The organism is Streptomyces sp. NPDC029159, assembly GCF_055564055.1.
Window position 1 is genome coordinate 699,124 of the sequence record NZ_JBVHWT010000001.1, and the last position, 56,146, is coordinate 755,269.

At 72.7% G+C, this 56,146-nt stretch carries 48 protein-coding genes and 1 pseudogene (1 of these 49 cut by a window edge); 20 read left to right on the plus strand and 29 right to left on the minus strand.

Annotated elements, in window-relative coordinates; all coding sequences use genetic code 11:
• Positions 1-170: 170 nt before the first annotated feature.
• On the plus strand, positions 171-866 hold the full coding sequence (locus tag ACZ4U4_RS03160; RefSeq protein ID WP_467868689.1) for a GntR family transcriptional regulator: 696 nt from the start codon (positions 171-173) through the stop codon (positions 864-866).
• Positions 863-2,185, plus strand: a complete 1,323-nt coding sequence (locus ACZ4U4_RS03165; protein WP_467868691.1) for an MFS transporter — start codon at positions 863-865, stop codon at positions 2,183-2,185. Before ACZ4U4_RS03160 ends, ACZ4U4_RS03165 begins: the two co-directional genes overlap by 4 nt.
• Positions 2,186-2,340: 155 nt before the next feature.
• On the opposite strand, the gene ACZ4U4_RS03170 is transcribed toward ACZ4U4_RS03165, so the two are convergent.
• Both ACZ4U4_RS03170 and ACZ4U4_RS03175 read right to left on the minus strand, forming a co-directional pair.
• The gene (locus tag ACZ4U4_RS03170; RefSeq protein WP_467868693.1) at positions 2,341-3,165 is read right to left on the minus strand and encodes a maleylpyruvate isomerase family mycothiol-dependent enzyme; all 825 of its coding nucleotides are present in this window, start codon (positions 3,163-3,165) and stop codon (positions 2,341-2,343) included.
• Between the two features lie 181 nt (positions 3,166-3,346).
• Complete coding sequence (locus ACZ4U4_RS03175; protein WP_467868695.1) at positions 3,347-3,877, minus strand: LURP-one-related/scramblase family protein; 531 nt, start codon at positions 3,875-3,877, stop codon at positions 3,347-3,349.
• Between the two features lie 64 nt (positions 3,878-3,941).
• Here ACZ4U4_RS03175 and ACZ4U4_RS03180 point away from each other — a divergent pair, with 64 nt between their 5' ends.
• A complete protein-coding gene (locus tag ACZ4U4_RS03180; protein WP_467868697.1) occupies positions 3,942-5,750 on the plus strand; it encodes an NHL domain-containing thioredoxin family protein in 1,809 nt (602 codons plus the stop codon).
• 50 nt (positions 5,751-5,800) lie between these two features.
• On the opposite strand, the gene ACZ4U4_RS03185 is transcribed toward ACZ4U4_RS03180, so the two are convergent.
• The 7 genes from ACZ4U4_RS03185 to ACZ4U4_RS03215 all read right to left on the minus strand — a co-directional run bounded on the left by ACZ4U4_RS03185 (position 5,801) and on the right by ACZ4U4_RS03215 (position 15,373).
• Positions 5,801-6,475, minus strand: a complete 675-nt coding sequence (locus ACZ4U4_RS03185) for a hypothetical protein (RefSeq protein WP_467868699.1) — start codon at positions 6,473-6,475, stop codon at positions 5,801-5,803.
• Positions 6,476-6,582: 107 nt separating this feature from the next.
• Complete coding sequence (locus ACZ4U4_RS03190) at positions 6,583-7,632, minus strand: helix-turn-helix domain-containing protein (RefSeq protein ID WP_467868701.1); 1,050 nt, start codon at positions 7,630-7,632, stop codon at positions 6,583-6,585.
• A 152-nt stretch (positions 7,633-7,784) separates the two neighbouring features.
• Positions 7,785-8,735 (minus strand): NlpC/P60 family protein, encoded by a 951-nt coding sequence (locus ACZ4U4_RS03195; protein WP_467868703.1) that lies wholly within the window; start codon positions 8,733-8,735, stop codon positions 7,785-7,787.
• Between the two features lie 340 nt (positions 8,736-9,075).
• The gene (locus tag ACZ4U4_RS03200; protein ID WP_467868705.1) at positions 9,076-9,867 is read right to left on the minus strand and encodes a DUF4232 domain-containing protein; all 792 of its coding nucleotides are present in this window, start codon (positions 9,865-9,867) and stop codon (positions 9,076-9,078) included.
• Between the two features lie 275 nt (positions 9,868-10,142).
• On the minus strand, positions 10,143-12,035 hold the full coding sequence (locus ACZ4U4_RS03205; RefSeq protein WP_467868707.1) for an AfsR/SARP family transcriptional regulator: 1,893 nt from the start codon (positions 12,033-12,035) through the stop codon (positions 10,143-10,145).
• 1 nt (position 12,036) lies between these two features.
• Positions 12,037-13,329 (minus strand): M18 family aminopeptidase, encoded by a 1,293-nt coding sequence (locus ACZ4U4_RS03210; RefSeq protein ID WP_467868711.1) that lies wholly within the window; start codon positions 13,327-13,329, stop codon positions 12,037-12,039.
• Between the two features lie 217 nt (positions 13,330-13,546).
• On the minus strand, positions 13,547-15,373 hold the full coding sequence (locus ACZ4U4_RS03215) for an acyl-CoA dehydrogenase (RefSeq protein WP_467868713.1): 1,827 nt from the start codon (positions 15,371-15,373) through the stop codon (positions 13,547-13,549).
• Positions 15,374-15,565: 192 nt separating this feature from the next.
• On the opposite strand from ACZ4U4_RS03215, the gene ACZ4U4_RS03220 reads away from it, so the two are divergent.
• From ACZ4U4_RS03220 to ACZ4U4_RS03230, 3 genes are all read left to right on the plus strand, one after another.
• Positions 15,566-16,036, plus strand: a complete 471-nt coding sequence (locus ACZ4U4_RS03220) for an SseB family protein (protein WP_467868715.1) — start codon at positions 15,566-15,568, stop codon at positions 16,034-16,036.
• A gap of 177 nt (positions 16,037-16,213) precedes the next feature.
• On the plus strand, positions 16,214-17,167 hold the full coding sequence (locus ACZ4U4_RS03225) for a pirin family protein (protein ID WP_467868717.1): 954 nt from the start codon (positions 16,214-16,216) through the stop codon (positions 17,165-17,167).
• 119 nt (positions 17,168-17,286) lie between these two features.
• Positions 17,287-18,411 (plus strand): AI-2E family transporter, encoded by a 1,125-nt coding sequence (locus ACZ4U4_RS03230; protein ID WP_467868718.1) that lies wholly within the window; start codon positions 17,287-17,289, stop codon positions 18,409-18,411.
• On the opposite strand, the gene ACZ4U4_RS03235 is transcribed toward ACZ4U4_RS03230, so the two are convergent.
• Positions 18,342-20,543: an ATP-binding SpoIIE family protein phosphatase gene (locus tag ACZ4U4_RS03235; RefSeq protein WP_467868719.1), complete on the minus strand. Its 2,202-nt coding sequence runs from the start codon at positions 20,541-20,543 to the stop codon at positions 18,342-18,344. The genes ACZ4U4_RS03230 and ACZ4U4_RS03235 overlap by 70 nt on opposite strands.
• A 292-nt stretch (positions 20,544-20,835) precedes the next feature.
• Between ACZ4U4_RS03235 and aspS the strand changes: the two genes are divergently transcribed.
• The gene (gene aspS, locus ACZ4U4_RS03240; protein ID WP_467868720.1) at positions 20,836-22,641 is read left to right on the plus strand and encodes an aspartate--tRNA ligase; all 1,806 of its coding nucleotides are present in this window, start codon (positions 20,836-20,838) and stop codon (positions 22,639-22,641) included.
• A 78-nt stretch (positions 22,642-22,719) separates the two neighbouring features.
• On the opposite strand, the gene metG is transcribed toward aspS, so the two are convergent.
• The 4 genes and pseudogenes from metG to ACZ4U4_RS03260 all read right to left on the minus strand — a co-directional run bounded on the left by metG (position 22,720) and on the right by ACZ4U4_RS03260 (position 27,399).
• Positions 22,720-24,438, minus strand: coding sequence for a methionine--tRNA ligase (metG, locus tag ACZ4U4_RS03245; protein WP_467868721.1), 1,719 nt, complete (start codon positions 24,436-24,438; stop codon positions 22,720-22,722).
• A gap of 162 nt (positions 24,439-24,600) precedes the next feature.
• Positions 24,601-24,815, minus strand: a pseudogene (locus tag ACZ4U4_RS03250) (MFS transporter); the annotation flags it as partial.
• A 41-nt stretch (positions 24,816-24,856) separates the two neighbouring features.
• Positions 24,857-25,462 carry a hypothetical protein gene (locus tag ACZ4U4_RS03255; protein WP_467868947.1) on the minus strand — a complete coding sequence of 202 codons (606 nt, stop codon included), beginning with the start codon at positions 25,460-25,462 and terminating at the stop codon, positions 24,857-24,859.
• A 509-nt stretch (positions 25,463-25,971) separates the two neighbouring features.
• Complete coding sequence (locus ACZ4U4_RS03260) at positions 25,972-27,399, minus strand: vWA domain-containing protein (RefSeq protein WP_467868722.1); 1,428 nt, start codon at positions 27,397-27,399, stop codon at positions 25,972-25,974.
• 507 nt (positions 27,400-27,906) lie between these two features.
• On the opposite strand from ACZ4U4_RS03260, the gene ACZ4U4_RS03265 reads away from it, so the two are divergent.
• The gene (locus tag ACZ4U4_RS03265) at positions 27,907-29,220 is read left to right on the plus strand and encodes an alpha/beta hydrolase (RefSeq protein ID WP_467868723.1); all 1,314 of its coding nucleotides are present in this window, start codon (positions 27,907-27,909) and stop codon (positions 29,218-29,220) included.
• Between the two features lie 87 nt (positions 29,221-29,307).
• Here the strand turns inward: ACZ4U4_RS03265 and ACZ4U4_RS03270 are convergent, their stop codons facing one another.
• On the minus strand, positions 29,308-30,108 hold the full coding sequence (locus ACZ4U4_RS03270; RefSeq protein WP_467868724.1) for a polysaccharide deacetylase family protein: 801 nt from the start codon (positions 30,106-30,108) through the stop codon (positions 29,308-29,310).
• A 256-nt stretch (positions 30,109-30,364) separates the two neighbouring features.
• On the opposite strand from ACZ4U4_RS03270, the gene ACZ4U4_RS03275 reads away from it, so the two are divergent.
• From ACZ4U4_RS03275 to ACZ4U4_RS03285, 3 genes are all read left to right on the plus strand, one after another.
• Positions 30,365-31,105 carry an ABC transporter permease gene (locus ACZ4U4_RS03275; RefSeq protein ID WP_467868725.1) on the plus strand — a complete coding sequence of 247 codons (741 nt, stop codon included), beginning with the start codon at positions 30,365-30,367 and terminating at the stop codon, positions 31,103-31,105.
• Positions 31,102-31,782, plus strand: coding sequence for an ABC transporter permease (locus ACZ4U4_RS03280; RefSeq protein WP_467868726.1), 681 nt, complete (start codon positions 31,102-31,104; stop codon positions 31,780-31,782). Before ACZ4U4_RS03275 ends, ACZ4U4_RS03280 begins: the two co-directional genes overlap by 4 nt.
• 158 nt (positions 31,783-31,940) lie before the next feature.
• Complete coding sequence (locus tag ACZ4U4_RS03285; RefSeq protein ID WP_467868932.1) at positions 31,941-32,870, plus strand: ABC transporter substrate-binding protein; 930 nt, start codon at positions 31,941-31,943, stop codon at positions 32,868-32,870.
• Positions 32,871-32,965: 95 nt separating this feature from the next.
• Here the strand turns inward: ACZ4U4_RS03285 and ACZ4U4_RS03290 are convergent, their stop codons facing one another.
• Positions 32,966-34,123, minus strand: coding sequence for an ABC transporter ATP-binding protein (locus tag ACZ4U4_RS03290; protein ID WP_467868727.1), 1,158 nt, complete (start codon positions 34,121-34,123; stop codon positions 32,966-32,968).
• 270 nt (positions 34,124-34,393) lie between these two features.
• On the opposite strand from ACZ4U4_RS03290, the gene ACZ4U4_RS03295 reads away from it, so the two are divergent.
• A complete protein-coding gene (locus tag ACZ4U4_RS03295; protein WP_467868728.1) occupies positions 34,394-35,335 on the plus strand; it encodes an NADP-dependent oxidoreductase in 942 nt (313 codons plus the stop codon).
• Positions 35,336-35,540: 205 nt separating this feature from the next.
• On the opposite strand, the gene ACZ4U4_RS03300 is transcribed toward ACZ4U4_RS03295, so the two are convergent.
• Positions 35,541-36,533 carry a hypothetical protein gene (locus ACZ4U4_RS03300; RefSeq protein ID WP_467868729.1) on the minus strand — a complete coding sequence of 331 codons (993 nt, stop codon included), beginning with the start codon at positions 36,531-36,533 and terminating at the stop codon, positions 35,541-35,543.
• Between the two features lie 184 nt (positions 36,534-36,717).
• Positions 36,718-37,518 carry a hypothetical protein gene (locus tag ACZ4U4_RS03305; protein WP_467868730.1) on the minus strand — a complete coding sequence of 267 codons (801 nt, stop codon included), beginning with the start codon at positions 37,516-37,518 and terminating at the stop codon, positions 36,718-36,720.
• Positions 37,519-37,840: 322 nt separating this feature from the next.
• Here ACZ4U4_RS03305 and ACZ4U4_RS03310 point away from each other — a divergent pair, with 322 nt between their 5' ends.
• Entirely contained in the window at positions 37,841-38,227 is a 387-nt protein-coding gene (locus ACZ4U4_RS03310) for a VOC family protein (RefSeq protein ID WP_467868731.1), read from the plus strand.
• A gap of 286 nt (positions 38,228-38,513) precedes the next feature.
• Here ACZ4U4_RS03310 and ACZ4U4_RS03315 read toward each other — a convergent pair whose 3' ends face one another.
• Both ACZ4U4_RS03315 and ACZ4U4_RS03320 read right to left on the minus strand, forming a co-directional pair.
• Positions 38,514-39,050: a GNAT family N-acetyltransferase gene (locus tag ACZ4U4_RS03315; protein WP_467868732.1), complete on the minus strand. Its 537-nt coding sequence runs from the start codon at positions 39,048-39,050 to the stop codon at positions 38,514-38,516.
• Positions 39,051-39,583: 533 nt separating this feature from the next.
• The gene (locus ACZ4U4_RS03320) at positions 39,584-40,615 is read right to left on the minus strand and encodes a cation diffusion facilitator family transporter (RefSeq protein ID WP_467868733.1); all 1,032 of its coding nucleotides are present in this window, start codon (positions 40,613-40,615) and stop codon (positions 39,584-39,586) included.
• Positions 40,616-40,913: 298 nt separating this feature from the next.
• On the opposite strand from ACZ4U4_RS03320, the gene ACZ4U4_RS03325 reads away from it, so the two are divergent.
• From ACZ4U4_RS03325 to ACZ4U4_RS03335, 3 genes are all read left to right on the plus strand, one after another.
• Positions 40,914-41,756, plus strand: a complete 843-nt coding sequence (locus ACZ4U4_RS03325; protein ID WP_467868734.1) for a helix-turn-helix domain-containing protein — start codon at positions 40,914-40,916, stop codon at positions 41,754-41,756.
• Positions 41,738-42,025 (plus strand): DUF397 domain-containing protein, encoded by a 288-nt coding sequence (locus ACZ4U4_RS03330; protein ID WP_467868735.1) that lies wholly within the window; start codon positions 41,738-41,740, stop codon positions 42,023-42,025. The genes ACZ4U4_RS03325 and ACZ4U4_RS03330 overlap by 19 nt, the downstream gene beginning before the upstream one ends.
• 121 nt (positions 42,026-42,146) lie before the next feature.
• On the plus strand, positions 42,147-42,524 hold the full coding sequence (locus ACZ4U4_RS03335) for a nuclear transport factor 2 family protein (RefSeq protein WP_467868736.1): 378 nt from the start codon (positions 42,147-42,149) through the stop codon (positions 42,522-42,524).
• Between the two features lie 7 nt (positions 42,525-42,531).
• Here the strand turns inward: ACZ4U4_RS03335 and ACZ4U4_RS03340 are convergent, their stop codons facing one another.
• Complete coding sequence (locus ACZ4U4_RS03340) at positions 42,532-43,140, minus strand: TetR family transcriptional regulator (RefSeq protein WP_467868737.1); 609 nt, start codon at positions 43,138-43,140, stop codon at positions 42,532-42,534.
• Positions 43,141-43,213: 73 nt separating this feature from the next.
• Complete coding sequence (locus tag ACZ4U4_RS03345) at positions 43,214-43,999, minus strand: SDR family NAD(P)-dependent oxidoreductase (protein WP_467868738.1); 786 nt, start codon at positions 43,997-43,999, stop codon at positions 43,214-43,216.
• A gap of 271 nt (positions 44,000-44,270) precedes the next feature.
• Here ACZ4U4_RS03345 and ACZ4U4_RS03350 point away from each other — a divergent pair, with 271 nt between their 5' ends.
• Positions 44,271-45,494, plus strand: a complete 1,224-nt coding sequence (locus tag ACZ4U4_RS03350; protein ID WP_467868739.1) for a cytochrome P450 — start codon at positions 44,271-44,273, stop codon at positions 45,492-45,494.
• Here the strand turns inward: ACZ4U4_RS03350 and ACZ4U4_RS03355 are convergent.
• From ACZ4U4_RS03355 to tsaD, 6 genes are all read right to left on the minus strand, one after another.
• Positions 45,469-46,740: a cytochrome P450 gene (locus ACZ4U4_RS03355; RefSeq protein ID WP_467868740.1), complete on the minus strand. Its 1,272-nt coding sequence runs from the start codon at positions 46,738-46,740 to the stop codon at positions 45,469-45,471. The genes ACZ4U4_RS03350 and ACZ4U4_RS03355 overlap by 26 nt on opposite strands.
• Positions 46,737-47,393, minus strand: coding sequence for a GTP-binding protein (locus ACZ4U4_RS03360; RefSeq protein ID WP_467868741.1), 657 nt, complete (start codon positions 47,391-47,393; stop codon positions 46,737-46,739). The genes ACZ4U4_RS03355 and ACZ4U4_RS03360 overlap by 4 nt, the downstream gene beginning before the upstream one ends.
• Complete coding sequence (locus ACZ4U4_RS03365) at positions 47,374-47,730, minus strand: DUF742 domain-containing protein (protein WP_467868742.1); 357 nt, start codon at positions 47,728-47,730, stop codon at positions 47,374-47,376. The genes ACZ4U4_RS03360 and ACZ4U4_RS03365 overlap by 20 nt, the downstream gene beginning before the upstream one ends.
• Complete coding sequence (locus tag ACZ4U4_RS03370; RefSeq protein ID WP_467868743.1) at positions 47,727-48,164, minus strand: roadblock/LC7 domain-containing protein; 438 nt, start codon at positions 48,162-48,164, stop codon at positions 47,727-47,729. Before ACZ4U4_RS03370 ends, ACZ4U4_RS03365 begins: the two co-directional genes overlap by 4 nt.
• Positions 48,161-49,774 carry a sensor histidine kinase gene (locus tag ACZ4U4_RS03375; RefSeq protein ID WP_467868744.1) on the minus strand — a complete coding sequence of 538 codons (1,614 nt, stop codon included), beginning with the start codon at positions 49,772-49,774 and terminating at the stop codon, positions 48,161-48,163. The genes ACZ4U4_RS03370 and ACZ4U4_RS03375 overlap by 4 nt, the downstream gene beginning before the upstream one ends.
• A 760-nt stretch (positions 49,775-50,534) precedes the next feature.
• Positions 50,535-51,608, minus strand: a complete 1,074-nt coding sequence (gene tsaD / locus ACZ4U4_RS03380) for a tRNA (adenosine(37)-N6)-threonylcarbamoyltransferase complex transferase subunit TsaD (RefSeq protein ID WP_467868745.1) — start codon at positions 51,606-51,608, stop codon at positions 50,535-50,537.
• 370 nt (positions 51,609-51,978) lie between these two features.
• Here tsaD and cbiE point away from each other — a divergent pair, with 370 nt between their 5' ends.
• Positions 51,979-53,391, plus strand: coding sequence for a precorrin-6y C5,15-methyltransferase (decarboxylating) subunit CbiE (cbiE, locus tag ACZ4U4_RS03385; protein WP_467868933.1), 1,413 nt, complete (start codon positions 51,979-51,981; stop codon positions 53,389-53,391).
• Positions 53,388-54,164 carry a precorrin-4 C(11)-methyltransferase gene (gene cobM / locus ACZ4U4_RS03390; protein ID WP_467868746.1) on the plus strand — a complete coding sequence of 259 codons (777 nt, stop codon included), beginning with the start codon at positions 53,388-53,390 and terminating at the stop codon, positions 54,162-54,164. Before cbiE ends, cobM begins: the two co-directional genes overlap by 4 nt.
• A 172-nt stretch (positions 54,165-54,336) precedes the next feature.
• Here cobM and ACZ4U4_RS03395 read toward each other — a convergent pair whose 3' ends face one another.
• On the minus strand, positions 54,337-55,515 hold the full coding sequence (locus tag ACZ4U4_RS03395; RefSeq protein ID WP_467868934.1) for a cobalt-precorrin-5B (C(1))-methyltransferase: 1,179 nt from the start codon (positions 55,513-55,515) through the stop codon (positions 54,337-54,339).
• 311 nt (positions 55,516-55,826) lie between these two features.
• On the opposite strand from ACZ4U4_RS03395, the gene ACZ4U4_RS03400 reads away from it, so the two are divergent.
• Positions 55,827-56,146: the 5' portion of a type VII secretion target gene (locus ACZ4U4_RS03400; RefSeq protein ID WP_467868747.1), read on the plus strand. Its footprint extends 22 nt past the window's final position; only the first 320 of its 342 coding nucleotides appear in the window; it begins with the start codon at positions 55,827-55,829; its stop codon lies beyond the right edge, outside the window.

The following is a 56,146-nucleotide window of genomic DNA, read 5'->3' on the forward strand; positions in this document are numbered from 1 at the left end:
GGGGCGGGCCCTGCGCACGGCTCTGACCTGCGGTTTCGGGCCCGCCCCGGCCATCGGTTCCGGCCCCGCGCCCGCCCCAGCCATCGGTTCCGGCCCCGCGCCCGGGCCGTCCCTGTCCGCATCCTGGATGGCGGCGACGCACGCATACCTGTTGTATCTATCCTGTGTGCATGCCATCCGTCTCCGCACCCGCCGTTCCCGGCCCGCAGGCCGCCGGGGCCCCGCACGCCAAACAGCCACCCGCCGCCGAACGCGTCTACACGCATGTGAAGGACGCCGTGCTCCAGCGCCGCTACGAGGGCGGCATGCTGCTCACCGAGGGCGAGCTGGCCGAGGCGGTCGGGGTGTCGCGGACGCCGGTGCGTGAGGCGCTGCTCCGCCTGGAGGTCGAGGGGCTGCTCAAGCTCTACCCGAAGAAGGGCGCGATGGTGCTGCCGGTCTCCGCACAGGAGATCGCCGACGTCGTCGAGACCCGGCTGCTGGTGGAGCAGTACGCCGCGGCCCGAGCCGTTCCGGCGTCCGAGGCGCTCCTCGACGAGCTGGACGGGCATCTGCGGACCATGCAGGAGCGGTCCGCGGCGGGCGATCTGGCGGCGGTCTCCGTCGCCGACCGCTGCTTCCACGCGGCCCTGGTGCGCAACACCGGCAACCAGATCCTCAACCGCCTCTACGAGCAGCTGCGCGACCGTCAGCTGCGGATGGGCGTCGCGGTGATGCACGCCCATCCGGACCGCATCGCCAAGAACGTCGCCGAGCACGCCGAGATCCTCGAAGCGCTGCGCACCGGCGACTCCGAGGCGGCCACCGCCGCCGTGCACCGCCACGTCAGCTGGGTCCGCAACCTCGCGCAGGGAGACGTCCGATGAGCGGCGATTCCGGTACCACCACGGCACGGTCCCTGCCCGGCGACCCACCCGGCGGCGCCCGTGCCGTGGCCGTCTGGGGCATCGGCGTCGCCGTCTACTTCGTCGCCGTCACCTACCGCACCAGCCTGGGCGTCGCGGGTCTGGACGCCGCCGACCGCTTCCACATCAACGCCTCGGCGCTGTCGACCTTCTCGATCCTCCAGCTGCTGGTCTATGCGGGCATGCAGATACCCGTCGGCCTGCTCGTGGACCGGCTCGGCACCAAGAAGGTGCTGGCCATGGGTGTCGTCCTCTACACCGTCGGCCAGTTCGGCTTCGCCTTCTCCGAGTCGTACGCCATGGCGCTCGGCTCGCGGGCGCTGCTCGGCTGCGGTGACGCGCTGACCTTCATCAGCGTGCTGCGGCTGGGGACCCGCTGGTTCCCGGCCCGGCGCGGGCCGCTGGTCGCGCAGATCGCCGCGCTCGTCGGCATGGCGGGCAACCTCATCTCCACGCTGCTCCTCGCCCGGCTGCTGCACTCCGCGGGCTGGACGGTGACCTTCGCCGGGAGTGCGGCGGGCGGTGTGGTCGTCCTCGTCCTGCTGCTGCTCTTCCTCAAGGACCACCCCGAGGGCTACGCCCCGGCGCCCGCGCCCACCACCCACACCGGCGCCGCCTTCGTCCGCCGGCAGATCGTGGACGCCTGGCGGGAGCCCGGTACCCGCCTGGGCATGTGGATCCACTTCACCACGCAGTTCCCCGCGATGTTCTTCCTGCTGCTGTGGGGGCTGCCGTTCCTCGTCGAGGCGCAGGGCCTGTCCCGGGCCACCGCGGGCGCCCTGCTGACCCTGATCGTCCTCTCCAACATGATGGTCGGCCTGGTCTACGGCCAGATCATCGCCCGTCACCACACGGCCCGGCTGCCGCTGGCACTGGGCACCGTCGGCGTCACCGCCGCACTGTGGGCCATCACCCTCTTCTGGCCCGGCACACATGCGCCGATGGCGCTGCTGATCGTGCTCTGCGTGGTGCTCGGTGCCTGCGGTCCCGCCTCGATGATCGGCTTCGACTTCGCCCGCCCGGCCAACCCGCCGGAGCGTCAGGGCACCGCCTCCGGCATCGTCAACATGGGCGGCTTCATGGCCTCGATGTCGACGCTGCTCGCCGTCGGTGTGCTGCTGGACGCGACCGGAGACGACTACAGCATCGCGTTCTCGTCGGTCTTCGTGCTGGAGGCGCTCGGGGTGTCGCAGATCCTGCGACTGCGCCGCCGTGCGGTGCTCCGGGAGCGGGAGCGGCAGGGCGTCAGCCGCGTCGAGGCGGTCCACGTCCCCGCCTGACATCCGGTACACCGCCGGTCCAGGTCCCGCTGTGCGCGGGTCCGTCAACTCCCCTGCGGGGAAGGACGGTTGATCATCAGCGGTGTTTCACGTGAAACGCACGCCGCGTTTCACGTGAAACACCGCGGCGGCGGTCCTGCCGACCGGTCGCCGGGCTACGGCGTGATGGCGAACCGCTCCAGGATCGCCGTGGCCAGCTCCTGGTCACCGTCGATCTTGATCTGGTCCGCCACCGCCTGCGGACGGGTCCGGCCGCAGGCCAGCCGGGCGAAGACGTCCCAGTCCAGCGCGAAGGTCACGGTCGGCCCGAGCGACACACTGCCGTCGACGGTGCCGCGGCCCTCGGCATCCACCCGGACCGTCCGCATGAACTCCAGCGGACCGGTGACATCGAAGACCACCGCGGAACCGGCGGGCGCCTGCGCCTTCTTGGCGACGACGATCGGCAGCGTCTGCACCAGGATGTCCCGGGCCACCTGCGCACCGGGGGAGTCGAGATTGCCCGGCTCCCCGAGCGCCCGCCGCAGGTCCTGCTCGTGCACCCAGACGTCGAACGCCCGCAGCTGGAGCACGAATTCCAGCGTGCGGTCCTCGTCGAACGGGCTGCGCACCAGTGCGTCCGGCTGCCGGGTCTCGTTGCGCAGCTGCCGCGAGCGCCGGATGACGGTGTACTCCAGTTCGGAGACCATCTCCAGGGCGGTGTGGTGACGGCGGACGTCGACCTGCACCTCCATGCGCCGGGCCGACTCGCTCTGCACGTGGTAGAGATCGCGCGGCAGCGAGTGGATCGGCCGCGGGTCGCCGAGCATCTCGCACTCCAGGCCGATGACGTGCGAGACCACATCGCGGACCGACCATCCCGGCAGGTCCGTCGCCCTGCTCCACTCACCCTCGGCGAGCGGTGTCACCAGCTCGGTTATCGCTTCTATGGAGTGGGTCCAGGCATCGATGGAGGATTGAAGGCTGGGATGGACGGTCACGTGACCCCTCGGACGATTCGTACGCGGGCTGCTGTCTGGCAGTTAAGTTACGCTGCGCACGGGCACCCCGGCAGTGCTTTCGGGTGACCATCGTAGGCACTTTTCCGGCGGCAACCAGGTCTTCCGGCAGCCGTGGTGGTACTGTGCCCCGCCCTCGTACCGCCCGTGCCGCAGCGGGCCGTCAGTTGTCCTCCCGCTCCCGCTCCGCCATGCGGATCACGCAGACCGCGACCCCGATCAGCAGCGTCGGGTCGGCGTCCTCGCGGACGACCTTGAGGCCGTAGGTGTCGCGCAGCGTCAGCCAGCGCCGGGAGATCTCGGCGAGCAGCTCCCCCTCGTACTCGACGGCGAACTCGCGGTCCAGGATCTTGCCGCTCACGTCCAGTTCGGTGCCGTCGACCAGTTCCACGCGGTAGTGGTTGCGCAGCAGCGACAGCCGCTTGCGGCGGATGGTGGCGAGCGGCCGGTCGTCCCGCTCGATGGTCATCGCATCGCGCAGGCTCAGCATCTTCTTGCGCAGCGTGATCAGCACCCGGCCGTCGGTGTCCTTCAGCTCGAAGGTCTCCCGCAGCCGCAGCGCCTTGCCGTCGACGAGGAAGGCGTGGTGGCCGTGTTCGTCGTCGATCCAGTAGTCGTCGCCGATCCCGAAGATCCGGTCGCGGACGAGGTAGGTGCGGGAGGACGGGGCGTGGCCCCCGGAGAATGGCTGCATTGCTGACGTGTTCCCCGCCGCCCCGCCGGAATGCGTGGTCAGGTGGGTGACGTTGAATGGAGTCATGGCTTCACGTGCGCGCGTCAGGGCCCCCGAGCTGATCGGCAAGGGCGGCTGGCTGAACACTGGCGACAAGGAACTGACCCTCGCCGATCTGCGGGGGCGCATCGTCGTCCTCGACTTCTGGACCTTCTGCTGTGTGAACTGTCTGCACGTCCTCGACGAGCTGCGGGAGCTGGAGGAACGCCACCGCGACACCGTCGTGATCGTCGGCGTGCACTCCCCCAAATTCGTGCACGAGGCCGATCACCAGGCGGTCGTCGACGCGGTCGAGCGGTACGGCGTCGAGCACCCGGTCCTGGACGACCCGGAGCTGGCCACCTGGAAGCAGTACGCGGTCCGCGCCTGGCCCACCCTCGTCGTCATCGACCCCGAGGGGTACGTCGTCGCCCAGCACGCCGGTGAGGGCCACGCCCATGCCCTGGCGACGCTGGTCGAGAAGCTGATCGCGGAGCACACCGCCAAGGGCACGCTGCGCCGCGGTGACGGCCCGTACGTCCCGCCGGAGCCCGTCGCCACCGATCTGCGCTTCCCCGGCAAGGCGGTGGCGCTGCCGTCCGGGAACCTCCTCGTCTCGGACACCACCCGTCATCAGCTCGTGGAGCTGGCGCCCGACGGTGAGCAGGTGGTCCGCCGGATCGGCAGCGGCGAGCGCGGTTTCGGCCCCGACGCCTTCAACGAACCGCAGGGCCTGGCGCTGCTGCCCGACGGCACGGTCGCCGTCGCCGACACCGTCAACCACGCCCTGCGCGTCTTCGACCCGGAGACCGGCACGGTCGAGACCGTCGCCGGCACCGGCCGCCAGTGGTGGCAGGGCTCGCCGGTCGCGGGCCCCGCGCGCGAGGTCGACCTCTCCTCGCCGTGGGACCTCGCCTGGTGGCAGGAGCGCCTCTGGATCGCGATGGCCGGTGTCCACCAGCTGTGGACGTACGACCCGGCCACCGGCACCGTCGAGGCGGTCGCGGGCACCACCAACGAGGGGCTGGTCGACGGGCCCGCCGCCGAGGCGTGGTTCGCGCAGCCGTCCGGACTCGCGGACGGCGGCGACCGGCTGTGGGTCGCCGACTCGGAGACCAGCGCGGTGCGCTGGGTGGAGCGCACCGACGACGACGGCTACGCGGTGCGGACGGCCGTCGGCACCGGACTCTTCGACTTCGGCCACCGCGACGGCGCGGCGGAGCAGGCCCTGCTCCAGCATCCGCTGGGCGTCACCGCGCTGCCGGACGGTTCGGTCGCCGTCTGCGACACGTACAACCACGCACTGCGCCGCTTCGACCCGGAGACCGGTGAGGTGACGACGCTCGCGACGGATCTGCGCGAGCCGTCCGACGCGGTGCTCGTCGGCGACGACATCGTGGTGGTGGAGTCGGCGCGGCACCGGCTGACCCGGCTGCGGCTGCCCGAGGAGGCGGTCCGGGTCGCGGCGGTCGCACACCGCACACAGCGCGCGGCGACGGAGGTGGCGCCCGGTGCGCTCCGCCTCGACGTCGTCTTCCAGGCGCCGGACGGGCAGAAGCTGGACACCCGCTACGGGCCGTCGACCCGGCTGCTGGTCAGCGCCACCCCGCCGGAACTGCTGGCCGGCGGCGCGGGTGCGGGCACCGATCTGACCCGGGAGCTGACGCTCGCGGACGGCGTCACCGAGGGCGTGCTGCATGTCTCGGCGATGGCCGCGTCCTGCGACGACGATCCGGCGATCGAGTACCCGGCCTGCCATGTGCACCAGCAGGACTGGGGCGTTCCGGTGCAGGTCACCGACGGCGGCCGGGCCCGGCTCGGCCTGGTGCTCGCGGGGCACGACGCGGAGGGCTGACGGCGGGCCGGTGACCGGCGGCGCGGCGCCGTCCGGTCACCGGTCGCGGCTCACCGGGAGACGCCCGCCTCGATCCGCGCCTCGGGGAGGCTGGAGTACCAGGGGCCGACCTTCGCCTGCTGGGTGGCGTACCGCGGCTGGTACTGCGAGGAGGAGAGGTACGCCCCGCCGCCCCGCTTCACCCCGCGGCTGTCCGTGAGGCTGATCGTCAGCTTGTCGAGGGGCCTGGTGCCCTTCGTGGCCGGCGTGGTGGTGGGGATCAGCGCGTAGGCGTCGGAGCGCGGCCGGACGGTGACCTGACGGCCGATGAAGTCGTCCTTGGGGTCGCCCTCCAGGAAGCCCAGCGGGGTCGTGGAGTCGTTGACGAAGATCTGCGGGGCGCCGTGCAGGATGCAGGGGCGGCCGAGCGGGTTGTGGTAGGTGAGCACCAGGACGGACGGATTGGTCTCGGACACCGCCTTGAGCTTGGTGGGCCCCGCCACGCACTGGGTGGGCCGGGCCCGGTGGGCCGCCGTCCCCGCGCCGACGCCCGCCGCCCCCGCGCCGATGAAGCGGTGCTTCTTCTTGTTCTTCTTCCTGTCCTTGGAGACCGACGAGGACGAGGAGGACGAGGAGTGCCTCCGGGACTTCGAGGACGTGGAGTGGGTGCAGCCCGTCAGCGCGAGCGTGCCGCAGAGCGCTGCGGCCAGCGTCGCGGCGGCGACGGAACGGCGGCGTGCGGTCATGAGTGGTTCCCCCAGTGGTTCGCTGCGCACAGCGAGCTGTCTGTCATGGCACCGCCACGATATCGATTCGCGCCCACCGCACCAGGGCCTTCGAAGGCCGGCCCGGATCAGTGGTGGCACACCGGCAGATCGATGTTCTGGAGCTGTTCCGGACGGATGCGGATGCCCGGCATCCACGCCTGACCACCGGCGTGGTCGACGCGTAGCCAGATGCTGCTGTGCCCGCCGGCCTCGTCGGTGACGGAGACCCCGTCGGCGATCCGGCACCGGGCGTGCAGGGCGTCGTCATGCCAGACATGACCGGCGACGTTGGGGCGGCGGTAGAACTCGTACGGGTCGTGGGCCAGCCCCAGCGCGCAGTTGGGGCCGTGGCCGCCGCGGCAGCTGCGTTCGACGTTGAACACCTTGACGGTGGCGCCCGGGCCGGCCGGGGCTCGTGTCGGGGTGTTCCGGGCCGCGGTGTCGGTCGCGTCCGTCGTCCCGGATTCCGTACCGGAGTCCCGTCCGGTGCCGGTGAGCACGAGGACGGTGAGCGCGACGGCGACGGCGACGGCGGCGCCGAGCCCGATGAGCAGGGACCGCCGCCGCCCGGGGCGGACGGCGGCGGGCGCGGCGTACGCGGCAGGTGCGGGCACCGGGACCGGCGGTGCCGATCGAGGGCCGGGGACGGCGACGGCCCCGGGCGGCTGCGGCGCGACGACGGCGGGCACGGCCTCGGCCGACGCGGATACGGCAGCGGCAGCGCCGGTCTCGGCCGCGGCGGGGGCCGGGGACTCCCCCGAGGGCCCGGCGGCAGCGGCCCCCTCTGCCCCATCAGCCCCGTCTGCCTTCTCCGCCTCACCCGCCGACTCCTGTGCCACGCAGGCCGCATGGAGCAGTGCGACGAGGGCGGGCAGCCGGTCCTCCCCGGTGAAGGAGAGCTTGCACCACTCCACCAGCAGCCGTTCGTCCGGCAGGCTCTGGCCGCGCAGATACCGGGAGAGCGAGGAGCGGCTGGCCGGCAGCCGGGATTCCATCTCCTTGAGGCTGTAGCCCAGTTCGCCGTGCATCCGCCGGAGGGCCGTGACGAAGTCCCGTACGGGTCCGGTGAGTTCGGCGGGCAGCGGCGCGAGCGGTTTGCGGCGGACGTTCGCGGCGCGGTTCTGGTGGCCAGGCACGCCCTGCATTCCAGCACAGCGGAACCCTGCATGCGAGGGGCACTCCCGCTCCCCTGCGGCAGAAGTGCCCCTCGTGACCCGGTTCGGACCGGAACCTGACCCGGCCCGCGAGCCCGGTGCGCCCGTCGCCCCCTACGGGCGCACCCCACGGATCAGTCGCCGAAGGCCACCGGGCGGTAGGGCTTGAACTCCTGGTCGCCACCGGGCAGCCCGTAGGTCAGGGTGCGGTGGTCGGTGCCGTGGCCGCCGCGCTGCTCGTACGCGGTGTACGAGCTGTGGGCGTCGTCGTTCCACTTCTCGAAGATCACGACATGGCGGGTGTTGCTGTCGCCGTCCGCGTCGATCAGCAGGTCACCGGGGGTCAGCTCGCCGAGGGAGATCGGGCGGGTCAGCGAGCGGTCGTTCGCCAGCCCGACCGTGTTGGTGCCCGGCGTCGGCAGGCCGAGCGTCATCGACACATAGCCCGAGCAGTCCTGCCGGTAGCCGTCCTTCCAGTACGAGGTCTGGCTGTACGGGACCTGCGCGCCGTCGTTCGCGGTGAGCCAGGTCTCCGCGCGCCGCAGCATCTCCGCGCGGGAGGCGCTCGGCTCCTGCGGCGCCGGGCCGTCCTTGACCGGCACACCCGGCAGCCGGTCCTCGGGTATCGCCACCGCGACGACACTGAGGAAGCCCTCGACGGGGCCGGTCACATGCGCCATGTAGGTGGAGCAGGCGTCGCCCTCGCAGACCTTGCGGCCGGTGTCGACCTGGTAGTCGGCGGTGATCCGGTCCTGTCCGGCGGCGGTCTTGTTGATCATGCCGACGGAGGGGGAACCGGCGTCGGCGGAGGAGTGCACCACCCAGCGGGTGCCCCAGGTCGGGAAGGACGACGCCTCGGCCGCCTGCGCGGCGACGGGGTGGGCGGAGACGGTCTGGCCGTGGGCCGCGCCTGCGAAGGCGGTGATGCCGAGACCGGCGGCGGCGAGGGCGGGCAGCACCCGCCGCAGCATCCGCCGTCCGGTCCGCCGGGTGTCCGTAGCTGTGGAGCCGTCCGCCGCCGGGCCCTCGCCGTTGCCCGCGAGGGTGGTGCCGTACGCCGTGTCCGTGGTGCTCTGGCCGCGCATCCGATGTCCCCTTCTGTGCCGTACGTTCCGTGTGCAGCGCCGCCGCGGGCGACCGGCCCGTCGGGGCTCGGCACCGGGAGTGCGGCGGCGGAGCAATCGTGGAGCGCCACGGAGGGCGGATCGGGGCGCGGCTGTCCCGTGGGACGTCCGGCCGCCGTCCCACCCGGGTGACCTGCGGGGACGCCCGCCGCGACGGGGTGGAACGGGACGTGGGGCGCGGCGCCCGGGACATGACGGGACGGCGGCGCGCGGCGTCCGGGGCGTCCCGGACAACGGTCAGGGCGCCCGCTGGGGGATGCGGGCGCCCTGGTTCTCGGGGGGGCGGATGCCCCGGGGTGGCCTACCAGTTGGTGGCGGAGGCGGCGTCCGACTGCCAGTACGTGACCCATGCGCTGTCGTCGAGGTAGGCGGAGCCGCCGGGCAGCGTGACCGGCACCTCGCCGCTGCCGCCCTGCCCGTCGCGGTCGGCCAGGCTGACGTGCAGCGACGACCGCTGGTGGCCGTTGGTCCCACTGCCGTCGGCGGACGAGGTCATGATCGCGGCGTAGCCGGACTCACCGGGGGCGAGGGTGACCACCGCCTGCGGCTTGCTGTCCTCCAGCGGGGCGAGCGGCGACTGTGCCTCGTCGAACCGGAGGAACGGGTAGGAGTACAGGTTGCAGGTGGCGCCGGAGGTGTTCTTGACCCGCAGGAGAAGGTGGTTGACGGGCCGGGGCAGCTCCGTGGCGAGGATGTTGAGGTGCGCCGGGTCGCAGGCCCTGTCGCCGCCGCTGTCCGCCGGGGGCTGCGTCGTGCCGCCGGTGCCGCTGCCGCCGCCGCTGCCGGTGTGGCCGGAGTCGGCCTGCCCGCCGCCGGAGCCGGACGTGGTGGCCTTGTTCTCCTTGCCGGCGCCGGTGCCGTTCGCCTGGCCGCCGTCCGTGTGGACCCCGCCGTTCTTGCCGGGCGTGGCGGTGTCGAGGCTGTCCTGCGGCGCCGCCTCGAAGGGCCGCCCGTCGCTGGTCTTGAGCCGCTCCCCCGGCTGACCGCAGGCGGTGAGGGAGAACCCGGCGACGGCGACGAGACCCGCCGCCGCGAGACGCATCCCGATCCGCCGGGTGCGCGGTGCCGACTGCGGCTGCGACGTACGTGTCATGGCGGTCTCCCCCGGTGGGCGGTGGCTGACGGTCTCCTGCGAGCTGTCCACCACCTTGCCGACCGCCGCTGCCGCACCGCTAACGGACGCCTAACGCGACGGGGCCGGTGCTCGGGAGCGCGCGCCGCGGCCTCGCCGGAGCCGGGGCGTCCGGCCGTTCCCGCGAGGCCGGGCGCCCGCCGGTCGGGACCGTACGCCACGCCACCGGGAGCGGCCGTCGGGCCGGGCGCCCGCCGGGTCTCACCCGACCGGCCCGACCCGTCTCGCGGCGCCGCTCAGGCCCTCGGCCCGTCCCCCTCTCCCCGCTCGTCGCGGGCGAACAGCTGGGTGAGCGTGCTGATCGTGTAGACGTCGGTGGACTCCTCGTCCACCAGGTGCATCTCCGCGAGCCGGTCCAGCGCGTCCTGCGTGCGCTCCTGGTCGTACCCGGCGAGGGCCGCCGCCACCGACGAGTTCAGGTGCCCGTCGGCGCTGGTGGCCAGCGCGCTGAGCAGCCGGGCGTCGTCGGCCGACAGCCGGGCCACGGACATCCGCAGCGCGGCCGCGATGCCGGTGTCCTCGGCGGACAGCAGCGCCAGCCGCCGCCGCTCGTCGCGCAGCGCCGCGGCCAGCCGGGCCAGCCGCCAGCGCGGACGGGCCGTCAGCTGCGCGGCGGCGGCCCGCAGCGCCAGCGGCAGCCCGTCGCAGAGCGCGACCAGCTCCTGTGCCGCCGCCGGGTCCTCGGCCACCCGCTCGGCGCCGAGCATCGCGCCCAGCAGCGCCGCGCCCTCCTCGTGGCCCATCGCCTGCAGCCCGACGGGCCGGGCCCAGTCGGTGGCGACCAGCCCGTCGAGACGGCTGCGGCTGGTGACGACGGTGGCGCAGTGCCGGCCGCCGGGCAGCAGCGGCCGCACCTGCGCGGAACCGCGCGCGTTGTCGAGGACGACCAGCAGCCGCCGCTCGGCCACCAGCGACCGGAACAGCGCGGACGCCGCCTCCGCGGAGGACGGCACCCGCTCCGGCGGGGTGCCCAGCGCCAGCAGGAAGTCACGGAGGATCTCGGCCGGTGCCGCCTCGTCGCCCTCCCCGAAGCCGCGCAGATCGGCGAAGAGCTGACCGTCCGGGAACGCCGCGGCGTGCTGGTGCGCCCACTGCACGGCACACGCCGTCTTGCCGACCCCGGCGGGACCGGCGACCACCGCGAGCGGACTCTCCTGCGGTGTACGGGGCGTCAGGATCGCGGTGAGCGCCGCGAGCTGATGCTCCCGCCCCAGGAAACGCGCCGGTGGCCGGGGCAGCAGCCGCGGCGCCGCGCCGCTCCGCCCGGAACCGCTCGCGCCGCCGGACGGCTGGCCTCCCTGCGCGGGCACCCGGGCATCGGCCGGAGCGCCGGACGGACCGGCGGCTGTTTCACGTGAAACAGCGGAGGGTTTCGCGGCCGGCCGGGCCTTCTCCGCCCGCAGGATCTCCTCGTACGCCCCGCGCAGCCGCTCGCCCGGGTCGACGCCCAGCTCCTCGTTGAGCAGCCGACGGGTGCGGTGGAACCACTCCAGCGCATCGGATTGACGGCCGGTACGGAACAGCGCCTGCATCAGACCGGCGATCAGGCCCTCGCGCAGCGGGTGGTTGACGGCGGCGTTGTAGAGCACCGCCGCGGCCTGTTCATGGGCGCCGAGCGCGCCGTGGGCGCGGCCCAGCGCCTCGACGGCGGTCAGCCGCCGCTCCTCCAGCGCATGTGCGGCGGCGGCGAACGGCGGGCTGGTGACCGTGCCGGTCAGCGCCGGGCCGCGCCACAGCCCCAGCGCCTCCCGCAGCAGCGGCACCGCGTCGGCAGCGGCCTCCTCCGGGCGGGCCAGCGCGACGAGCTCACCGAAGCGGTGGGCGTCGATCAGCTCCTCGGGCAGCCGCAGCAGATAGGCCGAGCCATGGGTGGTCAGCTCGATGCCGTACGCGTCGGCGCCGCCCTGGGCCAGCGTGGCGCGCAGCCGCGAGACATGGCCCTGGACGACCGTACGGGCGTGTTCGGGTGGCTCGTCCTCCCAGAGCGAGTCGATCAACTGCTCCAGGGGGACGGTGGTGTTGGGCTGGAGCAGCAGCAGCGCCAGCACACTGCGCCGTTTCGCCGGCCCGAGCGACAGCTCCCCGGAGCCGGTGGTGACGGCGATCGGGCCCAGCAGTGAGAAGTCCAACTCAGCCCTCCAGGAAGGCCGTCAGGGCGTTCGCGAGCAGGTACGGGTCCTCGGCGCCGCACAGCTCACGTGCCGAGTGCATGGAGAGGATGGCGACGCCGACATCGACGGTGGTGATGCCGTGCCGCGCGGCGGTGATCGGTCCGATCGTGGTGCCGCACGGCATCGCGTTGTTCGAGACGAACGACTGCCAGGGCACCTCGGCGCGCTCACAGGCGGCGGCGAAGACCGCCCGCCCGTCGCCGTCCGTGGCGTACCGCTGGTTGACGTTCACCTTCAGGATCGGGCCGCCGTTGGGCACCGGGTGGTGCCCCGGCTCGTGCCGCTCGGCGTAGTTGGGGTGGACGGCGTGCCCGGTGTCGGAGGAGAGGCAGAGGGTCCCGGCGAAGGCGCGGGCCCGGTCCTCGTACGCACCGCCGCGGGCGAAGACCGAACGCTCCAGGACCGAGCCGAGCAGCGGGCCGTCGGCGCCGGTGTCGGACTGGCTGCCGTTCTCCTCGTGGTCGAAGGCGGCCAGCACCGGGATGGTGGTCAGCTCGCCGCTTCCGGCGGCGGCGATCAGCGCGGCGGTGCCGGCGTGCACGGACAGCAGGTTGTCCATCCGCGGCCCGGCGAGCAGTTCGCGGTCGCGGCCCAGGTAGGCGGGGGGTTCGATGCTGTGGGCCATCAGGTCCCAGCCGCGGACCTCACCGGCGGGCAGCTGCGCCTCCTGCTCGACGAAGGCGATCAGATCGCCCTCGGTGACCTCGCCCAGCCCCCAGATCGGCGTCATGTGGCGCTGTTTGTCGAGCTTGAGGCCGTCGGAGTTGACCGAGCGGTCGAGGTGGATGGCGAGTTGCGGCACCCGCAGCAGCGCGCGGTCGATGGTGACGAGGCGGTGGCTGCCGTCCCGCAGCGTGACCCGGCCGGAGAGGCCGAGGTCCCGGTCGAGCCAGGTGTTGAGCAGCGCGCCGCCGTAGATCTCCACGGCGACCTGCCGCCAGCCGTGCGCGCCGGTGTCCGGCAGCGGTTTGACCCGGAGGTTGGGGGAGTCGGTGTGGGCGCCGAGGATGCGGAACGGGGTGGCGGGTCCGGCGCCTTCGGGGACGTACCAGGCGATGAGCGCTCCGCCCCGCAGGACGTACTTGCCGCCGTGGCTGCCGTCCCAGACGTCGGTCTCCGCGACCTGCCGGAACCCCGCCTCTTCCAGCCGCGCCGCCGCGTTCGCCACCGCGTGGTACGGGGACGGGCTCGCGGCGAGGAAGGACATCAGGTCGTCGGTGTGGCCTCGGTCGAAGCGGGTGGAGTTGGTCATGGCTCCAGCATAAGGAGGAGGGCCCCCGGTGGACCGCGCCGATGCGGGCGGACCGCGTTCCGCTCCGTCCTCTTCCGGCCAGGATGCGGGTGTTCGTCGGGGTTGCGCCGCGGGACGTGAAGGCCCTGCGTACAGCGGTGCCCGCCGCCCCGGGGGATGGGGAGGCGGGCACCGCCGGTGGGAGGCGGATCCGGGTGCGGCCGGATCCGCCGAAGGATCAGAACGCGGACTCGTCCAGCTCCATCAGGGACTGGTCGATGCCCTCGGCCAGCGAACGCTGCACGGAGATGGCCGGCAGGACGTTGTGCGCGAAGAACTTCGCCGCGGCGATCTTGCCGGTGTAGAACGGCTTGTCCTTGGCGGAGGCGCCGTCCAGCTTCGCGGCGGCGACGGCCGCGCCCTTGAGGAGCAGGTAGCCGATGACGACGTCACCGGAGGCCAGCAGCAGGCGGGTGGTGTTGAGGCCGACCTTGTAGATGGACTTGACGTCCTTCTCGGTGGCGGCGAGGTCGGTCAGCATCGCACCGACGATCGCCTCCAGGTCGGCGGCGGCCTTGGCCAGCACGCCGCGGGCGGCGGCCAGCTCCTCGCCGCCGGCCTCCTGGCCCAGGAACTCCTTGATCTCGTTGGAGAGCGCGGTCAGTGCCTGGCCCTGGTCGCGGACGATCTTCCGGAAGAAGAAGTCCTGGCCCTGGATGGCGGTGGTGCCCTCGTAGAGGGTGTCGATCTTGGAGTCCCGGATGTACTGCTCGATCGGGTACTCCTGGAGGTACCCGGAGCCGCCGAAGGTCTGCAGCGACTGCGCCAGCTGCTCGTAGGACTTCTCCGAGCCGTAGCCCTTGACGATCGGCAGCAGCAGGTCGTTGAGGCGGGTGGCGGCGCTCGCGTCCTCGCCCGCGGCCTCCTTGGCGATGATCTCGTCCTGGACGCTCGCGGTGTAGAGCACCAGGGCGCGCATGCCCTCGGCGTACGCCTTCTGCGTCATCAGGGAGCGGCGCACGTCGGGGTGGTGGGTGATGGTGACGCGGGGCGCGGTCTTGTCGGTGAAGGCCGCGAGGTCGGGGCCCTGCACGCGCTCCTTGGCGTACTCCAGCGCGTTGAGGTAGCCGGTGGAGAGGGTGGCGATGGCCTTCGTGCCGACCATCATCCGCGCGAACTCGATGATCTTGAACATCTGGCGGATGCCGTCGTGCTTCTCGCCGAGCAGCCAGCCCTTGGCGGGGTGGTTGGCGCCGAACGTCATCTCGCAGGTGTTGGACGCCTTGAGGCCCATCTTGTGCTCGACGTTGGTGGCGTAGGCGCCGTTGCGCTCGCCCAGCTCGCCGGTCTCCCAGTCGAAGTCGTACTTCGGCACGATGAAGAGCGACAGGCCCTTGGTGCCCGGACCGGCACCCTCGGGGCGGGCGAGGACGAAGTGCACGATGTTCTCGGACATGTCGTGCTCACCGGAGGTGATGAAGCGCTTCACGCCCTCGATGTGCCAGCTGCCGTCCTCCTGCTGGACGGCCTTGGTGCGGCCGGCGCCGACGTCCGAACCGGCGTCCGGCTCGGTCAGCACCATGGTGGAGCCCCACTGCTTGTCCACCATCAGCTGTGCGATGCGGTGCTGCTCCTCGGTGCCCTCGTCGTGCAGGACGCCCGCGAAGGCGGGGCCGGAGGCGTACATCCAGATCGCCGGGTTGGCGCCCAGGATCGTCTCGGCGAAGGCCCAGAGCAGCGAGCGGGGCGCGGTGGTGCCGCCGATCTCCTCCGGGATGCCCAGCCGCCACCACTCGGCGTCCATGTACGCCTGGTAGCTCTTCTTGAAGGTGTCCGGGATCGGCGCGGTGTTGGTCTCCGGGTCGAAGACCGGCGGGTTGCGGTCGGCGTCGGCGAAGGAGTCGGCCAGCTCGTTCTCCGAGAGCCGGGCGATCTCCGACAGCACGCTCTTGGCGGTGTCGACATCCATCTCCGCGAACGGACCGGTGCCGTACACGCTGTCACGGCCGAGCACCTCGAAGAGGTTGAACTCGATGTCGCGGAGATTCGACTTGTAGTGCCCCATGGGTACGGCTCCGTATCAGTTCAGCAAGAGAGTGGCGCGTGGCGCCTCGTCGCGAGGTCCTGTGCGGTGGAGGGCCCCGTCACGCAATTACCAGCAGGTAGCTCCGATGATGCTACCCATCGGTAATAAGAAGCAACCCCTATCCGGCCATCTGTGACGAGCGTCCCCTCGCGACTCAGTACGCTGTGCCGCATGTACGGCTACGACCAGAGTGCGGGTGCAGGGCAGCAGTACGGTGCGCCGCCCCCGCCGCAGCAACCTCCCTCCGGGGGCTACGGCGAGCAGCCGCTGTATCCGGAGCCGTCCCCGCCCTCACTCGCGGATGCGGTGCGGGCCTTCACGACGGGCTCGATGTCCGCCGAGGATTTCCAGGGGATCTTCTCCACCTCGAAGATCTACTGCCCACGCGGCGACAACCCCGGCTTCCTGGCGCTGCACAACACCCAGCAGCCGGTGATCCCGATGTTCACCTCGCTCAAGGAGCTGCGGCGGTACGCGGGCAAGGAGTCCAAGTACTTCGTCATCACCGGCGCCGAGGTGCTCGACCTGCTGCCCACCGGCTACGGCTTCGTCCTCGACATGGAGGGCGACCACCGGATGGTCTTCGACGCGACGGCCGTCGAGCAGATGGTCGACTTCGCGATGCGCCGGATGTACGGCTGAGCCGCTCCCTCTGACCGGACCGAAGGGCCGGCCCGCATGCCGCGGGTCGGCCCTTCGGTGTGCCGTGGTGCCGAAAATCCTGCGCCGACCTGCGGCGATGTGGCGGGGAATGTGTGACGCCTTGCAGGTTGTTCAGCATTCAACTAAGTTGAAACCCGAACGACCGAGGAGGCCGTCATGCCCGCAGTGACCGTTGAGAATCCGTTGACCCTGCCGCGTGTGGCGGCACCCGCCGAGGCACGCCCCCGTCCCGTGCTGGCCGTCGCGACCGCGCCGAGCGGCTTCGAGGGCGAGGGATTCCCGGTGCGCCGCGCGTTCGCCGGGATCGACTACAAGCACCTCGATCCGTTCATCATGATGGATCAGATGGGCGAGGTGGAGTACGCGCCCGGAGAGCCCAAGGGCACGCCCTGGCACCCGCACCGCGGCTTCGAGACCGTCACCTATCTGATCGACGGCACCTTCGTGCACCGTGACTCGCACGGCGGCGGCGGGACCATCAACGGCGGCGACACCCAGTGGATGACCGCCGGGTCCGGGCTGCTGCACATCGAGGCGCCGCCGGAGTCGCTCGTCATGTCCGGCGGGCTCTTCCACGGCCTCCAGCTGTGGGTGAACCTCCCCAAGCGCGACAAGATGATGGCGCCGCGCTACCAGGACATCGGCGGCGGTCAGGTCAAGCTGCTCACCTCCGCCGACGGCGGTGCGCTGCTGCGGCTGATCGCCGGTGACCTCGACGGCAACAAGGGTCCCGGCGCCACGCACACGCCGATCACCATGCTCCATGTCTCGGTCAACCCGGGCGCGGAGGTGACCCTGCCGTGGCGGGCCGACTTCAACGCCCTCGCGTACGGGCTGGCCGGGCGCGGCACGGCGGGTGCGGAAGGCCGTCCGTTCCGGACCGGGCAGGCGGTCGTCTTCGGCTCCGGTGACTCGCTCACCATCCGGGCGGACGAGACGCAGGAGTCCCGCAGCCCGAACTTCGAGGTCGTGCTGCTGGGTGGCGAGCCGATCCGGGAGCCGATGCGGCACTACGGCCCGTTCGTCATGAACACCCACGCCGAACTGGCCCAGGCATTCGAGGACTTCCAGGCCGGACGGCTCGGGACCGTACCCGCCGAGGAGAGCTGAGCGCGGACCCCGCAAGGGTGGCGGCCGTCCGGCGTTTCACGTGAAACGCCGGACGGCCGTGCCGTGTTTCACGTGAAACACGGGCCGTGTCCGGCCGGTGCACATGATGGACTGTTCGGGTGCAAAACGACCTGAAACGAGACAGGCCCCGCGGCGAGGCGCCGCTGCTTCCGATCGCCGCCCGCCGGACCGCCGCCTGGTGTGCGGTGGCGCTGCTGGTGGCGGGTGTGATCGCGGTCGGCGTCTGGCTCAGCGTGGAGCTGAGCGCCGCCGTCACGCCCGTACTGCTGGCCCTGCTGGGCAGTGCGCTGCTCGGGCCGCTGTACCGGCGGATGGTGGCGATGAAACTGAACCGCTCGCTGGCCGCCGGGCTGACCTGCGCGGTGCTGGTGATCGTGGTCGGCGGCGCCGGATATATCGTGGTCAGCGCGCTGGTCGACACCGGTGACCAGATCATCGCCTCGCTCAAGGAGGCGGCGAAGCAGCTCTCCCGGCACTTCGGCACCGCCGGAACCTCCCTCGACGACCTCGCCACCAACGCCAAGACGCTGATCGGCAAGTTCGGCACCACCGCCGCCTCGGGGCTGCTGGCGGGGGTCAGCGTCGTCGGCCAGTTCATCGCGATGGCGGTCCTCGCACTGCTGCTGACCTTCTTCTTCCTCCGCGACTCGGACAAGGCGCTGGGCGCGCTGCGCGACTGGGCTCCCGGCGATTCGGCGCCGCGGCTGGAGGGCATGGCCCGCCGCGGTTTCCAGGCGATCGAGGGCTTCATGCGCGGCACCACCCTCATCGCGCTGATCGACGCCACCTGCATCACCGTCGGACTGCTGATCCTGGGCGTTCCCAACGCCTTCGGGCTGGGCGCGCTGGTCTTCGTCGGCGCCTACATCCCCTACCTCGGCGCGTTCATCTCGGGCGCCGTCGCGGTCCTGGTGGCGCTCGCCGAGGGCGGTTACGTCAAGGCGCTGTGGGCGCTCGGCGTGGTCCTCGCGGTGCAGGTGCTGGAGGGGCATGTCCTCCAGCCGTTGATCCAGAGCCGGACCGTTCAGATGCACCCGGCGATCGTCATGCTGGCGATCACCGCGGGCGCCGGGGTCGCGGGCATCCTCGGCATGCTGCTGGCCGTACCGCTGACCGCCGCCGCCTTCGGCGCGCTCCACGAACTGCGCCGCCACTACCTCAGCTCGGCCACCGGCTCACCGGACGACACCGGACCGGAGGCGCCCGGCTCCGCATCCGCGTAGGGCGCCTCGGCGTCCGGCTCCGCCGGGGAGCCGGCGCCCGCGTCCTCGTAGATCTCGAACCAGGTCGACTTGCCGTCGCCGCGTGGCTCCACGCCCCACGCCCCCGCCAGCAGCTCCATCAGCACCAGGCCGCGGCCCGAGGACGCCAGCTCGCCGGGGCTGCGGCGGTGCGGCAGCTCATCGCTGGCGTCGGCCACATCGACCCGCATCCGGCGGCGTCCGGCCGGGCCCGACAACTCGATGACCAGCAGTGCGTCCCCGTCGGTGTGCATCAGCACATTGGTGACGACCTCGGAGACCAGCAGCACCGCGGCGTCCACCTGCTCGGGATCGGCCCAGTCGTGCAGCACCTCGCGGATCTGCGCCCGGGCCTCGGCGATCCGCTCCGGCTCGGCCTGGGCGATGGTCAGCACCGTGCGCCGCACCGGCTGCATCGCCTCCGGGCCGCCCGCTCCCACCCGGCACGCGGCGGCGTCCCGGGAGAGCAGCAGCATCGCGATGTCGTCCTCCCGCCGGTCCACCAGCGGCCCGGTCATGTGGTGCGAGGGCGGGCCGTGGACGGCCTGGACCAGCGCGTCCGCCAGCCGTTCCAGGCCCCCGTCGGCCACCCCGTCCGGATGCGACTCGACGACGCCGCGCAGCCGGGCCCAGCCGGTCTCCAGGTCGTGGCCGCCGGTCTCGATCAGCCCGTCCGTGCAGACCAGCATCGTCTCGCCGGGCTCCAGGACCAGCCGGGTGGTCGGGTAGTCGGTGTCCGGCGTGATGCCCAGCGGCAGCCCGCCCGCGGTGGCGCGGACCAGCATGGTGCCGTCGGCGGTACGGATCGCCGGTTCCGGGTGGCCGGCCCGGGCGATGTCCAGCAGCCCGGTCGCCGGGTCGACCTCGATGTAGAGGCAGGTGGCGAAGCGCGGATCGGCGCCCTCGGTGTCGTTGATGCCGGAGAGGAAACGGGAGGCGCGGGAGAGCACCCCGTCCGGGTGGTGGCCCTCCGCCGCGTAGGCGCGCAGCGCGATCCGCAGCTGTCCCATCAGCCCCGCGGCCCGTACGTCATGGCCCTGGACGTCGCCGATGACCAGCGCGGTCCGGCCGGACGGGAGCGGGATCATGTCGTACCAGTCGCCGCCGACCTCCAGACCGCCGCCGGTCGGCACGTACCGCGCGGCGACCGTCATCCCGGGGAGGTCCGGCCGCACCGTCGGCATCATGGTGCGCTGCAGCCCGACGGAGAGTTCGTGCTGCGACTCCTGGGCCCCGGCGCGGGCCAGCGCCTGGGCGAGCATCCGCGCGACGGTGGTGAGCACCGCCCGCTCGTCGGGCGTGAAGGCCACCGGATGGTTGAACCCGGCCATCCAGGCGCCGATCGTGCGCCCCGCGTTGACCAGCGGCAGGAACGCCCACGAGGTGCGGGCGAAGCGGGCGGCGAGCGGCCAGGCGGTGGGGTAGCGCGCGCGGTACGCCTCGGGCGTCGGCAGATAGATCGCCCGCCCGGTCCGGACGACCTCGGCCGCCGGGTAGTCGGTGTCCGTCGTCATGTCGGTGAACGGCCGCTCGTCGCCGCCCGGCTGGCCGTGGTGGCCGATGACGGTGAGGCGGCCGCCGACGACACCGAAGACGGCGAGGCCATCGGGTATGAACCCCGGCATCGACAGCCCGGCCGCCACCCGCAGCACCTCCGCGGTGGACCGCGCCTCCGCCAGCGCCCGCCCGGCGTCCAGCAGGAACGCCTCGCGCGAGCGCCGCCAGTCGCCGGTGACCGGGGTGCGTACGGCGGTGGCGTCGGGCTGCGGGTCGGGCACCTCCTGGAGCGTGCCGAGCAGGGTGAAGGTGCCGTCGCGCCGCAGCGGGCAGAAGCGGGAGCGGACGGTGCGCAGCACGCGGCCGTCGGCGTCGACGACGCGCAGCCGGGACTCGGCGAGGCTCCGCTCGGCGACGGCGAGCTGCACCACGCCGTTGATCTCGGCGAAGTCGACCGGGTGGAAACGGGACCGCACGGTCGCCCGGGAGAGTTCCACGGCCCGCGCCGGGAGTCCGAGCAGCCGGGCGGCCTCGGCGTCGAGCCGGACCTGCCCCGAGGCGTCGTCCCAGCGCCACAGGCCGGTCGCGAGGGCGGCCAGGAGATCCTTCGTGCGCATTGCCTCACTTTAAGTTGATTCTTCCGACGGTCACCAACGCGGTGCACCGCCACGGTGCGGCCCACCCGGCCGCGGGCGGGGGCGGGACCGGCGGAAGCACGGGGCCCGCGCCCGGCCCCGCCCCCGTCCGGTGTCACGTATATGCCAATCCGGCGCCCGGCCCCGGGCCGGTACCCTGGAGCGGTTATCACATACCCGGGGCGGTCCTCCACGGACGGCAGCGGTTCGGCCACGGACGGGCAGCGTCCGTGTGCGGCCTCCCCACCTCGACTCGCGACGACTTGGATGAGCGATGCATCGGTACCGGTCCCACACCTGCGGCGAGCTTCGGGCCGCGGACGTCGACACGGACGTCCGCCTCAGCGGCTGGCTGCACAATCGACGTGACCTGGGCGGCATCCTCTTCATCGATCTGCGCGACCACTACGGTCTGGTGCAGCTCGTCGCCCGTCCCGGCACCCCCGCCAACGAGGCGCTCTCCTCGCTGACCAAGGAGACCGTCGTCCGTATCGACGGCAAGGTCTCCGCCCGCGGCGCGGACAACGTCAACCCCGACCTGCCGACCGGCGAGATCGAGATCGAGGTCTCCGACGTCGAGGTCCTGGGCGCCGCCGAGCAGATCCCGTTCACCATCAACGCCGAGGACGGCGTCAACGAGGAGAAGCGCCTGGAGTACCGCTTCCTCGACCTGCGCCGTGAGCGGATGCACCGCAACATCCTGCTGCGCACCGCCGTCATCTCCGCCATCCGGCACAAGATGACCGCGCTCGGCTTCAACGAGATGGCCACCCCGATCCTGTCGGCCACCTCCCCCGAGGGCGCCCGCGACTTCCTCGTCCCCTCGCGGCTGCACGCCGGCAAGTTCTACGCGCTGCCGCAGGCGCCGCAGCAGTTCAAGCAGCTGCTGATGATCGCCGGGTTCGACCGCTACTTCCAGATCGCGCCCTGCTTCCGCGACGAGGACGCCCGCGCCGACCGCTCGCCGGGCGAGTTCTACCAGCTCGACGTCGAGATGAGCTTCGTCGAGCAGGAGGACGTCTTCCGGCCGATCGAGAAGCTCATGACCGAGCTGTTCACCGAGTTCGGTGGCGGCCGCACGGTCACCTCGCCGTTCCCGCGCATCCCGTTCCGCGAGTCGATGCTGAAGTACGGCTCCGACAAGCCGGACCTCCGCGCCGAGCTGGAGCTGGTGGACGTCTCGGACGTCTTCGCCGGTTCCGGTTTCAAGGCGTTCGCCGGTAAGCACGTCCGCGCGCTGGCCGTGCCGGACACCGCGGGCCAGTCGCGGAAGTTCTTCGACCAGATGGGCGACTTCGCCGTCCAGCAGGGCGCGAAGGGCCTCGCCTGGATCCGCGTCGGCGAGGGCCCCCAAGGCCTTGATGGCCAGGGAGGTGCCCCCCTCGAGCTGACCGGCCCGATCGCCAAGTTCCTCACCGACGAGGACACCAAGGCGCTCGTCGAGGCCCTGGGCCTGGCGCCCGGCCACGCCGTCTTCTTCGGTGCCGGCGACTTCGACGAGGTCTCCAAGATCATGGGCGCGGTCCGCGTCGAGGCGGCCAAGCGCACCGGTCACTTCGTAGAGGACGAGTTCCGCTTCTGCTGGATCGTCGACTTCCCGATGTTCGAGAAGGACGAGGACACCGGCAAGATCGAGTTCTCCCACAACCCGTTCTCCATGCCCCAGGGCGGCCTGGAGGCGCTGGAGACCAAGGACCCGCTGGACATCCTCGCCTGGCAGTACGACATCGTCTGCAACGGCACCGAGCTGTCCTCCGGCGCGATCCGTAACCACGAGCCGGACGTCATGTACAAGGCGTTCGCCATCGCCGGTTACGACAAGGACACCGTCGAGGCGGAGTTCGGCGGCATGCTCCGCGCCTTCAAGTTCGGCGCCCCGCCGCACGGCGGCATCGCCCCCGGCGTCGACCGCATCGTGATGCTGCTGGCCGACGAGCCGAACATCCGCGAGACCATCGCCTTCCCGCTCAACGGCAACGCCCAGGACCTGCTCATGGGTGCGCCCAGCGAGGTCGAGGAGGCGCGCCTCAAGGAGCTGCACCTCAGCATCCGCAAGCCCCAGGTGAAGACCCAGGGCTGACGCGCACCGCACACGGCGAAGCCCCCGCGACCTTCCGGAAGGTCGCGGGGGCTTCGCCGTGTGCGGTGCGCGTCGTGGCTAGGCGTCGTCACCGCCGCCGAAGCGGGTGCGGTACGCGTCCAGGTCATCCTCGGTGATCTTCGCGAAGAGGACCGGCGGCACCGTGAACGCGGTACCGGCCGGGACGAAGGCCAGCGCCGCGGCCTCCTCGCCGGTCACCCACGCCGCGGTGTCGTCCGCCAGCGCGAACGCGCCGCGCATGGCCTTCGCGGACGCCGGGATGAACGGCTCGGAGATCACCGCGTAGAGGTGGATGAGGTTCATCGCGGTGCGCAGCGTCAGCGCCGCGGCGTCCTGGTCGGTCTTGATCTCCAGCCAGGGGGCCTTCTCCTCCAGGTAGGAGTTGCCCGCGCTCCACAGGGCGCGCAGCGACGCCGCGGCCTTGCGGAACTGGAGTGCCTCCATGTGGCCCTCGTACTCGGCGAGCAGCCGCGCGATCTCCTCGCCCAGCTTCTGCTCGGCCTCGCCCGCCTCGGCGCCGGCCGGAACCTCGTCACCGAACCGCTTGCGGGAGAACGACAGCACGCGGTTGACGAAGTTGCCGAGGGTGTCGGCGAGGTCCTTGTTGACGGAGGCGGAGAACAGCTCCCAGGTGAAGGAGGTGTCGTCGGACTCCGGCGCGTGCGCCATCAGGAAGTAGCGCCAGTAGTCGGCGGGCAGCAGCTCCAGCGCCGCGTCGGTGAAGATGCCGCGCTGCTGGGAGGTGGAGAACTTCCCGCCGTAGTAGTTGAGCCAGTTGAACGCCTTGAGGAAGTCGACCTTCTTCCAGGGCTCACGGGTGCCGAGCTGGGTGGCCGGGAACATCACGGAGTGGAACGGGACGTTGTCCTTGGCCATGAACTCCGTGTAGCGCACGTCGTCCGCCTCGTACCACCACGACTTCCAGTCGCGGCTCTCCGGGTCGGCGTCCGCCCACTCCTTCGTCGACCCGATGTACTCGATCGGCGCGTCGAACCAGACGTAGAAGACCTTGCCCTCGGCGGCCAGCTCCGGCCAGACGTCGGCGGGGACGGGGACGCCCCAGTCGAGGTCACGGGTGATCGCGCGGTCCTGGAGGCCCTCGGTCAGCCACTTGTGGGCGATGGAGGAGGCGAGCGTCGGCCACTCCTTGCTGCCGTTGCCCTCCAGCCAGCCCTCGACCTCGTGCTGGAGCTTGGACTGGAGGAGGAAGAGGTGCTTGGTCTCGCGGACCTCCAGGTCACCGCTGCCGCTGATCGCGGAGCGGGCGTCGATCAGATCCGTCGGGTCGAGGACCCGGGTGCAGTTCTCGCACTGGTCGCCGCGGGCCTTGTCGTAGCCGCAGTGCGGGCAGGTGCCGACGATGTAGCGGTCGGGCAGGAACCGCTCGTCGGCGTTGGAGTACACCTGGCGGATCGCCCGCTCCTCGATGAAGCCGTTCTCGTGGAGCTTGCGCGCGAAGTGCTGCGTCAGCTCGACGTTCTGCTGCGAGGAGCTGCGGCCGAAGTGGTCGAACTCCAGCCCGAAGCCGTCGTAGATCGCCTTCTGCTTGTCGTGCTGCTCGGCGCAGAACGCGGCCACCGACTGGCCCGCGGCCTTCGCGGCCAGCTCCGCCGGGGTGCCGTGCTCGTCCGTCGCACAGATGTAGAGGACGTCGTGCCCGCGCTTGCGCATATACCGCGCGTACACATCGGCCGGGAGCATGGACCCCACCATGTTGCCCAGGTGCTTGATCCCGTTGATGTACGGAAGGGCGCTGGTGATGAGGTGTCGAGCCATTGCCGGCTGCTCCCAAGTCGCTACGGTGAGTGAGGAATTGCTTTACGGAACGTCAATATCGTACTGGACGTGGCCAGGCCAATTCACAGGCGTTTCCGCGGCCATTTCCGCAGGCAGAGCGGCGGGCGCGGGGGCTTGCGCCCTTCAGCGGGCGGTGTCCGGGGCGGGGGCCCCGTAGATTCGGAACGCCTTGCCGCGCTCCTTCCCGCCCCGGAACGTCGTCGTCAGCAACGACAGCGCGGACGGCGCCAGCACCGCGCCGAACGCCTCCTGCACCCCGACCCACCCGCCGCCCCCTTGAGCCCCGACTTCACCGCGAACCCCATAAGCCCCACCATGAACGTCGTCTTCCGCCCGACGCGATCCGCGATCCGCCCAGTGGGGCGGGGGATGGGTCTTTCGGCCGGGATCGGGAGGCTCAGCTGCCGGGGGCACCGAAAATCGTGGACAACTCGGAATCCGGAAGGTTCCCATTTGCCCAGGACCAGAACATGCGTCTTTCCCTGCGATCGAGTGGGGTGAGCAGGGCGCAGGCTCGGAAGAGCAGTGCTGGTTCCTTGGATACGTACCACCTGCCAGCTCTTGCGGCAGCGTAAACTTCCCAGGCCGGCAGACCGCTTTCGGTTTGGCGTGCCATTTCCTCCAGATCGGTATCGAAGAGAGATTCCGCTCTTATTGAAATTCGGTAGACTTCTTCGAACTCGTCACGGAACGGTTGGGATGCGTATTCCGGGACGTAGCGTATCCACCACTCCCTGGCAGGGGCGCGAGGGAATGCCTCCCTTGTGAATTGGTATCTCAGTGACGTGTCGATCTCTGAGAGGGAGTTTCGGAGTGTCAGAGTTCGCTGACCTTCCGGCGCTTCTGTCAGAACTTTTTCGGCAGCAGAGCGAGTGGCGACGGCCGTCAGGTAATCCTCCACTTCCCATGGATACCCTTCACGGCAGTACTGTGCGAACCTCATCCAGTGGATTACAGCATCTTCGGGGTCGAGCCTTGTTGGCTCGGTGAGAGGATGCGGCATGTATTTACTCTTTCGATATGGAGGGGGAGGTCTCAGCGAAGTTTCCGAGCGCGTTCGGATTCCAGCTGCGCAGTTAAGTTCAGCCGATGTTGATGCTCCAGACGTCTCTGTGGCCAGGCCGCGGCCCGCGTTCGGCGGAAGAATTCACGACCATTACTGAGGCTTTGGTGTTGATCGAGCGATGTTCGAGGAATGTGCCCTGGTCTTGAACGTCCAGGGGGTGCGAGTCGATGAACTGTGAAAGCCTCGTGTGTAGAGCGCTCCAAGGCGTGTAGAGGGGGTAGTTTTGTCCCGTGCTCTGTAGCCATTCCTCTGAGATTTCGGGGCTTTGTGGAACCCTGTGGAGCTCTATGGAAAAACTGGTCATCTGCCAGCCCGAGTCGCCTCTGGAGAAAGAGGCTTCCATCATTCCGTATGAAACCCGCCCAGGGGGCGGAAACGCCGACCGGCCGCGGCGGCAGGCCCGGGTGGGCCCGGCGGCGCGGCCGGTCGGGGGAGGGGGTGAGGGGTCAGTTGTCCTTGAGGACGCCTGCGGTGCGGGCTTCGGTGAGCCATTCGGGGAACTCGACCATCAGCTGCTGGTAGAGCTCGTCGGCGGAGAGGGCGCGGGGGTCGCGTCCGGCGTGGAAGAAACCGGCGTTGTCGACGACGCGCTTTTCCGGGACGGCCAGGTCGTCGAGCTTGCGGAGGAAGTCGAAGCCCTTGGCGTCGGGGTCGCCGAAGCCGATGAACTGCCAGAAAATGGGGAGTCCGGCGGCCTCGCAGAGCGCCTTTTCGGCGGCCGGCTTGGAGGTCGGGGCGCCGTCGGTCTGGAAGATGACGAAGGCCGGGTCGGTGCTGCCGGACTTCTTGTAGTGCTGGACCACCGCGTCGATGGCCCAGTGGTAATTCGTCCGCCCCATGTGGCCGAGCCCGGCGTGGAGTTCGGCGATCCGGCCCTCGTAGCTGCTGAGGTCGAGTTCGGCGGTGCCGTCGACGTCGGTGGAGAAGAAGACGACGGGGACGACGCCGTCGTCGTCGAGGTTCGCGGAGAGGCCGAGGGCCTGTTCGGCGAGGTGCTGGACGGTGCCGTCCTTGTAGTAGTTGCGCATCGAGCCGGAGCGGTCGAGCACCAGGTACACGGCGGCGCGCTGGGTGCCGAGGCCGTGCTTGTCGAGGGTCACGGCGGCGGACTTGACGAGGCTGACGAGGGCGGGCGCGGCCGCCTCGACCTTGTGGAGGGCGACGCTGCCGGGGGCCGCCGCGGCGGGCTCCAGAGGCTCTTCGGTTGCCTCGTTCGCCTCGATCGTCTTGGGCGTCTTCGGCGCTTCGGTCGCTTCAGCTGTGTCGGTCGTTTCGGGGGCCTTGGCCTCCGTGACCTCCTTCGCCTCGGCGGTCTCCGTAAGTTCCACGGCCTCCGCGGCCTTCGGCTCCTCAACGGCCTCCGACGCCTCATCCGCCGTCGACGACGCCTCATCCGGCGTCACCGCGGCCTGCTCCGGGGACGCCTCCCGCTCCGAGGCCGCCTCAGGCTTCGAGGCCGCCTCAGGCTTCGAGGTCACCTCCGGCTTCGCAGACGCCTCCGGCTCCAGGCGTTCGCCCCGGTCCTCCACATGGGCCGCCTGGGCCGGGACCGTCGGGGTTTCCGGCTCGGGGGTGGGCTCCTGGGGGGCCGTCCGGGCGGCGGGGACCTCGGCCACCGGGCGGTCGGCCACCGGCGGTTCCGGCGTGGGCTGTTCGGCGGCGGGGGTTTCGGCCGCGGGTGTTTCCGGCGCGGGTGTCTCGGTGACGGGCTGGTCGGCGGGGGTGCCGAGGGCGGATTCCTCGCGGGCCTCCGGGATGGTGGTGGCGGGGGTGGCCGGTTCCGGCTTTTCCGTGCCGCTCGGTGTGGTGCCGGACTCCTCCCGGGTCGCCTTGGAGCGACCGAAAGCGTTGCGCAGCAGACTCCGAATGCCCATCGGCGGACCTCTCTGGGGTGTGGTGGGTGCGGCGTATGTCCGTGAAGCTGCGGACATGTCCCTGACCAGGACGGATACGTAAGGGTAGCGGCCCGCACCGGCGTCACAGTGGGATCTCGGGTGCCGCGTTGCCCGTACGAGGGGGCGTTCACGGGAGGCGTACGGAGTTCGGTGGGAGTCGGATGCGAAGAGTTCCCCACTACGGCGGCACGCCGCTCATGCCCCTATTTCCGGCCGACTGGATTCCTTTTCGGTATACGGGCTCCCGTATGATCACCGCGCCTCCTTGGTGTGTGAATGCGGCCGCGCGGGGGTGGGCTCGTATCACGGTGCGGACACAGGTCGGCAAGGTGCGGGTAAGAAATTGACGTGGACTGGTATCCGATGTCCGGTCGGTCCCCTCTCATCCGGTGACCATCGGTCCGAGCCGCCCGTTGTTGGTCAAGGCGGTCGCAAGCCGGGAGCCGGGCGAGAGCCCTTGCGAGGGTGACGGGAGATGTGGGGCGCATGGGGCTGACCAGTCGGTCGCTCGAAATCGCGGTGGTGGCGCTGGCGGTGGTGCTCGTCGCGTTGACGGTGTGGCAGTGGCCGCGGCTGTCGGGACGCGGCGTGGGAGTTCTCTTCGGCAGGCTCGGCGCCGTCGTGCTCACCCAGGTGGCACTGGTGTGTGCGCTGGCTCTCGCGGTCAACAACAGCTTCGAGTTCTACGGCAGTTGGGACGATCTGCTCGGCAACGAGGACAAGGCACCGGTCGCGGTCAGCGACAACGGCGGCCAGTACGCCTCCGTCGGCACCGCCAAGGGCGCGCTGATCCAGCCCGCCGGGCCGCAGGGCCTCGACCGGGTGACGGGCCTGCCGGAGGGCCCCGCCGACAAGGTCGGGAAGATGGAGTCGGTACGGATCGTGGGGCGCCGCAGCGGCGCGATCAACCCGGCGTTCGTCTATCTGCCGCCGCAGTATTTTCAGCCGCAGTTCCGCCGTCAGCGGTTCCCCGTGATGGTCGTGATCAGCGGCTACCCCGGCGGCATCATGAACCTCGCACAGCACCTGCAGATCCCGCAGAACGCCGGGCGGCTGATCGCCAAGGGCACCATGCAGCCGACGGTGATGGTGATGGTGCGGCCGACGATCGCGCCGCCGCGGGACACCGAGTGCGTGGACGTGCCGGGCGGCCCGCAGGCCGAGACGTTCTTCACCAAGGATCTGCCGGACGCGATGCGGTCCGCGTACCGGGTGGGCCACGACGCCAGTGCGTGGGGCGCGTTCGGCTACTCCTCGGGCGGCACCTGCTCGCTCCAGCTGGCGATGCGGAACCCGAAGATCTACACCTCCGCCGTCTCGCTCTCCGGCGACTACGCGATCAAGGACGACCTGACGACCGGCAGCCTCTTCGGCGCCGGGCCCGAGGGTGCGAAGCGCGAGCGGGAGCACGATCTGCTGTGGCGGATGAAGCACCTGCCCGTACCGCAGATCTCCGCGCTGGTGGCCAGCAGCCGCCAGGGTGAGCCGGACTACGGCGCGACGATGGACTTCATCCACGCGGCGAAGCCGCCGATGACGGTCGACTCGATCATCCTGCCCCGCGGCAGCCACCAGTTCGCCACCTGGCGGCGTGAGGTGGTCCCGGCGCTGGAGTGGCAGAGCCGTCAGCTGACGTTCCCGCAGGACGTCATCGCGGCGCCGCACAAGCCCACCGCCCCGAAGGGCACGCAGCCGCCGCACGAGGAGAAGCCGGGCGAGCACCACACGGGGCAGCCGGCCGGCGCCCCGGCGCAGGCGGAGCGCCGCCGGGACGCGGTGGAGCCCGACGCGCAGGACTGACGGCGTACGCGAACGGGCCGGGCACGGGGTGAGCGATCACCCGGTGTCCGGCCCGTTCGCATGTCCGGGGCCCGCGCGCCGCCGCGCTCAGGGGCGGTACACCATCCCCGGCTCCGGCTTCGCGGGCGAGAGCAGCTGGGAGACGGTGACGAGCGTGAAGCCGCGGTGCTTCAGTTCCTTGAGGATGCCGGGGACGGCCGGGACGGTGCCCGGGTAGATGTCGTGGAGCAGGATGATGCCGTCCTGCTCCGTCTGGTCGAGGACCCGCTTGGTGATCAGTTTCGAGTCGTTGGTCTGGTAGTCCTTCGCCGTCACGCTCCACAGGACCTCGGCGAGTCCCAGTTCCTTGCTGACCTTGGCGACCTTCTCGTCGGTACGGCCCTGGGGCGGGCGCATCAGCGTCGGGGTCTTGCCGGTGAGGTCGTGGACCGCCTTCTGCACACGGGAGAGCTGGCTCTTGATCTGCGCCGGGGTGGCGTCGGTGAGGATCTGGTGCGACCAGGTGTGGTTGGCCAGCTCGTGGCCCTCGCGGTCGATCCGCTTCACCTCGGCGGGGCGCTCGGCGATGTGGTTCTTGCCGAGCATGAAGAAGGTGGCGTGGGCCTTCTCCTTCTTGAGGATGTCCAGCAGGTGGTTGGTGTTCTCGCTGGGGCCCGCGTCGAAGGTGAGCGCCACGCACTTGACCTTGCGGCAGTCGACACCGGAGCCGTCCGCCGCGCCCTTGCCGTTCCCCGCGAGCTGGGCGTCGCGGGCCTTGACGTCGGCCGCCGGGGCGTCGTCCCGGGCGTCGACGGGGGCGATCTCGTTGGCGGGGGTGCAGCCGCCGAGCGCCAGGCAGGTGGCGGTCAGCAACCCGGCTATGAGGGGGCGGCGGGCGTTCTTCGACATGGAACTCTCCGGGCGGCGCGGGGGTGAGGCGGCAGCCGGCCGGACGGCTGCCCGCCAGCTCCCGGGAACTATACATAGTGTGTAGAGATGCGGTGTCTACGCGGTATGTCTACGCAACGTGTAGAGGCGGGCGGTGCGGTCCCGGGGGTGCGGGCTGCGGTCTCCGGGCCGGGCGTGCGGTCCCCGGGCCGGGCCGCGGGCCCGTTCGGACGCGTCCCGCGCGACAGTCCGGCCCGCCCCGGGGTGGACTCGTACCGTGACCGCACCGCCGGACGACTGCCTGGCCCGCAACGACTGGATCTGCGGCGACTACCTCAGCAGCCGCCGGCACATCCTGCTCGGCGCGGTGGCCGAACACGTCCAGCTGACGGTGGTCTCGGTCGCCCTGGGGCTGGTCGTCGCGGTGCCGCTGGCGCTGCTGGCCCGGCGGCACCGGTGGACGGCGGGGCCCGTGCTGGGGTTCACGACGGTGCTCTACACCATCCCGTCGCTGGCGATGTTCTCCCTGCTGCTGCCGGTCTACGGCCTCTCGTCCGCCCTGGTCGTCGTCGGGCTCGCGCTGTACTCGCTGACCTTGCTGGTACGGAATCTGCTGGCCGGTCTGGACGGCGTACCGGCCGAGGCGAAGGACGCCGCGCGCGGCATGGGGTACGGGCCGACGAGGCAACTCCTCACCGTGGAGCTGCCGTTGGCGCTGCCCGCGGCGATGGCGGGGCTGCGGATCGCCACCGTCTCCGCCGTCGCGCTCACCACCGTCGGCGCGATCGTCGGCCACGGCGGGCTCGGCAACCTCATCTACGCCGGGATGAACTCCTACTTCAAGGCGCAGGTGCTGACCGCCTCGGTGCTCTGCGTGCTGCTCGCCGTCGCCTTCGATCTGCTGCTCCTGGGCGCGGAGCGGCTGCTGACCCCGTGGCGGCGCGGGGCGCGCACCGCCCGGCGGGGGCGCGTGCGGACGGCCGTGCGCCGTCCGGTCGCGGCCGGGCGGCAGCCGTGAACGCGGTCTCCGGCGCCGTCGCCTGGCTGACCACCGCCGCCCACTGGTCCGGCGAGAACGGCATCGGGCACCGGCTCGCCGAGCACGCCGCGCTCACCGTCGGCTGTCTGCTGCTGAGCTGTCTGATCGCGCTGCCGGTCGCGGTCGTCCTCGGGCATCTGGGGCGCGGCGGGGCGCTCGCCGTGAACCTCGCCAACGTCGGCCGCGCGGTCCCCACCTTCGCCGTGCTGGTCCTGCTGCTGCTCACGCCCCTGGGGCGGCACGGCGCGTGGCCGACCGTCATCGCCCTGGTGCTGTTCGCCGTGCCGCCGCTGCTGACCAACGCGTACGTGGGGATGCGGGAGGTCGACCGGGACGTGGTGCGGGCCGCGCGCGGCATGGGGATGACCGGCGGTCAGCTGGTGTGGCGGGTCGAACTGCCGCTGGCGCTGCCGCTGCTGCTCACCGGCGTACGGATCGCCGCCGTCCAGCTCGTCGCGACCGCCACCCTCGCCGCACTGGTGGGCGGCGGCGGGCTGGGCCGGATCATCACCGCCGGCTTCAACCTTGCCTCCACCCCGCAGGTCGTCGCCGGTGCGGTCGTCGTCGCGGTGTTCGCGCTGCTCATGGAAGCGGCGTTCGAGATCGGGACACGGTGGTGCGGGCCCAGGTGGGCGCGGGGACGGGGCGCCCGGTGAGGGGGCGCGGGCGGGTGGCGGCCCCGGGGGCGGCAGGGCGCGGCCGGGAGCCCGGACCGGCGTGCGGCCGGGCCCCGTGCGCCGGGAGCGTCCCGCCACCGCCCGGGGCGCGGGCCACCGCCCCGCGCGCTCCCCGCGCCGCCCGCCACGCGTGCGCCCTGGCCCTCGTCGCCGCGCTCCTGACCTCCTGCGTGGGTGGCCCGTCCCTGGAGGACCGGGGTGCCGTCACCGCCGCGCCCGGGGACCGGCACCACCTGACCGTCGGCTCGGCCGGATTCACCGAGAGCGAGCTGCTGGCGCAGATGTATGCGGCGCTGCTGCGGCACGCCGGATACCGGGCCGATCTCGTCACCGTCGGCAACCGCGAGCTGTACGAACCGGCTCTGGAGAGCGGTCAGCTCGACGTTGTCCCCGAGTACGCCGCGACCTTCGCGGACTGGCTCCAGGCCAGGACGCACGGCGCGGGCGCCCGCCCGGTGGCCTCCTCCGACCTCGGGGCCACCATGGGCGCGCTGCGCGCCCTCGCCGCCCCGCGCGGGCTGACGGTGCTCGCCCCGGGGCGCGCCGTCGACCGCAACGCCTTCGCCGTCAGCGCCTCCTACGCCGCCCGCCACCGGCTGCGCACCCTCGGCGACCTGGGCCGGGCGAAGCTGCCGGTGCGGCTCGCCGCGGGCGACGAGTGCGTCCGCCGGCCGTTCTGCGCGCCGGGGCTGCGGAAGACGTACGGCATCGACATCACGGCCGTCGACCCCAAGGGCGTCGGCACCACCCCGGCCAAACAGGCGGTGCAGAACGGGCAGGACCAGATGGTGCTGACCACGACCACCGACGCCACCTTGGACCAGTTCGGGCTGGTGGTCCTCGCCGACGACCGCAAGCTCCAGAACGCCGACTACGTCGTGCCCGTCGTCCACCGCGCGCGGGCCGGGGGTGGCCGCGCCGCCGCCGCGCTGGGCCGCCTCAACACCGTCCTGACCACCGCCGATCTGGCGCGGCTCGACGAACGCGTCGACAGCTGGCGCCGCCTCCCCGAGGACGTCGCCCGTGACTATCTGACGGAGAAGGGGCTGCTGCCCAAGGGACGGTGACGGCGGCGCACCCAGGGGAGCGCAGGCCGTTCCCGCACCCGAGGCAGCGCAGGCCCCCGCACACCGGGGCGCGCCCCCGAGGCCGTGAGGGCTCCTCACCCCAGGGGCACCGACTCCACCTCCCCCAGACCCCGCCGCTCCCCGCGCTCCCCGGGGACGATGGTGCGGCGCAGCGCCTCGTGGAGCCGGGCGGGGGTCAGGACGCCGAGGAAGCGGTCGCCGTCCAGGACCGCGATCCAGCCCGCGTCGTGCTGGAGCATCTCGCCGAACGCCCGCTTGAGGGTGGCGCCGACCGGGACCCACGCCTCCATCCGCCGGGCGTGCCCGGACACCGGCCCGGCCGCGTCCGTCAGCGCTGCGGCGCCGACCCAGCCGTGCAGCGCGCCGGAGTCGTCCAGGACCACCGCCCACCGGGCGCCGCGGGCCCGCAGCCGGGCCGCCGCCTCGGTGGCCGGTTCGCCGAGCCGGGCGAGCGGCGGGCGCTCCAGGTCGGCCCGGTCGATCCCGGTGACCGACAGCTGCTTCAGCGCCCGGTCGCTGCCGACGAACTCGGCGACGTACGGGGTGGCGGGCGCGCCCAGCACCCGGGCCGGGGTGTCGAACTGCTCGATGCGGCCCTGCCCGTAGACGGCGATGCGGTCGCCGAGGCGGACGGCCTCCTCGATGTCGTGCGTCACGAACAGCACGGTCTTGCCGAGCTGCCGCTGGAGGTGGCGGAACTCGTTCTGGAGGCGTTCGCGGACGACGGGGTCGACGGCGCCGAACGGCTCGTCCATGAGGAGGACCGGCGGATCGGCGGCCAGCGCACGGGCGACGCCCACGCGCTGGCGCTGGCCCCCGGAGAGCTGGTCGGGGTAGCGGTGTCCGTAGACGGTCGGGTCGAGGCCGACGAGGTCGAGGAGTTCCGCCGCCCGCTCCCGGGCCTTCGACCGTTTCCAGCCGGTGAGCACCGGGACCGTCGCGGTGTTGTCCAGGACGGTGCGGTGCGGGAAGAGGCCGGTCTGCTGGATGACGTAGCCGATCCGGCGGCGCAGCCGGACGGGGTCCACGCCCGCGATGTCCTCGCCGCCGACGTGGATGGTGCCCTCGGTGGGGTCGATGAGCCGGTTGACCATCATCATCGTGGTGGTCTTACCGCAGCCCGACGGGCCGACGAGGGTGACCAGCTCCCCCTCCGCGACCTCGAAGGAGAGACCGTCGACGGCGGTCGTCCCGTCCGGGTAGCGCTTGGTCACCGACGTGAAGCGGATCATCCGCCCATTCCAACCCGCCGGGCGGCGCCGGTCCCCTCATCCCGGCAATCGGGTGGGGCGGCCACCGGTGCACCCCGGGGAGGGGCGGCCATCCGGGCCGTCAGGGGGCCGCGGGTCCCGGCATCGGTGCGGCGGCCGGATGGGGGGCGCGGCGCGGGGGCCGTACGAGTTGCTTCGGCGGCGCCGCCTTTCCGCCTGCCGCGTCGGGCCCGTCCGGCGTGCTTACGATCGCGCCCGGCCTCCGGTCGGACGGGTGGAAGGGAACGCACGATGAGAGCCGTAGCAGTCAGCGCATTCGGTGCCGAGCCGCAGCTCGTGGAGCTGCCCCAGCCCGAGCCAGGGCCGGGGGAGGTCCTGGTGCGGCTGTCCGCCGCCGGGGTCAACCCCATCGACTGGAAGATCGCGGACGGAATGTTCGGCGATGCCATCAGCGCGTCGTTCCCGCTCGTCATGGGCGCGGACGGGGCGGGCGAGGTGCTGGCCGTGGGGACCGGCGTGCGGCGCTTCACGGCCGGGGACGCGGTCTTCGGCACGTTCCAGCGGCCGGCGCACGGCGGCGGTTCGTACGCGGAACTCGCCCTCGCCGACGAGCAGTCCCTCGCCCATGCGGCGCGCAGCGTCACCTACGCGACGTCGGCGGCGGTCCCCACGGCCGGGATGACGGCGTACAACCTGGTGGAGGAGACCCGTATCGGGGAGGGCAGCCTGGTGCTGATCGTCGGGGCGACCGGCGGCGTCGGCACCTTCGTCACCCAGATCGCCTACGGGCGCGGCGCCGAGGTCATCGCGACCGCGCGGCCGGTGATGTCGGATCTGATGCTGACCCTGGGCGCCGCGGAGATCGTCGACCACGGGGTGGGGCCGGTCGCCGACCAGGTGCTGACCACCCATCCGGACGGCGTCGACGTCCTGATCGACCTGGTCAGCGACGCGGACGGGTTCACCGACATGATGCGGACGGTGCGGGACGGCGGGACGGCGGTGTCGACGATCGGCGCGGCCGACGCGGATGTCCTGACCGACCACAACCTCCGCGGCTTCAACTTCATGAACCGGCCGTCCCCGCAGCTGCTGGAGATCCTCGCCGGCCACGTCGACGCGGGCCGGCTGACGGTCCTGGTCGGCAAGGAGGTCCCGCTGGAGGAGGCCCCGGCGGCGGTGGCCGAACAGCGCGCGGGGCGTGCCCAGGGGAAGACGGTGCTGGTGATGTGAGCGCCCGGCGCCCGGGCCGGTGCGTACGGCCCGGGACGCACGGTCCGGCGCGGCCCCGCGGGAGCTTCCCGCGGGGCCGCGTGGTGTGTGGGCGGCGTACGGGAGCGGCGGGAGGTGCGGCTTCCGCTTCGGGCGCACCGGGGGCGTGCGGTGGCCGAGGCTCCCCAGGGGCGGCCACCTCGGCGAGGCACCCGGGGCGCGCCCCTCAGACGGCCTTGCGCCGCTTCCTCAGGAGGCCGCGTGCGGCCCGCACCACGGGGCCGCTCGCCGCGGCCAGCGCGGCGGTCGCCAGAGCCCCGCAGGCCAGGCCCGTGATGCCGGTGTGCAGCGATGCCGTGAGGGCGTCCGTGTACGCGGCCGCCGCCGGGCGCGGGACGGCGTGCGGGAGTGCGTCCAGGGCCCGGGAGCGGGCCGGGGTGAGGGCCGCGGCGAGCGAGGCGGTGGCGGCGGCGCCGAGCAGCGCCGTGCCGGTCAGGGCGCGGCGCCGGCGGCGGGCCAGCAGGAGTCCGGCGGCGAGGCAGAGCGCGGCGGCCGGGGGCGCGACCCGCGCCGTGGTCCGTACGGCCTCGTAGGCGGTGCGGGCCCGGGGCACGTCGGCGGCGGAGAGCAGCACGATCTCGGTGCCGGTGTGCGGGACCCGGCGGGCGATGTCGATGCCGAGTCCGTTGGCGGACAGCTGGTGTTTGACGCGCTCGATGACCGGGGCGACATCGAGGCGGACGGGGGCGGCTCCGGAGGCGCCGAGGGAGGCGTCGAGCGCCTGGTGGGCGGTGCGGTGCACCTGCCGCCACACGGCGGGGAACGACGGCCCGGTCACGACCTGCCGGACCTGCTTGTCGACGAATTCGCGGATGCCGCGGGTGAACCGTTCGCGCAGCGCGGGGCGTTGCGGCCGGGGGATGGCGGACAGCAGCCCGTCGAGGTGGACATGGCCCATGACCCCGGTGGTGACGTCGTCGACGATCGCGTTCTGGATGGTGCGGTCGTGGGCGAGCGGGGCGACGGCGGTGACGTACCGCCCGGTGTCGGTGAGCTGGTCGCGGGCCCAGACGCCGGCCAGGGAGACCGGCGCCAGCAGCGCGGCCAGGAGCAGCAGCACGGTGGCGGCACCCGCCCGGCCGGGCCGCCGAGGGGCGCGGGGCGTTCCCTCGCGCGCCGTGCGGCGGTCGCTCGCGCGCGGGGGTGCGCTCGCGGTCACGGTCGTGCGCTCCTTCCGTACGGCGGCGGGCGGGGCCGTCTCTCAGGCAAACCGGGCCCGCGGTCGCCCGCGACCGGGGGTGGGGCAGACGGGTGAGGCGGGGGCCCCGGGGCGGGGCGTGCGCCGGTCGGGCGTGCGCCGTGCCCGGGGGCCGTGCGCCGGTCGGGGCCGCGTCCCGCCGCCGTCAGGTCCGGGCCGTGGTCGGGCTCGGCGCGGACGACGCGGATGACGCGGACGGGGCGGGCTCCTGGGGCCCGGCGGGTGCCGGGGGTGCCGTGGCCGCCGGGGGCACGGTGGGCGGGGCGGCTGCGGCGGTGGCGGCCGGGGCTGTGGCGATCGGGGCTGCGGCGGACGAGGCCGGGCCTGAGGCGGCCGTTGCCGCAGCCGCTGCCGCAGCTGTCCGGCGGCGTCCCCGGCGCAGCAGCCCGGCGCCCACCAGCAGGCCCGTGACGAGCAGCCACGGGGTCCAGGAGGACCAGGACAGCCAGGAGGGGCCGGCGGTGCCGCCGTGGGTTTCGGGGAGGTCGTCGATGTCGCCGGTGCAGGCGGCGGGGGCGGCGACGCCGGGGGCGTGGACGCAGACGGTGGTGGCGGCGCGGAGCGTGCCGGGGGCGGCGGAGGGGCCGTCGTCGGGGCGGTCGCCGAGGACGGCGCTCGCGGTCAGCACCCGGAGGGCGCCGGGGGCGAGGTCGGCGTGCCAGACGGCGGTGTGGTCGTCGGTGACGCGGCCCTCGGGCGCGTCGGCGGACTCGGTGGTGGCGGGCAGCCGGGCCTCGATGCGGGCGCCGCGCAGCGGGGCGTCGCCGAGGTTGCGGACCGTGATGCGGTAGTCGAGCCGGTCGCCCGCCTCCGCCCGGTCGGTGCCGTCGCTGACCTCGACCGCCACCTGCGGCGGCGCGGGTTCCGCCGGGGGCCCGGCGGCCACGGCGCGTCCGGGGAGGGCGGCGGCGGTGCACAGCAGAGCGCTCAGGAGGAGGGTTCGCATCCGCCCATCCGAGCACCGCCCACCGCGCCCGCGTCCCACCGCCACCGGGTCATCGGCACGGTTCACCCGCCCGGTGGCGGCCAGGTGGCCGGATGCGGCGCGGGCGCCGTCCGGGGCGGTGCCGCCCCTCGCCCCGGGGCGGGCGGTGCCGCACCTCACCCGATACGGACGCGGAGACCGGACGCGTACTGTCCCGTGTCCCGCACCTCGCCACAGGTGCCCCGCCTCGACCATGGTTCACAACGCACCGCACCGGGGAACGACCCCGCTGACCACCCCTCGGGCGCACCGCGCCGCCCGGGGCCGAGGCACCGGAGGCACCATGAAGATCCATCTGACCAGCGTTTTCGTCGACGACCAGGACAAGGCCCTGCGGTTCTACACCGAACTGCTGGGGTTCGCGCCGAAGGAGGACGTCCCGATGGGCGCGGACCGCTGGCTCACCGTGGTCTCCCCGGAGGACCCCGACGGCACCGAACTGCTCCTGGAACCCTCGGGCCATCCCGCCGTGCCCCCGTACAAGGCGGCGCTGTTCCTGGACGGCATCCCCGCCGCCTCGTTCGCGGTGGACGACGTGTCCGCCGAGCACGACCGGCTGCGCGCACTCGGCGTCGACTTCACGCAGGAGCCGCGGACGGTGGGCCCGGTCACCACCGCGGTCCTGGACGACACCTGCGGGAACCTGATCCAGCTCATGCAGCGCGGCTAGGGCGGGCCTGTTGGGGCCGGGGCCCGGGACGGGCTTCAGCTTTCAGGGAGGGTGCCTGAAAGAAAGCCAGGTCCTGGGCCCGGCGCTTCAGCGTTCAGGAAGGCTTCCTGAAGGAAAGCCGGGTCTGGGCCCGGCACCTCAGCCTTCAGGCACCCTTCCTGAAAGAAGCCGGGCCCCGACCCGGTCCTTCAGCGTTCAGGAAGGCTCCCTGAAGGAAAGCCCGGCCCAGAGCCCGGCGCTTCAGCGTTCAGGCACCCTCCCTGAAGGAAAGCCGGGCCCCCGCCCCTCAGCGGTCGCCGATCCCCCGGCGGAAACACACCCGGTCCTCCCCCGGGCCGTCGTAGTCCGCGTGCACCGGCAGTCCGCCGACGACGCGGTCCCCGGCCCCCTCCGGGACGAAGCCCATTGCCTGGTGGAACGCGAGGGAGGCGGCGTTTCCGGGGGAGACGATCGCGCGGACGTCGGTACGGCCCGCTTCTGCCGCGCGGGCGAAGAACGCCGTGTAGAGCTGTCGGCCGACGCCCTGGCCTCGGAGGGTGGGGTGCACCCCGACGAAGTGGATGTACGCGTCGGTGTCGTTCTCCGGTGCGTAGAAGCCCACGAGGAACGCCCGGACGCGGGCCTCGCCGCCGGCCTCGTCCCCCGGAGCACTCGGCTCCTCCAGGATCAGGCTCGTCCGGGAGAAGAACTGGAGGAAGAGGCGCGGCAGCAGGAGGGAGAGTTCGCGCGCCTCTTCCGGGGTGCGGGAGTCGCCCCACCAGTTCCGTACGCAGTGGACGAGCGTGGGGTGATCGGTGACGTGGGCCGTACGCAGTGCGAGCATGGCGTTCCCTCCGAGAGCCGGGTGCGGGCGGGCTGTTGTGCCCTCGGTCTCCCGTACCCTCGCTCCGGCCACCGGATTGGGAAACCCCGGCCCGGCCCGACCGTTCGTTCCCGGCCGACGCGATGGAATCACCACGCCCACGCCCCCGAGCGGCCCGCCGTCAACGATCACCACGGACGCCCCGCCCTCGGCGCGAACAGAATCCGCAACTGAAAGAAAACGCTCCCACTCTCGGATAACGTCGCAGGCCAGCAAGTGTCGGCCCCGCAGGCGCGGGGATGTTCCCTGGTCGGTCTGCTTGTCCAGGACGCGCGGGTCGTCGGCCCCGCAGGCGCGGGGATGTTCCGGCGGAGCGCATCACGGAGAACACGGTGATCCGGTCGGCCCCGCAGGTGCGGGGATGTTCCCCACCTCATGCAGTACGCGCAGCAGGTGCTGGAGTTGGCCCCGCAGGTGCGGGGATGTTCCGCGGGAGGACGACGCCGTCGGCCCCACCGGCCGGTCGACCCTGCAAGCACAGGGGCCCCCGCCCCTCAGTGATCGTGCGGCCCCCGCCGGTGCACCGGCCCATGGGCGTCGGCGCAGTGGTCGGGGGATGCCTTGGGCGCAGGCCCGGAGCCGACATGTAGCACGGTGTCGGTGTCCTGCTCCCCCACGTGGTCGACCTGGAGGGTGGCGTGGGTGATGCCGTACTCGGTGCTCAGGAGGTGCTGTAGGCGGCGGCGGACCTTGTGGCAGTCGCCGGAGGGGGCTACCAGGATGTGGGCGGAGAGGGCGGGTTCGCCGGAGGTGATCTGCCAGAGGTGGAGGTCGTGGATTTCGGCTACCTCGTCCGCCGCGACGAGGTGGTCGCCGAGTGCGTCCGGGTCGATGCCGGTGGGGGCCGCCTCCAGGAAGATGCGGCCGGACTCGCGTACCAGGCCGTAGCCGGCGCGGAGCATCAGGGCGACGACGACGAGTGTGGCCAGGGCGTCGGCGCGGGCGAAGCCGGTGGTCCAGACGATGAGCCCGGCGACGGCGGTGGCGACGAAGCCGAACAGGTCGGTGAGGATGTGCTGGTAGGCGCCCTCGACGTTGAGGCTGGAGCGGTTGGCGCGGGAGAGGAACCACGTCGCGATGAGGTTCACGACCACGCCCGCCAGCGCCGTGACCAGCACCAGTCCGCCGGTGACCGGCGGCGGTTCGATCAGCCGCCGGACCGCCTCGTACGCCAGCCACGCCGACAGGACCAGCAGCGTGATGCCATTGGCCTGGGCGGAGAGGATTTCGGCGCGCTTGAGGCCGTAGGTGTAGCCGCCGCGCGCGGGCCGGGCGGCGAGCCGCATGGCGACCAGCGCGAGCACGATCGACGCCGCGTCGGTGAGCATGTGCGCCGCGTCGGAGAGCAGCGCCAGGGAGTGGGCGACGACCCCGATGACGACCTCGACCGCCATGAACGCACAGATCAGTGCGAGCGCGGCGCGCAGCCAGCGGCGGTCGGCGTCCGGTGACACGGTGTGCGCGTGGCTGTGTCCACCGGCGCCGTGGCCGTGGCCGTGGGCATGGTCGTGGGCGTGCTCGCTCAAGGCGCGCTCCGTTCCGGCTCGTCGTCCTGGGGCGTTCATGCGCAGCAAAGCGCACTTTTTCCGGTCTTTCAAAGGCTGCATCGGTGACCGTTGTCATTCCCGTTGAGCGGGGCAAAAGTGCAGGTCAGAGCGTTGGTTCCACGGACCTTCGGCCGGACTGAAGCACTCCGTTTCCGCCCGCGCCGTCGCCCCGCGCTACGCGCCCCCGCACGGCCGCTCCGTACGCCTGCGGGGCCCCCAGGCGGCAACTACATTGCGTCGCACTGCTGTTACGCGACGACATGAGGAGGGGTGTGCCATGCCGCCCAGGAGGCCCATCAGCGGGCTGAGTCAGGAACCGTCTCAACGGTTCGCTGACGAGTGCCGCCGGCTGCGACTGGAGAGGAAGCTCAGCTACCGCGAGCTGGGGGAGGCGATGGGCTGGGATCCCTCGCTGTTCGGGAAGATCGAGACCAGCGCGACGCTGAGCAGTCCGGAGGTCGCCCAGGCGCTGGACCAGTACTACGAGACCGGTGTCCTGCTGCTGACGCTCTGGGAGCTGGCGGCGGGCGACCCCCGGCAGTTCCGCGAGCGCTACCGGCGCTACATGAAGTTCGAGGCGGAGGCGATCAGTCTCTGGCACCACGCGGTAAGCGTCCTGCCAGGTCTGTTGCAGACGGAGGCGTACGCGCGGGAAGTACTGGCGGTGGGCGGCCTCACGGGCGATGAGCTGGAGAGCCAGGTTGATGCGCGGATAAGGCGACGGGAGCTGCTCAACGGTGAGTTGCCGCCGCGCTTCCGCACGATCCTCTCCGAAGCCGTACTGCGGACCCCGCTCCGGGACCCCGCCGCCTGGCGGGAGCAACTGGAACATCTGCTGGAGATGGCAGCCCGCCCGAACGTGACGGTCCAGGTGCTGCCGCTCAGCGCCGGATCGCACGGACTCGTCAGCACCGACGTGATGTTTCTGCGGATGCAGAGCGGAGCCACGGTGGCGTACGCCGAGAACGCCTACCGTGGTGAACTCATCGAGGATTCAGGCCCTGTTGAGCGTCTTCAGCTCGCGTACGATGCGGTGCGTGACCAGGCGCTCACGCCGCCCGAGTCGCGGAAGTTCATCATGCGGATGTTGGAGGAGTTGCCGTGCGATCCATCGACCTGAGCGCCGCGACCTGGCGTAAGAGCAGCTACAGCAATTCGGATGGCGGCGAGTGCGTCGAGGTTTCCGACGACTTCCTGGCGTCCGCCTCCTGGCGCAAGTCGAGCTACAGCAACCCCGACGGCGGCCAGTGCATCGAGATCGCCGACGGCCACCCCTCCCTCGTCCCCGTCCGGGACAGCAAGGATCCGCAGGGTCCGGCGCTGGTTTTCGAGGCGCCGGCGTGGGCGGCGTTCGTCGGGGCGGTGCGCGGCGGGGCGCTCGGCGCCTGAGGCGGGCGGAGCACCGCTGAACGGGACGGCGGGGCGGCGACGGGAGACCGTTGCCGCCCCGCCGCCGTCGGACGGTGGCTCGGGGGGCGAGCGCACGCGCAGCGGCTGGTATTACTGGGGCATGCAGGAAGAGACGGCGCGCTCCGCGATCGACACGTTCATCTCCGCGTTCAACGCCTCGGACGACAGCTATGTGACTGCCCTGCTCTCCCAGGCCCTGACCTCGGACGTGGTCTTCTGGGGGCCGTTGGGTCGCAGCGAAGGAATCGCGGCGGTCGAGCGGTTCGTGCTGGACATCCGGCGCCACCCGGCGGGGACCGGCACGATGGTGCGCTGCTCAGCGGTGGACATGCCTGGCGAGTGGGCCCGGTACCAGTGGGTCTTCACCACGCCGGACGGAGGCCCCCGCCTGGCGGGAACGGACGTCGTCCATCTGCGGCGGAGCCTCATCGACCAGATCATCGTCTTCGCGGGGGAGATCGAGCCGTCCGCCTCCTGAGCCGTCCTTACGAGGCCCGCAACCCGGCCGTCAGCGTCCGCATCGCCTCGGCGGCCAGTTCCGCGACGGGTGTCGCCTCGGCCGCCGGGGTGTCGGTGAGGGCCCAGGTTTCGACGGCGACGCGGATCGCGGCGGTCGCGGCGGCGGCGGCGAGCCGGACGTCGAGGGTGTCGGGGGCGGCGCCGGTGCGGTCGGCCAGCAGCGGGGCGAGCCGCTGTTCGGAGTCGTGGTTGACGCGGGCCCAGACGGCGGCCAGCGCCGGGTCGGTGGAGGTGGCGCGGAGCAGGCCGCGGGTCCACTCCAGGGACTCGGCGGTCGCCGTCTCCTCGTCCGCCATCGCCTGCGTCGCGGCCTGCGTCAGCGCGTCCGGCAGCGGGACGTCCTCCGGTACGGCGGCCAGCAGTTCCTGCCAGCGGCGGGCGCCGAAGGAGAGCAGCGGGGCGACGGCCTCCTGCTTGGTACGGAAGTAGCGGTAGAACGTCCGCAGGCTGACTCCGGCGCGGGCGGCGATGGCCTCGGCGGTGGTGCCGTCCGAGCCGTCCTGCGCGAACAGGGCCGCCGCGGCGCGGGCGATCTCCAGCTGGGTGGCGGCCTTACGGCGTTCGGTGAGGTTCACCGGACCACCTTAGACACGGGGCGCCGGACCGGCGCGGCCCGGCGCCCCGGCACGTCGTGCCAGGTGGCGGCGGTCAGAAGTGCGTCCCGCCGTCGATGCGGATCTCCGTACCGGTGACGAACGCGCCGTCCTCGGAGGCGAGCATCGCGACCACGGAGGCGACGGTCTCGGGCCCGGCGAAGCCGTCGCCCAGCGCCGGGGAGAGCTGCGCGAAGAGGCGCATGTCGGCGTCGGCGGGCAGCCCCGGTCCGGCGCTCTGCTTGCTGGCGCCGCTGGCGTCCGTCATCCCGGACGAGATGGAGCCGGGCTGGACGGCGGTGAAGCGGATGCCGTCCTGCGCGTACTCGGCGGCCAGGGCGTGCGTCATGGACTGGACGCCGCCCTTGCTCGCCGCGTACGCGGCCATGTACGGGTGCGCGAACTGGGCCGAGGTGGAGCTGAAGTTGACGACGGCGGGGGCGTGGCCGTCGCGCAGGGCGGGCAGCGCCTCGCGGATCACCAGGAAGGTGCCGACCAGGTTGACCTGGAGGATCTTGGTGAAGGACGCCAGTGAGGTCTGGTGGGTGTGCGAGGAGCGCAGGATGCCCGCCGCGTTGACCAGGGCGTCCAGGCCGCCGAGGGCTTCGACGGCGGCGGCGACGCCTTCTCGGACCGAGGTCTCGTCGGCGATGTCGACGAGCTGGGTGGTGAGGCGGTCGGCGTGGGTGCCCGCCTTGGCGACGGTGTCGCGCAGTCCGTCCGCGCTCACATCGGCGGCGACGACGGTGCCGCCCTCGGCGAGCATCCGCAGCACGGTGGCCTGGCCGATGCCGGAGCCACCGCCGGTGACCAGCGCACGGCGTCCTTCGTAGCGGTTCATGGTGCTTCTCCTTCGTCCCCGATGGCGTCCCTACGTGGTCCGGTGCGGGCCCGTGGATGTCCCGGGTGGGTGACCCGGGAGTTCCACCGTACGCCTGGATGGCACGTTGTGCCACTATGACGTGTGACGCCGTGAGGTGTGCGGCCGGGCGTCCGGTGGAAGATCAAAAGGGCGGGACGGAACCCTTCCGCTTCCGTCAGGAATGGGTAAAATCGCAGGTCAGGTACGTAATGGGGCGTGTCGTCCACAACCATCGAGGAGTGCCGTGCCCGTGACCCGAGCAGTGCCGCCGGACATCCTGTCGCCGGAATTCCACGCGGACCCGTACCGCGCCTACCGCGTGCTCCGCGACGACTTCCCGTTGATCCACCACGAGGCCACCGGCAGTTACGTCCTCTCCCGCTACGAGGACGTCGAGCGCGCCTTCAAGGACCCGGTGTTCACCACCGACAACTACGGCTGGCAGCTGGAGCCGGTGCACGGCCGCACCATCCTCCAGATGAGCGGCCGCGAGCACGCCGTGCGCCGCGCACTGGTCGCCCCCGCGTTCCGCGGCAGGACCCTGGAATCCGCGTTCCTGCCGGTCATCGAGCGCAACGCCCGCGAACTGATCGACGCCTTCCGCGACACCGGGAGCGCCGATCTCGTCGCGCAGTTCGCGACCCGCTTCCCGATCAACGTCATCGTCGACATGCTCGGCCTCGACCGCGCCGACCACGACCGCTTCCACCGCTGGTACACCGCGATCATGGGCTTCCTCGGCAACCTCGCCCAGGACCCGGACGTCGCCGCCGCCGGACTGCGCACCCGCGACGAGTTCGCCGCGTATCTGCTCCCGGTCATCCGCGAGCGGCGCGCGCACCCGGGCGACGATCTGCTGTCCACGCTCTGCGCCGCGGAGATCGACGGGACGCAGATGAGCGACGAGGACATCAAGGCGTTCTGCTCGCTGCTGCTCACCGCCGGCGGCGAGACCACCGACAAGGCCCTCTCCGCCCTGATGCACAACCTGCTGCGCCACCCCGAGCAGCTGGCCGAGGTGCGGGCGGACCGGTCGCTGATAGCGCCCGCCTTCGCGGAGACCCTGCGGTACACCCCGCCGGTCCACATGATCATGCGGCAGCCTTCGGAGGACGTGGAGATCGCCGGCGGGAAGATCCCCGCGGGTGCCACCGTGACCTGCCTGATCGGCGCCGCCGGACGCGACGAACGCCGCTACGCCGACCCCGACACGTTCGACATCCACCGCACCGACCTGGCGGCCACCACCGCGTTCTCCGCCGCCGCCGACCATCTGTCGTTCGCCCTCGGCCGGCACTTCTGCGTCGGCGCGCTGCTGGCCAAGGCGGAGGTCGAGACGGGCGTGAACCTGCTGCTCGACGCGTTGCCCGACCTCGCCCTCGCGGACGGCGCGGCCCCGCGCGAAGAGGGCATCTTCACCCGGGGCCTGGACGCGTTGCCGGTGCGCTTCACCGCGGCGCGTACGCGGGGCTGAACTCCACGGGGAGCGCGGTCAGTCCGCGCATCCACAGCGACGGGTGCCACACCAGGTCCGCGGCGGGCACCGCCAGCATCACGTCGGGCAGCCGGTCGAGCAGCACCTCGACCGCCGCCCGCGCGATGACCTCGGCGATCTCGGGGGCCGGGTAGGGGCAGGCGTGCTCGCCGTGGCTGAACGACATATGGGCCTGGTTGCTGTCCGTACCGGCCGTGGTGAAGTCCGGGCTGACCTGCGGATCGTTGTTGGCGGCGGCCAGGCCCATGACCAGCAGGTCACCGGCGCGGATCCGCCGCCCGCCGAGCTGGGTGTCGCGGGACGCCCAGCGGCCGATGTAGTTCTGCGTCGGGGTGTCCTGCCACAGCACCTCGTTGAGCGCCTGACCGACGCTGCGCCGCCCGCCGGAGAGCGACACGGCGAAGCGGTCGTCGGTCAGCATCAGCCGCAGGGTGTTGCCGATCCAGTTGGCGGTCGGCTGCTGGGCGGCGGCCATCACCACCAGCAGATCGATGACCACCTCCTCCTCGGCGAGCTTCGCGTGGTGGGTCAGCAGCCGGGACGGCACGTCGGCGGCGGGCCGCTCCTTGCGCTCGTGCACCAGGCGGGCCATGCGGGCGGCGACCCGCTGGTGCGCGTCGATGGCGCCGGGGCCCTCGTCCAGCGATTCGGAGATGTCCCGGACCAGCTGCGGCACCTCCATCGGGTCGATGCCGAAGAGTTCGGTGACGACGAGCAGCGGCAGCCGCAGCGCGTAGTCCGCCATCAGGTCGGCCTCGCCGCTGCCGGCGAACGCGTCGATCAGGCCGTCCGCGAGCCGCTCGCAGATCTGCCGCAGCTCGAACTGGTCGATGGCGAGCAGGGCGTCACTGATCGCCCCGGAGCGGCGGCGGTGCTCGGCGCCCTCCGCGAACATCACCGACGGCTGGTAGCCGACGAACGGCATCAGCGACCAGTCGGCGGGGATCGACTCCCAGGCGTGCCAGCGCCGCGAGTCGCGGGCGAACAGCTCGTTGTTGGACGTCACCTGGTGGACCTCGCGGTAGCCGAGGACGAACCAGGCGGGGATGTCGCCGTCCAGCAGGACCGGGGCGACCGGCCCGTGCTCGCGCCGCAGCTCACGGTAGAGCCGCGCCGGGTCGCCGCTGAGCCCGTCACCGTAGAGCCGGACGGCGCCGGAGGGGCCGGAAGGTGCAGCGGCGGGGGCGTGCGCGGGGCAGCCGGGCGGGGGGAACTGCTCGGTCACGGGGCGGCCTTCACGGTCTCGTGAGGGGCGGACAGGGAGTAGAGGTGGTGGGCCAGCGCGATCAGCACGGACTTGCTGGACCGCCGGTCGCGGGCGTCGCACTGCACCAGCGGGATCTCCGGCGCCAGGTCCAGCGCGTCGCGGACCTGCTCCAGGGTGTGCTGCGGCCCGCCGAAGTCGTTCACCGCCACGATGAATGGCATACCGTGCGCCTCCAGCCGGTCGATCGCGTACCAGGAGTCGTCCAGGCGGCGGGTGTCGACCAGGACGACGGCGCCGAGCGTCCCGGCGAACAGCCGGTCCCACAGGAACCAGAAACGCTCCTGGCCGGGGGCGCCGAACAGGTACAGCACGGTGCTGTCGTTGATGCTGATGCGGCCGAAGTCGAAGGCGACGGTCGTCGTGGACTTCGTCTCGACGCCGGACGGGTCGTCGACGCCGACGCCCGCGCGGGTCATGGTCTCTTCGGTGCTCAGCGGACGGATCTCGCTGACGGACCGGACCATGGTGGTCTTGCCGACGCCGAAGCCGCCGACGATGACGATTTTCAGGCCGTTGTCCGCGGTGTCCCGCAGCGGGGCGCGGGAGGGGGCGGCGTGGGCGTCGGGCGCCGGTGCGGCTCCGGGGCCCCCGTCAGAGGCGGTGGAGTGCATCGAGCACCTCCTTCAGCAGGTCGGTGTCGGGAAGGTGGGCGGCGGTGACGGGCCGGGGGTGGCGGGCCGTCACCTTGCCGCTGTCGAGCAGGTCCGACAGGAGGATCCGCACGACGCTCACCGGCATCCGCAGCTCCGCCGAGACCTCCACGACGGCCATCGGGTGGCGGCACATGGACAGGATCCGGGCGTGCTCCGACTGCATGCCGGGCGCCGGGTCGCATTCGCTGACGATCAGGGTGACCAGGTCGAGGTGGAGGTCGTCGGCGGCGCGGCTGCGGCCGCCGGTGACGGTGTAGAGCCGGTCCGGATCGTCGTCGGGACCGAGCCGCTTCATGCGGGTCGCTCCGGGCTGAGCGTCCGGCCGCCGCCCTCGCCGCGCGGGGCGGCCGCCAGGTACTCGCCGATCTGCTCGACCAGCTCGTTCATGTTGAAGCCGATCAGGCCGACATCGGCGTCCTCGACGGCCAGCAGGGCCAGGTGGGCGCCGTGTCCGGCCTCGACTATGAAGAGGATGCCGCCGTGGAACTCCGTCATCGCCTGGCGGACGCCGCCGGTGCCGTCGCCGAACTCCACGGACGCGCCGTGCGACAGGCTCTGGATGCCCGAGGCGATGGCGGCGAGCTGATCGGCCTGATCGACGGTCAGACCCGGGGAGTGGCACAGCTTCAGGCCGTCGCGGGAGAGCACCAGGGCGTGGCGGGCGCCCGGCGTCTTCTGGAGCAGGTTCTCCAGCATCCAGTCGAGGCTGTGATCGGTCGTGTTCGTCATCGGGTCTCGTCCTCCGGGGGAGCGGGGGTGGGGGTCTGCGAAGGATCGGTGGTGCCACCGGCGGTGTCGGGGCCGCGGCCGACGGCGCGGCGGAAGGTGCGGAACCGCTCCGCGGCCTCCTCGTGGGAGCGGGCCGGGCGCGGCGCGGCGGGGCGCGGCGCGGGCCTGGACGCCGGGGCGCCGGTGCCCGACGAGGCCAGCGTCTGGCCGCGGCGGCGCTTGGGCAGTCCGCTCTCGCCGAACTCCGGGGCGGGCGCGGCCGGTCGGCGGCTCTGCTGCGGCGGGATCGCGGCCCGCGGTGCGGGCGCCTCGGGCGCGGCCGGCGGCTGCGTCGCCTCGGGCGGCTCCGGGGGGAACGGCGCGAGCGGGGCGACCGGCTCGGCCGGGTCCCGGTACGCGGCGTGGCGGGGCGCGGACTCCGACGGCGTGCGGTGCGAGGCGTGGCGCGGCCCGGCGGGGCGGGTCAGCGACTCGGGCACGGTGTCCGGCACGACCGGCCGCTCCGGCTCGCGCACCGGCGTCCGGGCCTCGGTGACCAGCTGCTGCGGGATGAGCACCACGACGCTGGTGCCGCCGCGCGCCGACGGGCGGAACGACACGTTCAGTCCGTGCTTGCGGGCCAGGCAGCCGACGACGGCGAGGCCGAGCCGCGTACCGGACAGCGACATCAGGTCCAGGGAGTCGGCGGAGACGGCGGCCTCGGCGCGGCGCAGCGCCGTCTCGCCCATCACCAGACCGCTGTCCTCGACGCTGACGACGACGCCCGCCTGCGTCTCCTCGACGTAGACGTGGACCGCGGACGACGGCGGGGAGAAGGACGTCGCGTTGTCCATGATCTCGGCGAGCGCGTGCATGATGCCCTCGGCCGCGTGCCCGGCGACCGCGAGGGTGCTGCTGTTGTGCAGCTGCACCCGGCGGTAGGCGCTGATCCGGCCCATGGCGCCGCGCAGCACGCTCTCCATGGAGATCGGCTTGTTCCAGCGGCGGCCCGAACGGGCGCCGGTGAGCACCGCGATGGAGTCGGCGAGACGCCCGGCCTGCGCCGTGGTGTGGTCCAGCTTCAGCAGGTCGCCCAGGACCTCCTCGCCGTGCCGGTGCTCCATCTCGCGCAGGTCGGCGAGCATGCTCGTGGACAGCGCCTGGACGCGTCCGGCGGCGTTGGCGCAGGCGGCCATCGCGGCGGCGCGCATCCGCTCCCCGCGGCCGACCTCCTCGGCCAGGCTGCGGACGATGCGCTGGTGGGCGGGGGCGGTGGGCAGCGGGACCCGGCTGAGGGCAGTGTCGGCGGACGAGCCGGTGCGCAGCTGGGCGACGACCGCGGGCAGCGTCTCGTCGGCGAGCCGCTCGGCCTCGGCGCGGACCGCCTCGACGCGCTCGCGGTGCACGCGGGCCTGGCGCAGTCCGTACACGGCGGCGGACAGCGCTCCGCTCAGCGCCACGGCTGCCGCGAGGCCGCCCCAGGCCAGGCCGGTGCGGAGGGTCTCCGGGGCGGTGAGGACGGCCCACAGGCACAGGCCGCCGGTGAGCACGAGCGTGGCCAGGAGGGTGAGCAGCGCGGCACCGAGCGGCGAAGACTCTGCCCGACGGCGGGAGGGTATCTGGGGTGACATCGGGGCTGGTCCTCGGAGCGATGGCGGCGGCGGTACGGGGGGAGGGGCCGGGCAGGGCGCGGGAACGTTCCTGACGGGCCGTCCGGCCGACCGCACGGGCTCCGGGTCGCGGTGGGGCGCGGGCCGGTGCGCGGCGCGGGCGGAAGCGGAAGATCTTCTGCACTTTATCGGCTCGGGGCGGTGGGGCAAGCCTTGGGCGGGGGTTGGTGGGGGGCGGTTATGCCTTGGTGGGACCTTGGTTGGAGCTTGGGCGGGCCTTGGGTTGTCCGGGGGTGGTGCTCGGGCGGCCCGGGGCCTGCACTGGACCTCGGTCGGCCCGGGGCCTGCACTCGGTCGGCCTGAGGTCCTTGGTCGGTTCGAGGGCAGGCGTCGGCCAACCCTTGATGGGGGGTGCGGGCTTGGTAGGGCTTGGTCGCTTCGTGTCAGGGATATCTGGGGGGTGCGGTGCGGGACAGGTGGGGGACGGGCGCGGGGTGAGTGGCCGTCAGGAGGGGAGGGGATGGAGTGGGGGGCCGCCCACCCTTAGGGGATGCTTTGGGGGACGAGCCCGGGGTGCCTGCGTGGTGAGGGCGCGTCAGGCTGGGGATGGGGTGGAGTGGGGGCCCTGGCGCGGAGTGTGTCCTTCCGGGGCCGGCGCCTGGGTGCGGTGGTGTGCTCCCTTCCAGGGCCTGGCGCCGACTGCGTACGGCGGTGCGTTTCCTGCCGGGGCTTGGCGCCGACTGCGTGTGGCGATGCCTTCCCTGCCGCCCCGCCCCCCCCGTCAGGCCGCCCGTCCCCGTCCGCCCGCCGCCGGGTGCAGTGCCGCGTACTCCAGGGGGGCCGACGGGTCGATGGAGACGTCCGCCGGGGCCGGTGCAGCGCCCGCGCGGACCAGGAGGTCGCCGACGGCGGCGATCATCGCGCCGTTGTCCGTGCACAGCCGCAGCGGCGGTACCCGCAGGGTGATCCCGGCCGCCGCGCACCGCTCCTCCGCCAGCGCCCGCACCCGGGAGTTGGCGGCCACCCCGCCGACCACCACCAGCGTCCCGACGCCGTGCGCGGTGCAGGCGGCGACCGCCTTACGGGTCAGCACATCGGCGACCGCCTCCTGGAGCGAAGCGGCGCCGTCGGCGAGCGGCAGCTTCCGGCCCGCCGCGCGCTCCCGCTCCGCCCACCGCGCCGCCGCGGTTTTCAGCCCGGAGAAGGAGAACGCGTAACGGGTGCGCGGGTCGCCGGAGGTGAGCGGCCGGGGGAAGGGGACGGCGCGCGGATCCCCCGCGCGCGCCGTCCGGTCGATGGCGGGCCCGCCGGGGTACGGCAGCCCGAAGACGCGCGCGACCTTGTCGAAGCACTCGCCCGCCGCGTCGTCCACGGTGTCCCCGAGGTGGACGATCGGATCGCGCGCCAGATCCCGGACGAGCAGCAGCGAGGTGTGGCCGCCGGAGACGATGAGGACGACACAGGGATCGGGCAGCGGGCCGTGCTCCAGGGTGTCGGCCGCGACATGCCCCGCCAGGTGGTGCACACCGTGCAGCGGCACCCCGAGCGCGTACGCGAGGCTCTTCGCCCCGGCCAGCCCCACCTGGAGCGCGCCGGACAGTCCCGGCCCGGTGGTCACCGCGACCGCCCCGATGTCCGCCATCCCGAGCCCCGCGTCGTCGAGGGCGCGGTGGACGACGGGCAGCAGCGCGTGCACATGGGCGCGGGCCGCGATCTCCGGTACGACGCCGCCGAAGCGGGCGTGCTCGTCCATGCTCGACGCGAGCGCGTGCCCCAGGAGGCGCCCGTCCCGCACCAGTCCGGCACCCGTCTCGTCGCAGGACGACTCGATTCCCAGCACTACGGGTGAGGGCATGGGGGCGGCCTCCTTGGAGCGGGTTTTGCGGGGTGATTGCTGTTGCACATGGTAGGCAATAAGGGCTCACCTCTGGGCCGGGTGCTTTGCCGGTCCTGGTCTTGGGCTTGGTTCTGGCCTGTGTTCCGGCCCGCGTCCTGGGCGCGCTTCGGATAGGTGCTCCTGGGCGTGCGGGTACGGGCGCTCCCGTGCCTGCGCCCCCCTGGGGCCCGCTCTCCCCCCGGCGCCCCGTAGTGGCCCCGGCCCCGCCCATCCCCCGCACCGTCCCCGCTCAGTAGAGTGCGGGGATATCCCCGGCCGCCCGGCCGGCCCCCTTCCGCACCGGCCGCACGGCGGCTTCCGAGGTTCGAGGTACTCGGCAGTGACCCCCCTGGCACCCCCTTCACCGCCCGTGCTCACCGTCGTCGGCATCGGCGCCGACGGCTGGGACGGGCTGGCCCCCGCCTCCCGCGACGCGCTCCGTACCGCCGGTGTCCTGCTCGGCGGCGCGCGCCAACTCGACCTGCTGCCCCCGGAGTGCGCCGGTGAACGCGTCACCTGGCCGTCGCCGCTGCGCCCCGCCGTACCGGGCCTGATCGCCACCTACGCCGGACGCGGCCTGACCGTGCTGGCCAGCGGCGACCCGATGTTCCACGGCATCGGCCGGACGCTGACCGAGGTGCTGGCCGCCCTCCCCGACGCCCCCGGGGCGCCCCGCCCCCGGCTGCGGGTCCTGCCGCACCCCTCGTCCGTCGCGTACGCCTGCGCCCGGCTCGGCTGGCCGGTGGCCGACACCGAGGTCGTCTCGCTGGTGGGGCGCCCGGTCGCGGGCCTCGCGCGGGCGTTGCACCACGGGCGCCGGGTGCTGGTCCTCTCGTCCGGTGCGGACACCCCCGCGCGGATCGCCGAGGCGCTGCGGGAGCGCGGCTTCGGCCCGTCCCGGATGCGCGTCCTGGAGCAGCTGGGCGGCCCCGCCGAGGCGCAGACCGACGGCACCGCCGCCTCCTGGGCGCGGCCGCCCGGTGACCCGCTGAACGTCGTCGCCGTGGAGTGCGTCCGCGCCCCCGGTGCGCTGCGGCTGCCGGTCGTCCCCGGGCTGCCCGACGACGCGTACGACCACGACGGGCAGCTCACCAAGCGGCACATACGGGCCGCGACCCTCGCCGCGCTCGCCCCGGAGCCCGGCGAACTCCTCTGGGACATCGGCGGCGGCTCCGGCTCCGTCGCGATCGAGTGGCTGCGCGCGCACCCCGCCTGCCGTGCCGTCACCGTCGAACGGGACGCCGTCCGCGCCGCCCGTATCGCCGGGAACGCGGACAGCCTCGGCGTCCCGGCGCTGCAGGTGGTGCAGGGCGCGGCGCCCGCCGCGCTGGCCGGGCTTCCGGTGCCCGACGCGGTCTTCATCGGCGGCGGACTCACCGCCCCCGGACTGCTCGACGCCTGCTGGGCGGCGCTGCCCCCGGGCGGCCGTCTCGTCGCCAACACCGTGACGCTGGAGTCCGAGGCGCTGCTGACGGAGTGGTACCGGCGCCACGGCGGCGACCTGGTACGCCTCGCCGTCGCCCATGCGACGCCCGTCGGCGGCTTCACGGGCTGGCGGCAGGCGATGCCGGTCACCCAGTGGGCGGCGGTCAAACCGGCGCACCCCGGGGGCGGTGCCTCGGCGGCTTCCCCAGGGGAGGCCGGTTCCGGGGATGCTCCTGGGGAAGGCATCCCCGTTCCTCCCGGGGAGGCCACCCCCGTCCGCACTTCCCCCGTGCCCGCCGCCCCCACCCCCACCTCCCCGGAGAACGAGGAACGATGACCGTCCACTTCATCGGCGCGGGCCCCGGCGCCGCCGACCTGATCACCGTGCGGGGTGCCCGCACCCTCGCCGCCTGCGGGGTGTGCCTGTACGCGGGCAGCCTGGTGCCGCGCGAACTGCTCGCCGAGTGCCCGCCCGGCGCCCGGCTGATCGACACCGCCCGGCTCGATCTGGACACCATCACCGCGGAGCTGGTCCGCGCCCACGAGGAGGGCCACGACGTGGCCCGGCTGCACTCCGGCGACCCGTCCCTCTTCAGCGCCGTCGCCGAGCAGATGCGCCGCCTCGACGCGGCGGGCGTGCCGTACGACGTGGTGCCCGGCGTCCCGGCGTTCGCCGCCGCGGCGGCCGCCCTCAAGCGCGAGCTGACGGTCCCGACGGTCGGTCAGACGGTGATCCTCACCCGGATCGCCGAGCGCGCCACCGCCATGCCCGAGGGCGAGGACCTCGCCACCCTGGGGCGCAGCGGCGCCCTCCTCGTCCTGCACCTCGCCGCCCGGTACGCCGACCGGGTCGTCGCCGAACTGCTCCCCCACTACGGCGCCGACTGCCCCGCCGCCGTGGTGGCCCTCGCCTCCCGCCCCGACGAACTCGTCCTGCGCGGCACCCTCGCCGACATCGCCGACCAGGTGAAGGCCGCGGGCGTGGTCCGCACGGCCGTCATCGTCGTCGGCCGCACCCTGGCCGCGGAGCAGTTCGGCGACAGCTTCCTCTACTCGTCGGACCGCGACCGGCCGGCGGACGGGCGCGGGGGCGCCTGGGGCGCGGACTAGGGGTGTCCCGGGCGGCGCGGCGTACGCGCGGGGCGGCACGGCGCTCCTGGGGCCCGGGCAACGCCGCTCCCGGGCGGCCCCTGGGTGGCGGCGCCGGGCCCCGGCGCGTGGCGCCACGTCCCACGCCCGGCGCGCGGTGCCATCCCCCACGCCCCGGCGCGCGGCGTAGCTCCTACGCCCCCGGCCCCCGGGGCTCCGACCGCCCCACCACCAGACCGGCCCGGTCGATGCACACCACGTCAACGGTGACGGGCGCGCCCCGCAGCACCGCCAGCGCCTCGTCCCGGGCGGCGGCGGCCACCAGATCGCCCAGGGGCACACCGGCGGCGGCGCACAACTGGAGCGCCCCGAGCCCCGTGTTGGCGCCCTCGACCTCGGCGGCCAGCGCCTCGTCCGCGCCCCCGCGCCGGGCCAGCTCCGCCAGGAAACCCTTGTCCACCTGCGACCGCGCCGAATGCAGATCGAGATGCCCGGCCGCCAGCTTCGACAGCTTCGCGAACCCGCCGCAGACCGTCAGCCGCTCCACCGGATGACGCCGTACGTACTTCAGCACCGCGCCCGCGAAGTCCCCCATGTCCAGCAGCGCGTCCTCGGGCAGCCCGTGCAGCGCCACCGCGACCTTCTCGGACGTGGACCCCGTACAGCCCGCCACATGGCGCCGCCCCGCCGCGCGCGCCACGTCCACGCCGCGCCGGATCGAGTCGATCCACGCCGAGCACGAGTACGGCACCACGACGCCGGTGGTCCCCAGGATCGACAGCCCGCCGAGGATGCCCAGCCGCGGATTCCAGGTGCTGCGCGCGATCTCCTCGCCGTGGTCGACGGAGACCTCGACCTCGACGTCGCCGCGCCCGCCGTACCGCGCCGCCACCTCGGCCAGATGCCCGGAGATCAGCTGCCGCGGCACCGGGTTGATCGCCGGTTCGCCGACGTCCAGCGGCAGTCCCGGCCGGGTCACCGTCCCGACGCCGGGCCCCGCCCGGAAGACCACCCCCGAACCGGCCGGCAGCTCCCGCACCGTCACCCGGATCAGCGCCCCGTGGGTCACATCCGGATCGTCCCCCGCGTCCTTCACCACCGCCGCCGTCGCCCACGACCGGTCCGCGGCCAACTCCTCCTTGGCCAGCGCGAACGACGGTGTGTGCCCCTTGGGCAACGCGATCCGCACCGGATCCGGGAACTCCCCGGTCAGCAGTGCCGTGTACGCCGCGGCACTCGCCGCCGTCGCGCACGCCCCGGTGGTCCACCCGGACCGCAGCCCGGTATGCGCCAGCTGCGCGCTACGACCCCCTCCCGCGCCCTGCTGCGACGCCCCCCGCGGCTCCGCCGGATCCCCGCCGGACGCACCCACCGTCGCCACCTGCCCTTTCACCACCCGACCCGCGGCCTCACGCCACCGATTCGCGACACCTGAGCCGCGCGTCCATGTTCCCCTGCCGCGCCCGGGCTCGCCCGAGGCGGGTCGGACACGGGCCTGCGGGGCGCTCCTCGCCGGACGTCCGGGATGCCCGGAACCGGGAGGGCCCGTAGCTCCCTTTCGGCCTGCCACCGGCCGAATCGCGCCGACATAAGGGTGTCCCCCGCAAGCACCACTTAGGGTGAACGGCTGTCTCACACTGTGTGGAAAATGGGGAATCGGGGGCTGTTGTGCCGGATACCGATGTGCAGCCGAAGACGCTGCGCACCGCAGCGGGCCAGAGCGAAGAAATGCAGTCGGGGGTGGGCACCGCCGTCAGCGCGCTGAACGCGCATCACCACGGCGTACCCGGCCAGACTGCGGGGTTCTCCTTCGCCCAGCAGCTCATGCGGACGCAGCACTCCTGGCAGGCCAGGCTCGGCGACGTTCGGAAGGAATGCGGGGACGTCGCGCAATCCCTCCGGAATTCTGCGGACAACTACGAGCGGAACGACGACAACACGGCGCGGTCGTTCACCCAGCGCTCCGAAAGTCCAGCCATGGTTCTGCCCGCGGCGCAGTCGCG

Excerpts from the sequence above, each read along its gene's own strand:
- ACZ4U4_RS03255 (WP_467868947.1), bottom strand. The coding sequence starts at position 25,462 with ATGCCGCATCCTCTCACCGAGCCAACAAGGCTCGACCCCGAAGATGCT.
- ACZ4U4_RS03310 (WP_467868731.1), top strand. The coding sequence starts at position 37,841 with ATGAAGATCCATCTGACCAGCGTTTTCGTCGACGACCAGGACAAGGCC.
- ACZ4U4_RS03315 (WP_467868732.1), bottom strand. The coding sequence starts at position 39,050 with ATGCTCGCACTGCGTACGGCCCACGTCACCGATCACCCCACGCTCGTC.
- aspS (WP_467868720.1), top strand. The coding sequence starts at position 20,836 with ATGCATCGGTACCGGTCCCACACCTGCGGCGAGCTTCGGGCCGCGGAC.
- ACZ4U4_RS03345 (WP_467868738.1), bottom strand. The coding sequence starts at position 43,999 with ATGAACCGCTACGAAGGACGCCGTGCGCTGGTCACCGGCGGTGGCTCC.
- ACZ4U4_RS03290 (WP_467868727.1), bottom strand. The coding sequence starts at position 34,123 with ATGATCCGCTTCACGTCGGTGACCAAGCGCTACCCGGACGGGACGACC.
- ACZ4U4_RS03370 (WP_467868743.1), bottom strand. The coding sequence starts at position 48,164 with ATGACGAACACGACCGATCACAGCCTCGACTGGATGCTGGAGAACCTG.
- ACZ4U4_RS03180 (WP_467868697.1), top strand. The coding sequence starts at position 3,942 with ATGGCTTCACGTGCGCGCGTCAGGGCCCCCGAGCTGATCGGCAAGGGC.
- ACZ4U4_RS03270 (WP_467868724.1), bottom strand. The coding sequence starts at position 30,108 with ATGTCGAAGAACGCCCGCCGCCCCCTCATAGCCGGGTTGCTGACCGCC.
- ACZ4U4_RS03200 (WP_467868705.1), bottom strand. The coding sequence starts at position 9,867 with ATGACACGTACGTCGCAGCCGCAGTCGGCACCGCGCACCCGGCGGATC.
- ACZ4U4_RS03295 (WP_467868728.1), top strand. The coding sequence starts at position 34,394 with ATGAGAGCCGTAGCAGTCAGCGCATTCGGTGCCGAGCCGCAGCTCGTG.
- ACZ4U4_RS03185 (WP_467868699.1), bottom strand. The coding sequence starts at position 6,475 with ATGACCGCACGCCGCCGTTCCGTCGCCGCCGCGACGCTGGCCGCAGCG.
- ACZ4U4_RS03325 (WP_467868734.1), top strand. The coding sequence starts at position 40,914 with ATGCCGCCCAGGAGGCCCATCAGCGGGCTGAGTCAGGAACCGTCTCAA.
- ACZ4U4_RS03160 (WP_467868689.1), top strand. The coding sequence starts at position 171 with ATGCCATCCGTCTCCGCACCCGCCGTTCCCGGCCCGCAGGCCGCCGGG.
- ACZ4U4_RS03215 (WP_467868713.1), bottom strand. The coding sequence starts at position 15,373 with ATGGGGCACTACAAGTCGAATCTCCGCGACATCGAGTTCAACCTCTTC.
- ACZ4U4_RS03175 (WP_467868695.1), bottom strand. The coding sequence starts at position 3,877 with ATGCAGCCATTCTCCGGGGGCCACGCCCCGTCCTCCCGCACCTACCTC.
- ACZ4U4_RS03265 (WP_467868723.1), top strand. The coding sequence starts at position 27,907 with ATGGGGCTGACCAGTCGGTCGCTCGAAATCGCGGTGGTGGCGCTGGCG.
- ACZ4U4_RS03360 (WP_467868741.1), bottom strand. The coding sequence starts at position 47,393 with ATGCACTCCACCGCCTCTGACGGGGGCCCCGGAGCCGCACCGGCGCCC.
- ACZ4U4_RS03305 (WP_467868730.1), bottom strand. The coding sequence starts at position 37,518 with ATGCGAACCCTCCTCCTGAGCGCTCTGCTGTGCACCGCCGCCGCCCTC.
- ACZ4U4_RS03375 (WP_467868744.1), bottom strand. The coding sequence starts at position 49,774 with ATGTCACCCCAGATACCCTCCCGCCGTCGGGCAGAGTCTTCGCCGCTC.
- ACZ4U4_RS03335 (WP_467868736.1), top strand. The coding sequence starts at position 42,147 with ATGCAGGAAGAGACGGCGCGCTCCGCGATCGACACGTTCATCTCCGCG.
- ACZ4U4_RS03225 (WP_467868717.1), top strand. The coding sequence starts at position 16,214 with ATGCCCGCAGTGACCGTTGAGAATCCGTTGACCCTGCCGCGTGTGGCG.
- tsaD (WP_467868745.1), bottom strand. The coding sequence starts at position 51,608 with ATGCCCTCACCCGTAGTGCTGGGAATCGAGTCGTCCTGCGACGAGACG.
- ACZ4U4_RS03210 (WP_467868711.1), bottom strand. The coding sequence starts at position 13,329 with ATGACCAACTCCACCCGCTTCGACCGAGGCCACACCGACGACCTGATG.
- ACZ4U4_RS03235 (WP_467868719.1), bottom strand. The coding sequence starts at position 20,543 with ATGCGCACGAAGGATCTCCTGGCCGCCCTCGCGACCGGCCTGTGGCGC.
- metG (WP_467868721.1), bottom strand. The coding sequence starts at position 24,438 with ATGGCTCGACACCTCATCACCAGCGCCCTTCCGTACATCAACGGGATC.
- ACZ4U4_RS03365 (WP_467868742.1), bottom strand. The coding sequence starts at position 47,730 with ATGAAGCGGCTCGGTCCCGACGACGATCCGGACCGGCTCTACACCGTC.
- cobM (WP_467868746.1), top strand. The coding sequence starts at position 53,388 with ATGACCGTCCACTTCATCGGCGCGGGCCCCGGCGCCGCCGACCTGATC.
- ACZ4U4_RS03260 (WP_467868722.1), bottom strand. The coding sequence starts at position 27,399 with ATGGGCATTCGGAGTCTGCTGCGCAACGCTTTCGGTCGCTCCAAGGCG.
- ACZ4U4_RS03195 (WP_467868703.1), bottom strand. The coding sequence starts at position 8,735 with ATGCGCGGCCAGAGCACCACGGACACGGCGTACGGCACCACCCTCGCG.
- ACZ4U4_RS03220 (WP_467868715.1), top strand. The coding sequence starts at position 15,566 with ATGTACGGCTACGACCAGAGTGCGGGTGCAGGGCAGCAGTACGGTGCG.
- ACZ4U4_RS03165 (WP_467868691.1), top strand. The coding sequence starts at position 863 with ATGAGCGGCGATTCCGGTACCACCACGGCACGGTCCCTGCCCGGCGAC.